This is a genomic window from Ensifer sp. Root954, from assembly GCF_001429005.1.
GTDB lineage: Bacteria > Pseudomonadota > Alphaproteobacteria > Rhizobiales > Rhizobiaceae > Ensifer > Ensifer adhaerens.
Genome location: NZ_LMJM01000051.1, coordinates 57,453 through 115,123 on the forward strand (window position 1 = coordinate 57,453; position 57,671 = coordinate 115,123).

Sequence of the window (57,671 nt, forward strand, 5' to 3'; positions counted from 1 at the left end):
ACGCGACCATTGCACGAGCCATACCCGTCATTTGGATCAGCTGACCGAGAAAGACAAACAGCGGGATTGCGAGAAGGATCAAGTGACTGACACCTTCGTCAATCCGGCCGACAATGATCAACGGCGGAGTTCTGGTTGTAAGAATGAGATAGCCGAATGTGGCGATCGCGAACGAGAAGGCGATTGGCACCCCACCGAACACACAAGCGGCCACGCCCCCGACGAAGAAGATCAGAAGGTTCAAATTCCCGAGCCCCGCGAGAACGGGTTTCATTGCCCAGAAAAGGCAAAAGATGGCGGCAACGGCGACGACTGCCGCTAGGGCAAGACGGAGATTAGAGCTCTGCAGGAGCCGCAACACCGCGAATACGAACATCAAAGCAAAACTGGTTGGCAATGCAGAGGCACGCCAAGAGTTCTGAATATCCATCGCGGGCGTCCAGATGTAGGACTCTTCGATGGCATACTCGAAGGAAGCGGGCAGGATCAGCACAAGAAAGGCAAGTGCCGCGGCAACTGACACGAGTTCGACAAAGCGTCGTGTGTCACCCTTTAGCGCGGTCACCAGCGCCGTCATGCGCATGTGCTCCTGCCGCTGAAAGGCGACCGCCGAGCCAAGCATGGCAAGCCACAGGAACAGGATTGAGGCGAGTTCGTCGGACCAGACCAACGGCATGTGGAAGACGTAGCGAGCGACGACGGCGGAGAACAGAAGAAGTATCTCGCAGAGCACCAAAAGTGCTACCGGGACCTCCAGGCACTTTACCAACGCGCCCTCGATCCGCCGTGCCACGGCTGCCAAGCTCGACGTCTGCTCGCCTACATCTTGGATGGTTCCGTGAACAGTCATGGCAGCCTCCCCATTCGGGCAAGCGTGCTCGTTTGCGCGCTGACGCAACGCAGTCGTTTGTTCCTCAACGATTTATCCTCCCAGTAGTCACCGACAGCACCCTGAGGGCGCAAGCCTCCCCCCGGAATGCCGCTCGGCTTCCGGCCCGTAGTGATGTTTGAAGAGCGCCTTCCCACAGGCGTCACGCGCTCACTCCTCAGCGCGTAGGTATAAGGTATGATGTCATACCCATGAACGCAAGCGCTTTTTTAGCGGACCGCGATTGGCAACCGGCGGCAAGTCGAGGAAAGTGGGGGCTCGGAGAACGGGCCATCGAAACGCCAGTTTCGGCGAGCGATGCTGCCACCGCCCCAAATGCTACGAGCGGCTTGTTGTGAGCAATGAAGTGGCCGATGGGCCGTAAAGAGGGTCCGCAACAGCTCGGAGGTAGAAAAGAGCAAGCCGTGGCAGTCGGAGGCCAAAAGCTCCACCGATCGTCGACTTGTTGTCGAGATCCCCAATTATCGGTGCCGAGCTGACCTTCAGCGATGACTGCGAATGCACCGGACATACGCCGGACATAGGTCGCGGTCTGGGCGGCAATCATTCGCTGCCGCGTTCTGGAGCGACACGCAGATCAGTCAGAACATGAGGAGCACGGACTGAAGACCTTGGTAGCCCATACCGTCACTTCGCATCTTTCCGTGCTCGCTTGTGAGCTGCCGGTTTCCGCGACGTCGCTAGGCTAGGCTTCGTCTGTTGGCGCGACTTGTTGAAGGCGGCGATCTTCCCGGCCACCTCCTGAAACCAATACTCGATACGCATTTCGCAAAGAGCCTTGTGCGGTGGAAGCGCCGCAGCGGCTCGTCGCTCGAGCTCCGTTCTCAATCTGGCCAACCATGGGAACTCCGGCGCCAACTCGTCATCATACCCGCCGCGATACCGTTCATGAAGAGAGGCGAAAAGCTTGTCATTTGGCGAGCCATCATCGATCAACAGGTCGGCAAACGTGTCGACTCCCAAGTGATGAAGGACTGCGACACCACCATAGTTCTTCTTGTCCAACCCTGTTTCGATCAACTTCGATGAGTGGTCAGTCGACGTGCGCAACGATGACAGCAGTTCACCGGCTTCTAGCGCCATTTTGCGATCAAGCGCCTTTTGGGACGCCTTCTCGACTAGCGCGTGAATGGGCAAAAACTCGGGGTTCTCCACTTCATTATACACCAAGCTGCCATACGAGCCCGCCATCATCCCGAACAATTCATGCGCAGGGGTCAGCTTCCCTTCTGCGACAACATCGTCGAGATACTTTTGGAAATAGTCTTCGGTCGGCACACCATTCAGTAGATCATCATCGTAGCCCCTCAATCGGATAATGGTCCCCGCTGCGTGCAAAATCTGCCCCGGATGAACTACCTCACGCCCCGAAAGCTGCCGGACGAGTTCGTCTCTTGCCGTCTTGTAGTCTGTCGCAGTTAGCTCGTACCAGCTCCACAGGCGACGCCACGGAGGTGCGACGCGGTGCCCGACGACGGCCGGATGCTCACTTAGGAAGGCATTGACAGCCGGAACATCCACGGCCCCGCTAGAGAAGAGGTCCGCCAAATGGGCTGGTGGAATGATCGGATCATTCCATGCAACCAACTCATAGCGTTGCCCAATGTTCTGCCCGTTCACCTCGTCCGGATCGTCCTGCCGACGTCCAACCGACCGAATATCTGTTCGCAGTGACCGCAGCGAACCGTCATCCAAAGTCCCACTCCGGAATTCCATTCCAACGGCCACCATATAGAGCAGCAGGGCACGTAGAGCCTGAGGATTGGACCGCAGCCTCGGATCAGTCGCAGTTACCAACCGTTCGAAATCGAACAGGATCGAACGAAGACTTCTGAAATTCTGCTTCTTCGAGGCCTTGAACGTTAAGAGAAGATCATCCCGCGCAGTCTGAACAGCTGTAACAACTTCTTTGCAGTCGAGGTTCTGGAGAAGATTGTCGAGCACGTTTTGGGGATCGGAACCAACGCGTATCGTTTTCCCGACCAGTTTTTCCTTCCGCCTGGAATAGTCCTGCCTCTCATGAGAGGCTATATCAGCCTCGCTCGCGACAACAATAACCCTTAGTTTGTTGTGTTCTACGTAACGATTGATATAGCCCATCACCTCCACCAGAGGCAGGTGCGAGCGTTCAAGGTCGTCGAAAACAAGCACGCGTCCGTCAAGCTTCAGAGTTAGATCTTGCAGAAGGGTCGCGTTCTCTTTGGCGTCGGCAGTTACCCCAAGTGCGCCGACAGCTCGAGAGAGGACGGTGTTTACAACCTTCGCCGCCTTCCCTCCCAGGATCGGGTGTGCCTTTTCGAACATCTGCGTCGTGATCTCAGCGAGGTCTTTGACCCCGAAAAGTGTCACGTGAATGAGCGGATCGACGGCTAGAGCATCGGCCTTGCGAGCCTTGGCCAGCCGTTCCTTGAAATAATTCGCGATGAAATAGCTTTTCCCCGACCCCCAAGGCCCTTCCAACAAAACGGCAGAATCCGGCTCTGCCTGCTGATCGAGATAATAATCCAAATACTCGGTCGCGCTTTCCTGTCCGCTCAAAGCCGTCCCCTAATTACATTAACGAATGCATGGACTTATTGGTTCTTCTTAACGCTGATAAATCACTTCTGGCGAAATTGCGAGTCGCATTGAAGCAATGCCCACCAGTGCAAGGCGAGGTCGTGTACGCAACGTGCCCGGTGTGACACACCGATTGTCCCAACGCCACCTACGCGCTAGACAAACACTACGGATTGCATTGGAGGTTGCTTGGGACGAAGCCGTTCAATCGCAATCGTGGGAATCCTGACCGCTGGTCTCCTCATAACCGCGGTGCGTCGTCATCTTTAGCCTTCCATGCGGATTTTACATGTACGTGCCATCGGAAGTCCTTCGCGCGATCGAAAATGTCTGGGCGATGCCGTCCCTGCAATCAATCGAGCTCAGAAAAACGCCAGAGGTCCTTGAGTTAGACGCCGTTTGCGAACGGGTCTACGCGCAAGGTAAAGGCGGTTATGCGCTTGCGAACGCTCTCCGATCGCTTGGCGTTCCCTGTATGCTGCCACCCGATGCGAAGGAATTGTGTCTTCATCCAGCAAAGGCGGCCGAAAGGCTCCACGACGCGTATCTCCGGAAAACAGTTCTCCGCCGCCATCTCTGTCCTCTTGAGTACGCAGACCACCTGCCGGAAGTCGTGTTCGGCACAAGCCGCGCAGGACAATTTACGAGCGCTGAGCTTGGTGAGTTCATGGACGCGAAACGTCTTCGAAGGTACTTTCCCGGATATCGCTTGGCTCTAAGGGACTACGCCAAATTTCGCTGGTTGGTCGTCGAGGAAGAAGTCATCGTAAAGGCGCCCCCACTGCAACGCGCCTTGCCATTCCTATCCATGGATTTCAGCCGTGATCTAGGAGAGATCAACCCACACCTCGGCCGCTTCCCGCAAGCCGTCGAGGTCGCCCTGTTCTTCCTTCTCCTTGCTCCCTGGGAAGAATGGGTCCGATACCAACAAGCGGGTTGGCGTGGTTTTCGATTGCCCTGGATATACTCGCTGGACGATGACCTCTTCGTCGGGCCGACGGTACCGCAAAGCCCAACTACCCTTGCGACGGAACCCGAGTACGATCACTGGGACAATGAGACCGGTGATGAGCGGGCAATAATCATTCCGCTCGACGACGGTTACGAGTCTCAATGGCTGCAGTTTGTTGGCGAGACATGGTCCGCATTTGAGAAGGCACGAACCACTGCACTGTTCGAAACCCCAGTCGGTCACTTCCTCGTCCGAGCTTTCCTGGCGGACGACATCGACGAGATCATGGCCCATATGACCACGATAGAGGCCGGGCTTGGAACCATCAGCGATCACAAAAGGAAACTGCGCCCCAAGCCTGATCCGCACAAAGACGTGTCCTCCACGGATAGGGTCGCGGCGAGACTGGCCGCTTTGCTGCGGGACCCCAGTTGCGTAGCGGACTACCAGGAGCTTTTCGACCTCAGAAGTACTTTCGTCCACGGAAGAGGCGGGATTGCGCCAATTTCAACGCAACAGCGTATCCGCGCGCGCAGCCTCGCACGACTCGTCGCAAGAAGGCTCGTGGACGATGCAGCGTCGTTGTCGGGGACCCGAGAGGCAAAGCTTGATCAGCTTCTCGACGCCGGGGTTCCTTTTCTCCCATAGGCAGACGTGAGACGCCTCTAGCCTTCGGATTTCATTTTCGAACGCTTTAACAAAGCTTTGCAACGCACATTAGAAGAAATCGATCTATTCTAATGAAAAGCCGTAGGCCCAAGCGATTCGCGGCAAAAACATTTTTGCGACAGGGTTCCGCATTCGGCTTCCCGAGACGATGGAATGACTAGATGGCAAATGCGGATGACGAGAATGACGAAGACCTGCGGCCCCTAACACGACGGCAGAAGGACGGAACGCTATTTTTCAGAGCCCCCGAGGTAGTTGAAGAACTCCGGCGGGTCCTACAGCGTCCGGTCGATGATCTGGTGGCCAAGAAGCGTACCGTTTCGAGCGCGGTCCTGGTCTATGTCATGCGTCATCTCAGGCCACCTAGAGAAACAAAATGGTTCATTGAGCTTTGGGAAGAGTTGCGTCGCCGCGTATCATACATGGCTTACAAACAAGCAGAGGGGTTATCTCCACAGCGTGCTCGAGACGTTAGCCAAGCGGTCTGTGACTGGTTCCGCGAGGAGCTTTTCTCCGGGACTGACAAGGCCGACGTGTTCGAAGCCTGCTTCAAGAAGGTGATCATTCTCAGGACACTCGATGAAATCCGAAAAGTGCGACGGCGCGACCAAATCGAGAAAAACGACGTCGAATTCCAGAACGACGATGGAAGCTACCGTGACTTGGTAGACGCCATAAATCTCCGCAACATCGGCCGCAGTATGCCTCGTGGTGAAGCCGCAGCTCAATTGAATCGAATACTGTCGCAGTTGACACCCAGAGAAAGGGACGCCGTCCTCGCTGTTCATGGGGAGGGACTGGCGGAAAGCTCAAGCGACCCCAACGAAATCACCGCTTCGTCGAAACTAGGTATATCCGATCGACGCATCCGCAAACTTCTCGCCAATGCGGAAAAACGAGCCTCGGCGAACGAGGAGGAATAATGCAAAAAATCAAGCACATTGAGGACATTCTTCTTGAACTTGTTGAAGCCGACGGATTCGGTGAACAAGAGGTTGTTGCCGCTATTGAGCGATATCCCGAACATCGGGAGTCCATCCTGGCGTTTTACATCGAGTGGCTGGCGGACGACGACGGAAAAGGCGCTCCTCCGATCCCGCCAGGCGAAGGAGGTTCCGACCTTTCAAAACTCTGGGATCAGGAAATCGACGCTGCAAATCCCTTCGAAAGTCAGCGACCTGCTGCTCTCAAGAGCATCGCGGAGAAATGCGATATTCCCTTGTCCATTTTGGTCAGGATTGAAGAACGGGCCATTCACGCCACATCGTTGCCCCTGATACTAATCCGGAAACTCGCCGAGGAACTGAAAACCACTGCATCCAGTCTACTTCAATTTCTCGAGCAGGATCAGGCGCTGACCGCATCGGATTTCCGCTCTGACAAAGCCCCCGTCCAGCGGGCCAAGCTCTCTTTTGCCGATGCGATCCGCAAAACTTCCATGCCGGAGGACAAGAAGCAGAAGTGGCTAGATCTTTCGGAATGATGCCATGGAAAACATCAACGCCGTCCGACGCGCTGCAAATCGACTAAGAGAGAAGATAGATCCGCGCTTCCAGCAGATGACTGCGTCGGAGGTCCTAATCCGGACGCTCGCCGATCAGGAACTGACGGTCGACGAAGTGGCGGCAGATGATGACGTTCTTGCGGGTGGTTTGGGCGTCCTCAAGCGGAAATACCAGACGATTTTTGTCTCAAAGGCCCTCCCCACGGACGAAAAGGCGGAGGTAATTGCGCACGAGATCGCCCATTTCGTTATTCACCTCGAGAACGAGGTCCGGATTGAGCGCGCCTACGCTGCCCCCGGTGCGGGTGATCCTGTGCAGCGCGTTGAGGCTTATAGCAAACGGGAGCGCCGCGAAGCCCAGGCCAATACCTTCGCCCGGGAACTGCTGTTGCCGCGAAGACTCGCTCGCCGGCTCTTTCAGGAAGGCCTGCGCGCGGCGGAAATCGCAACTGCCTTAGGGCTGAAGCTCGAAACGGTCTACCAGCAATTAGCAGACTCCCTTCTGTTGCCGGAGCCGGCAGAACCAAAGCAGAAGGTGGCGCGAGCGCCCCAGGAGCTCGACGAGTCCCAACACACGGCGGCGATGCACATTGGCTCGCCTTTTCTGCTTGAAGCTGGCCCCGGAACGGGAAAGACCAACACCATGGTCGAGCGCATCGTTTGGCTGCTCGGCGAAAAACATTCGACCGCTGACGAAGTCCTGGCGCTTACGTTCTCAAACAAGGCCGCCGAAGAAATCGCCGACCGCGTGGAGCGCGCGGTCGGACCCGAAGCGGTCAATATCTGGACGGGGACCTTCCACGCCTTTGGTCTGGAACTTCTCCGAAAGCATCACGAGCGGTTCAATCTCCCACCAGACCCGCGCCTCATCGACACGAGCGAGGCGATCAATCTCCTTGAAGACGCCCTACCCGCTCTCCCTATCGTCCACATGCAGAATTTGTTTGAGCCGGCGCTGGCTCTACGCGACATCCTGAGGACGATATCGAGGGCAAAAGACGAACTTGTAGGACCAGACGATTACTACGAACTGGCCGAGGAAATGATGCGAGTCACTGACCGCAATGACTCCGCCGCCTGGAAGGCTGCCGAAAAATGCAAAGAAGTGGCTCTCGTCTATAGGCATTACCAGAGAATTCTGGAGTCGATCCAAGCCGTGGACTATGGCGATTTGATCCGCCTGCCCGCGGTGAAAATGCAGTCCGACCCGTCCTTCCAGGCGCTGCTCGCCGCCAAATTCAAATGGGTTCACGTCGACGAATACCAGGACATCAACCGCGCTAGTGCCATGATGGTCAAAGGGGTCGTAGGGGAAGGAGAGCGGTTGTGGGTCGTGGGCGACGCACGGCAATCGATTTATCGCTTCAGAGGCGCCTCAAGCAGAAACATGGCCCGTTTCACCCGGGACTACCCCCAGGGCATCCGCGGGCAACTCAAGGTGAACTACCGCTCGACAGAGCCGATCGTCTCAACCTTCAAATCTTTCGGGGCGAGAATGCTGGTCTCGGCATATGCCCTGCCCCTCGACCTGAGAGCTTATCGCGGCGAGGCACCAAGCCGTCCGTCAACTTCGATCGGAGCGGATCCCGCTGGCGAAATCGACTTGCTCGCAGGGAACATCAGGGAACTGGAACGCGAAGGCGTCCCGTTGAGAGATCAAGCGGTCATCGCCCGCACGAATGGCGCTCTGGCGACGTTAGGGTCTGAACTCGAGGCACGCGGTATCCCCGTCTTGTACATCGGGCCCCTCTTCGATCGGCCCGAAGTCCGAGATCTCCTGTCGCTGCTTTCCCTTATTGTGCATGACGGTTCCAGCGTGTTCCGGGTGGGAGGGTTTCCCGAATATGGCCTTCGTGCCCCGGAACTCGCGCGGGTGATCCAGGAAGCCACGTCGCGTGAAATCACGGTGCGGGAGTTGCTTGATCGACAGATCGAAGTCACGGGGCTGGATCAGAAATCGTTAAGAAGTCTGGCAATCCTGTCGAGCCAAATCGCTGGCTACGGTCCGGGAAGTACTCCTTGGTTCGTGCTGATGGATTACCTATTCAATCGAAGCGACTATGTCGCAACGGTATTGAGCGGACAGATGCCATCCGACGACGTGCGCCGAGCCGCGGTTCGCCAATTGATCGAGGCTCTCAGAACCATGCCGTTGCGGGGCAGCAAGGCTCCGATCGTGCGCGGCCTCGAACGCATTCGCCATCTGGTCCTGCTCTCAGACGATCGTGAGCTTCGACGACTGCCCGACGAGATGCAAGATATCGATGGGGTGAATCTGATGACGATTCACGCCAGCAAAGGCCTTGAGTTCGACGCGGTCCACCTGCCGCAATTGACCCGGCGCGCGATCCCCGCCGCCAACAGACCGGACGCCTGCCCTCCGGTCGCGGGCATGATCGCGGAGAACGTAGAGGTCGACGCGCACGAAGCAGAAGAGGAATGCTTGTTTTTCGTCGCTCTATCCCGGGCAAAGTCGTATCTCAAGCTTTATCGCCCTTCTATGTCGGGCGGAAAGAACTCCAATCCGTCGAAGTTCCTTGATCGTCTGCCCATCTCTACTGCGCATGGCCCCGCCCCGCTGCGGAGGATCTTTCCGCAAAGTGGCCTCGAACCCATTTCAGACATGGACGTCCCGGCAACTCTGACAGCCGCCGACATAGAGGCTTTCGAACGATGTCCTCGACGCTTCTTCTACGATCGAGTGGCAGGACTCGGTGGCTCGATGGCGCGCTCTGCATACCTGCAGGCCCACGGATGCATCCTTGCCGTCGTTGACGCGGCGCGTGCAGCGGACGCACCACTAACCAGCGATGAGATGCGGCAAATCTTCGAGCGGGCCTGGAACGAGACAAAACTGCCGGGGCATCCCTTCGAGAAGCCATACCGAGACCTGGTAGAGAGGATGCTAGGAAATCTGACCCCGACGCTTCTGTCGGCGGCCAAGGCCAAGTCGTTCGTCGTTTCGGTACGCGGCCGCGACATCAACGTTGCTGCGGACTTTGTGCGTGGGCCCGCGGAAAGCCCGACCCTGACCGTTGTACGTTCCGGAAAGCGTTCTTCGTCTGAGGCCGACAGGATCTCGTATTCACTGCTACTGGAGGGTGCGCAGATGGAGTATGGCGCACGTTTCCGTCTTGAGACTTTCCACGTTATCGACGGCACCGCTGGTCCCGTCGATCAGACACCTGTGAAAAAAGGCAACCGCGTCACGGCGGCTAAAGATGCGGTCAAAGCCATGGAAGACGGGTTGTACCCAGCTATTCGAAGCGATTTTCAGTGCCCGCGCTGCAAACACTTCTTTATCTGCCCCGCTCCCCAAAAAAGTTAACGGACACCGTTCCGGAATCCACCACGCCCAACGATTGACTCTTTGAAAGCCCGGCATGGCGCTGCGCTTGCAAGAGGAAATTGCAAAATGACTGTGGTAGAAAAGCAAAGCCGCACCGACGCCCGCAAGGCATTCCGCTTCACTGTGGACGGCAACGAGTACGTATCGGACGATCGCCATATCGATACGCGCGAAATCCTTAATATATCCGGCAACCATCCGGCGGACGAGTATGTCCTCATCCGTATTGCCGATCGCCGCACCTTCGCGCTGGATCTCGAGCGTAAGACCGACCTCGGCGAAAAGGGCGAAGAAGTTTTTCGCGCCTTTCACGCGGACCGTGTCTACCGCTTGACGGTGGACGGACGTGGCTTCGACTGGGGCGAGGCCTCTATCGACGAGGCGGATCTCCGTAGGATTTGCGAAATCGGCGAAGACCAGGTCTTCAAGCTCGACCGCGAGGACAGACCCGACGCGTTCGTCGATGACGGCGGTGAAATCCAGCTTGGCGAGAGCGGTACCGAGCGTCTGCGCATCGTCGCTCGGCCCGTTGTAAAGGTCACCGTCAATGGCAACCCGATCAACCTGCCGCGCGGGTGGATGACCGGGCTGGAAATCAAGTCCGCCGCCATCGCCCAGGGGGTGAGGATCGAACTCGATTTCACCCTCGACGAGGAACCGGCGGGCGGGGGCGACACCCAGATCATCGGTGACGACGACCGTACCTTCATTGAAGGCTGCGAGCGCTTCGGCGCGGTCGACCACCACGAGGACAGCTAAAGATGACCGAACTCAAGGCTGGCGTCGCCTCGGCAATACAGGCGATCCGCGAACACTTTCGCCATTGCGACGTGAAGGTCCTGCCGAGCGCCGGCGGCGGGGCCAACGTTATCATCGAGGATGTTCCGCTTGGTCCCCCTTACAACCAAGCGAAAACGTGGGTGGGTTTTTATCTTTCGGATGCCTGTCCCTACGACGACACCTACCCGTTTTACGTCACGGGCAGTCTGTCCCGCATCGACGGCACGGCGTTGCTAAGCCCACTTCACATCAACCAGCGATTCCCCGCTGATGGCTCGTCTACAGAAACCCGGGACGCCGTGATGGTTTCAAGGCGGCAGCGAAATAGGGGATCGTTTGCCTACGAGTCACCGCTTCTCAAACTCAAGACTGTTTTGAAATGGATGGTACAACAATGACCCAATGCGAAATCCGCGTCTCTTCGGAAATGTACGCGAAGCTTCATGCGCATCTGTTTCCCGGTGACGGCGACGAACATGGCGCCGTGATGCATGCCGGCCTCATTCATACGCCCGGTGGCCCGGTACTGACCGTTCGCGAAGTCGTCTTGGCGGTCGAAGGCAGGGACTGGGTGCCGGGAACGCGCGGCTATCGCAAATTGATCGCACCATTTATTTCCAAGCAGGCACGGCGTTGTCGCGACGAGAAGCTAGTCTACATCGCCGTTCACAATCATGGCCCGGGAAACCGCGTTGCCTTCTCCGACGTTGACTTGGAATCCCATGAGCGGGGTTTTCCCGCGCTTCTCGACCTTGTCGAGGGTATGCCCGTCGGGTCTCTTGTATTCGCCGAGGAAGCTGTTGCCGGAGATATCTGGTTGCCAGGCGGTAAGCGCCTCGACGTCAGCCGGATGATCGTCGTCGGGCCTCGGCGGACTGAGCTTCTGCCAGCCCCGCGCGTCATCGATGCTGTCAGGCGAGAACGATATGACCGACAGGTTCGGATTTTCGGGGAACGTGGCCAAGAAATCCTCTCGCAGAGCCGCGTCGCCATTATCGGCCTCGGCGGTGTTGGCTCCCTCCTCGCTGAGCTACTGGGTAGGCTTGGTGTCGGTTCTTTTGTTCTCGTCGACCCTGATCGCGTACAAATCAGCAACGTCCCCAGGCTGGTCGATGCGACGGGATGGGATGCAAAGTCCTGGCTCACAGCCGAAGGACGTCCCGAGTGGCTGCGACGCCTGGGGTCGAGGCTGGCCACACGAAAGGTCGACCTTTCTCGCAGAGTTATCAAGCGCGCCAATCGGAGTGCCCATGTCGAGAGACATTTCACTTCGATGGAGACCCAAGCTGTCGTCGATGCACTCAAGACCTGCGACTACATTTTTTTGGCGGCCGACGGGCATCGCGCCCGACTGCTCTTCAATAGCCTGGTTCATCAGTACTTGGTGCCAGGGGTTCAGCTCGGAAGCCGGATCCAAGTCGAAGAGATCACTGGCGATGTGGTGAACGTCCATACAGCCGCGCGGCTTGTTACGCCGGCTGGAGGTTGCCTCCTTTGCAATCAAGCCATCGACCCTCGCAAACTCAGAGAGGAAAGCACTTCGGCCGAAATGCGTGAAAGAGAGCGTTATGTTGACAGCGCCGATGCCTCTGCACCGAGTGTGATAACGCTAAATAGCCTTAGTGCCTCGCAGGCCGCGAATGACTTCCTATTCTACATGACGGGCCTGACCGCGGCGGAAGCATTCCAGGGAACCGTACAAGCTCGCCCGCTCGAACGGCGTCTTCGCTTTGTTACGCCTCGCCGAGACGACGACTGCATCGACTGCAGTAGCGGTCGCGAATCCCGGTTTGGCCGTGGTCAGAACTGGCCGCTACCCATGATCGACTAAAAGGAGTGCGTCAAGACTCGAAAGTCCCGGCACGCGAGCCCCCGTTAAAGCGCCCCGCTTGCCCGAGATGCAGTTTTATGTTTCTCTAATACAAGTTGCACTTGCAAACGTGTACGGCCGGGAGAACCCCAAGAGGTGGAGGGCGAAATGATCACATTCACTTGGGCAAATGGTCAGAAATTCGAGCTTGATGGCACGAAAGTGCTACGGATTCGCAAAACAATAAAGGGCTTCGATGAAGACCTGGGCAACACGCTTCTCGATGTGAATAAATCCGAATACGTGCAAGAGCTTCCGCCCGAGGTCGTAACGGCGGTGCAGGCTGAGTTGTCAACCCTTTCCAGCTTGACTCAACCCGTCGGCGAGCGATTTTGGTTCAATGCCCAAGCAGCCAGCGGGCCGATGCCCGTTGGTCCGTCAAAGCGCAAAGACGGTATACTTTCCGCCTTCGACATTGGTGGCAAACGTCAGTACGTCCGGGAGCCACATGAGGAGGTCGCCGCGCTCATCAAGGCGGCAAGGGGCGATCTCCGACCCGTTCCCGACGACAGTATTTTCAAGAACAATCTGGAGCCCAATCAAGGCTTCGACACGGAAATCGAAGAATGGGATGCGGCTTTGAATCAAACGACGCCGGACGTTTGACACAACCACAGGCCAGCGGGTGCCCCCGAGCGTGGGGAAGCCTGCGACCTCGCGCTGTGAGCCCACCCTAACTCGGCCTTCTGATATCGTTGCTCGGCTTAGCTTTTTGGAGGGCGCAAGATGGAAGAAATCCCGTTCTCCGCCGTGAGAGAGCGCAAAGGGCTTTGGCTCACGCTCAGTCACGCTGACACGCTGCTCACACTGAAAGAGTATCTCACTCGGCCATTCCCGCCTCTCGTGGCCGACGCACTTCGCGACGCCTATGCCGGCTCCCCCCACGCTGCGGAGTTGCTATGCGACTTCGCCGCGTTTGAGAACATCTTCCTGGACAAAAGGGCTTTGAAAACCTGGCGCGGCACTGGTGACCTCATGGAGGCCCTTGGGCCACTCCAAAATCTGGTGAAGGTGGTAGACATCGAACCTCAAGTCTATGAGGTGGCCATTTGTCAGGTTCAGAGTTACAAACAGCAGGCGGCACCGACGGAACTCTACCTTGAGCGCTCGCCGCTGCACGACCGCCAAAATGGGTATTTCGACGGCTATCTGGAAGCAATGTTCGACCAGATGTTCAAGGATGACAAAAGAGGGGCGATTCCGTCCGCATTCGCAGACACTCAGGGCAACATCGAGAGATTGTTTGTTTACGCGAACGTGCAACGCGCGAGCGGCGCTCCGGTCAAGCTATCTAACGCTCACTTGTCAACACTGAACGACTTCCAAGGGGCACTACCACTTTCTACTGCCGAAGTCGTCGATGCGAAGCCCGCGATCGGATATGTCCAGGACGTTGTCGGCTCACACACACCGCAGCTACTGACCGCCCCTCTCCCACCGATATTCGAGATGATCATCGACAAGATCAAGGGCGCAAAGTTAGCCATATCAGTGGGGGATGCGATACTGGATATACGGTCTGGTTGGGAAGGAAGGTGCTTTCGCGAATACCTGTGGGAAGTGCACACGGCACTAGCCTGTAAGAACTACCCTAAGCTCAAACAACTCGATGACAATCTCTTGGCACAGTTGCAAGCATTCAACGCGGCAGGCACGTCAAGAACTCGATGGACGAAACGCTTGTTGATAACAATAGGTGGCGGCACGCCGATTGAAATTCCTGTTGCCATTAGATTGCCTCGGCACCAGGATCAGGACTATGTCGGCTTTATAGGTCGTTGGCTTGGACCTCGGCAGCCATAGCGAACCTGCGTGGAGGGGGCACCGAAGTGTACCTGAACGCCACCATTTTTGCGCAGTCGCTACCCCAATATCCGGATGAGAAGACTCCGGAGGCCGACCTGACCTACCTCGTAGGCTGCAACGGGCGCAGGTACCCAGCGGCTCGCTCGAACGGTCCTTTCCGGATAGTCGGGGCCACCGAGTGCACTGCAATCAAGTGTACGCGAACCCGGTACACGTTGGCGCTGTCGTCTTTGAGATACGAAAACATGCCCACCGAATGTTCCGTCGGAACTCCAACGATGCCCGCCTCTTCAAATGCCTCCCGGGCAGCTGCGGCTTTCGTCGACTCCCCAGTTTCCAGGTGCCCCTTTGGGATGCCCCAGCGCCCGCTGCTCCTACCCGAAATCAGCAGCACGTCATATCCGTCGGCACCGCGCGCTCTACGATAACAGATAGCGCCAGCCTGTTCGACCGTGCGCGGCGCAGGCCGAGGAGTGATTGCATCGATTGGCAGGCGAGACACGAGTATCGTTTGCATCGTCGGTCACTTCATTGAGACGACTGGAAAAACGGATGAAGGCTCGGCTTATGTCCCAGTTCTATGACGGAAGGTCGCCGAACTCAACAGCGCGCGCCTCAAAGCGGGCCATGAACGGATCGAACGGCCCCACTTTGGGCGGCTCTGCAACCGAGGGTCACCGAGTCCGCCTGCTTTGCGATTTCGGGCTAAACACCTGATTGCAGACGAGACGGCCCGCAGGCAACGGCACGGACATTCGGTTCTGTATCAGGGTTCCCAGCTAGCTGACGTCGCCTCCGTTAGCCGATCAGTCCGATGCCTTGAAAGGCATCGCGATCTGCCTCCTCATGTCAAGCTTCGCCAGCTTTAGAATGCTTGTCGCAACGGGCAATGTCTCCGAAATCAAGCCAGCCACGCATCAGTTCCTGTATCGCGGAGATCGGCTTCCAGGCAGCCAGCCATTCGTCCGTGACATAGAATTCCTCCTCCGTCACCTTCCGCACATCTTGCTCCAATAGGAATCCGTAGGCTTCGAAGTCCTGCTGTCCCTTCACCACAACGATTTTCCAGAAGCGGCTGGGGATCTGTACCCGGGCAGCACCTTGGTCATCTTTGCCGCGGAACCAACGATCATCGCCGCGAAAGACCGGACCGGCGAAAATACAAGCGGCCTGTGCATCCTCCTTAGTGATCCGGGCTATTGCGTCCTCGAGATCGCCCCAATTCTCCTCACCGAACTTCCCCTGATTGAACTCCTTGACCTGCGGTGAGCAATTGGTGACGTGAAAGGTGTCTCCGTTCGCCATCTGAATGTCTTCGAAGGTCTTGCCCCAACAGACGTCGTCCCGCCTGGTGATGTGCCCCTTGTCAAATGCTCCACGATCCTCGGTGTAGAATGCGTCCGGCAATTGGTACCGGGTCTCAATTCGTGGGTCAGCGGCCCACAGTTCGGCGATCTTGTCATCCGCCGACCAGCCGGCAAGGCTTGCCCGGGTAACCGGCTTGCCGTCGACGGTCTTACGTCGCTTCCGCCAGTCAACATTTGCAGCCGTGTAGAGAGCCAATCTGCGCTCGCTGTGCATCCAGACGGAAAAGTGCTGGTATTTCAGTTCCGTTCCCGAACCATCGATGAGCGGAGCAACTATTTCCTCGCCGGCTTTTGTCAGCTTCGGCGCGGGAACGTCCCGATTGGAGTCGAGAAACCGGGCTTGAAACCCGCGACGCTGAGGCAAGCCGTCGTAAATGACCGGCATGCGCATCTCGAGCGCTTCGCTCTCCAGCGATTTTAGTTCAGGTGAACTGGTTTGGGCGACCGTTGACGCAACTCCCGCGACGCTCAGGGTCACATGAAGCTGCAGCGGGATCACGACGCCTCCGGAGCCCAAGGTAGATACCTTTTGGCCGTTCCCTTCCCCACTGTCTGCCATAAATTCCTCCTCGGACGGTCCAGATCCGCCTCCCTCGGCGACGCCAGCTTCCTCGCCCTCTTCTGCCTTGATAACACTGGACATGATGTCGCCACCCAGCATGGCGGCCTCAATCTCGGAAAGCCTGCCTGGCCATTGCTGTCGGCACTGGGCGACGAGATCCTGCGCAATACGGCTGGCCCGGAAACCGACGTTTGCCTCCCAGACCACTTCCGTTTCAGTCAAGCCGTCGACGTTGTCGGCCCAGCCGCCGCTGGCAAGGGCAATCCGACCGTTCGCATCTCTTACGATGCGGCCGTTTGCATGAAGTGCGACGACCTGAAGGCTGTCATTGAAAACCGGAGAGCCAGAAGACCCATGCGCTGTGTCCGCTTTGTACCAGAGGTATTCCTCGTTCGGGTTTGCGCGGATGACTTTGTTCTCGCGCAAGGCGACTTGCATGGGAGCACCATCTGGGTGCTGTAGAAGCGTCACGAACTCGTCCTGCTTTACCTTCCCGCTCTCTGGAATAAGTCGCAGGAAGCGCCGGGTGCGGATGTCCTGACCTTGAGCGGACTTCTCCGCGATCGCCACGACGGCATAGTCGAGCGCCTTCAAGCTCACGTAAAAGAGGTCGGGTCTAAGTTCGAACTCGTCGGGATCAGCCGGACGCTGTCCGGCGACATCGAACCAAGAATCAAACCCAATCCGCGACGAACCTACGGAGTCCTGCTCCGGGAAAACGTGGTGATTGGTCAGCACCAGTCCCGGTGCTATCAGGAAGCCCGTAGCCCAACCCTGCCTTCCGCCGCTTCGGATCCGGATTCGTCCGACGCATGTTCGAGCCAGCATGCACCGCTCGAGAAAGCTGACTTCGACGAGATCATTCGTGCCAAATAGCGCCTCCTGTTCCAATGGGGTTGCCGTTTGACCGTCGGCTGTTAGGAACCGATAACGCCTTTCTACCAAGGTCGCCGATGGCGGATCCGCGGGAATGGGACCTGCGCTAGGAGCCTCGGGCGCAAACCGTTCGAGATCAAGTTCGGCAAGCTTCATAGCAGCTCCCCCTGTTGCAGAATTCACTACTATAAGTTTAAGACAGTACTTTTACGGCGTCCTCTGAGATGGCATCGACGCCACGTCTTAGCATTGACTGCTCGATGTCCGCACTTTGTGCGTCAGGCATCAGGGCAACCTCCCAATTGCCGAAACCAGCGCCTTGTGGGCTTCGAATGACTCCACCTGTAATGCGTCACCATTTGTCCAGGCGCCCCAATCACTGATCTGGACGACCACTGTCTTGCTGTCGGGGAAGATATGGATGAATTGCCCATCTCGCCCGATGGCGGAGAAGTCGGTGCCTTCGGGATTGAGCCACCAGAAATAGCCGTAGTGCAACGGCCAGTTCGCATTAGCAGATTGGTTCTTGGGTGGGATCTTGTCGACATCCCCCCTGCTTTTCGTTGCGATATCGAACCAAGCCTCGGGAATGATCTCGTTCCCGCGGCAGTCCTTTCCGCGTCGCAGAACCAGCAACCCGAAACGCGCAAGGTCTCCGACCGTTGCTTTGAAGCAGCAGGGACCGATCGCCGTTTCCGATTTATCGACAGCCCAAGTCGCTATGGATTCAGCCCCAATTGCCGCCCATATTCCGGTTTCTAGGAACTCCGTCAATCGCACTCGGCCCAACATCTCGTCTGCGGCCTGTGCCGCGATCGCCGCATCGAGGGCCGAGTAATTGAAGGTTGGCGACCAGGGCTTCCGGAGAACGTAGCGGTGGGAGAATTCCAGAACGCTCTCCTGCCTCTTTCTCACCATTTGCCTAAAGAAATCCGCACCGGAAGAGAAGCCGTTCCAACCGTACTCGGTCCAGAAGACACCGGATCGCATGCGCAGAACTTGGTCGAGCGGAACATTGGCATATGCGCTCGGAATAAAACGGTGCAGATCGGGCACATAGTGGCCCACCGGCCGTCGAACAACGGCCTCGAAATCCTGACGTGTTCGTGCGCCTTGTGTCGTCGCAATTGCGTGACCCAGCAACGTCGACGTGATCGACTTAGCTACGGAAGCCACTCCATACAGCTTCTTTCGTTCGTTGATCTCGCCGTCTTCGTCGCAGAACTCTGGGGAACCAAACTTTTCGATGCGGTACTTCTCATCTCTAACGACGAGTAGAGCACATACTTTTGCCGACTCCATGAATTCGGATATTCGGCACTTCGCTGTTCCGCCCTTGCACGTGTAGGTGATTTCGCCGATTTTGGCGTCATCGGGCAAATCGATCGATTTCGGCGGTGGGTGGATGTCCTTGTTGCGCGTGGCCGCAGCGGATTGCTCTCCCGGCAGCCAAAGCAGGACGGCGATCACTATTGACCACAATTTGGGCCTGAACCGCGGGACGGACTTACTCATTTGGCAACAACCGATACTCGGTCGATATCCATGTAGTCCGTGGAGTTCATGATGTCGCGGTAGTGGCCGATCTTGAATTTTTGCTTTGGCGGTTTGTCCGGGACATCGTCATATCCAATTTTTCCCGTTACCTTGACGACGAGCTTGCCGTCTTGAACTAAGACGATCGAGCCTCCGGATCCCTTGCGACCTGGCCTGACCTCATACTTCAGCTCGGTCCAGACATCCTTTGCGGTTGTCAGTTTCGGCTCGCCATCAAACTCGAGTATTAGGGAGCTCACACACTGGGTGTCTTCGAGCACCGACGGGAAGGTGAACCTGCAGTCCGGCGGCGATTTCCCGTTCGCCCATCCGTGCGTCCAACTGGCTAGTTTCTTTTCTGATGCGACGATGCAACGGCAGTCGCCATCCTGGACCGTCACATGCAGGACGCCATCATCGTATCGCTGTGCCAGGAACGGGCTGGGTTCCCACACTTCCTCTGGTTCAGCCGCCTGCCCAGCGTTCTTTACTGCGTTGGCTTGGGCAGCGTCCGCCACCTGCTGCGCAGGTTCCTGCTTCCACTGAGCGATTACCCAACGGAGTGAATCCGTTTCGTTGCCCACCTCCTTCGGCATCCGGAACCGGATCGTGTAATCGACGAGTTGCTCAAAGGGATATTGGTAGGTCTTCGTAAGACGCATCTCCTGACGCTGCATACACCGCTTGTCAAATGGGTCGTCGAACGGGCAATAGGGGTTCCTTTTCTTCGGCATTCCGGCCTCAGCGGTAATCCCCAGCCTTGGTTCGAGCATAAAGCTTGGTCCCAGCGGCTCTCCCTGGCTTGGCTCGAATTCCACCTCAAACTTCGCGCACGCCGCAACGTCGCACTTCTTTTCGCCGGTGATCGTTTTGTCGACCGTGATGCGAGCGATGAAATCGCCGCTTCCGTCCTCATCCATGGGAAAAGAGAGCAGTTGTTCATCCATTTGGCACGTACACCAATGGGATCTAACGAGGCTGCCTTCCGCAAACTCGTCGTCAAGATTACTCCCGAGCGCGTTGGGTGCGCTCAACAACAACATGGACGCCAGCAATCTTGTGCCCGCCCGCCAAATCCCCAGTGTCGAAACTCTCATCGCGTGCCCCTCGCATGATGAAAGGCTAACACAACATTAACGGATGTCGAGACGCTCATGTAACCGTGGCGAGCAATTCGATTTACGGAAAGGACGTGACCTAGTGCGGCTCCTATATGGCTCGTATCGCTCGGAGAATGCGTGCTTGACGCTGGCAAGCGGTCACTCTCTACATCACCAGAATCCGATGTGGGCCGGCAAGCTGGATAGCGACGAGCAGACAGTTTTGGCCAGAGCCCGAAATGTGACCCTGATCGCTAGGCGCGCAGCGGTATGGGCTGCGTCTCCCCGCTGTCATCCAAAATGTCGAACCTGTAGCGACCTTCAGCGTCGACGCTCACGGAGTAACTAAGGCGACTGCCGATGTTGTTGTCGTCGTCGAAGGTGAGTATCCGCGGCTTCAGGGACGTTATCTGAGCGTCGTCCAAGTACACGGAATTGCAGATGATGACCTGGTCGCCGGCCTGGCAGGTGCGTGCGGCAGCTCCGTTGAGGATGCAGCACCTCGAGCCACGTTCACCGAGGATCACGTAGGTGGATATGCGCGCTCCGGAATTCTTGTTCCAGATCTCGACGAACTCCATCGGGAGGATACCAGCTGCTTCACAGTGATCCGGATCGAGAGTGATGGAGCCATGATAGTTCAGATTGGCGTCGGTGACACGGATGCCGTGAAGTTTACCTGCGACTAGCTTTCTCATGATCCCCCGCGTCCAATGCAGCGGCGGCTTTATTAGCGCTTCATCCGCAAGAACGAAAGAGGTCGCAGACAGCAAGGCTCTGCGAGAGTGAAGGGGCGCGCCTTGGAACAAGGCGTCGCCTTCGTGACCATCCCGGTTCGCCGAGTGCGTCAGGCCTCCGATGAGTACTACCCCCGCGGATCGTACTCCCCCAGTGACGTGTCATATTTTTGCAAGCTTGCCGTCGGCAAGAACCGCTTCTCCAGCTCAACGACTGCGGGGAACCCCGTCAGATCAAGGTACGAGAAGGTGCCTAGTTTTGAATCCTTCTGGGTATCCATAAACTCGTTGAAGGCATCCGCCTGGCGTTCTTTGCAATCCCGGAGGAACCGCTCCATCATCAACTGCGCGACTTTCGAGATCGAGATGTTGTAGGTGGACACGCCAATTTCCGCATATTCAGCGGCTGACAGCGAAGGCTTGACCGCGCTCGCGTTGATGTAAATGTGCTGATCTGGGAAGGCCTCGGTCACCCGCCGCATTTCCTCCCGGCTCTGGAGCGCCATGACCATGAGCATATCTACGCCAGCAGCAAGGTAAGCCTCGCATCTCCGGAGCACCTCATCCACGCTCCCACCCACAGAGGCCCGTGAATCGGTCCTCGCGATGACGACTACATCCGGATCGAGCCGATCGCGCTCCGCACAGGCGGCTCGATACTTTGCCGTTGCCTCCTCGATCGGCACGACTTCGACCCCTTTCGTGAATCCGCAACGCTTAGGGAAAGTCTGGTCTTCGAGGAAGAACCCAGAGACGCCCGCACTGATGAACTCGTAGACGGCACGAGTGGTGTTTACGACGTTGCCGAAGCCGGTCTCACAATCCGCGACTACCGGGATCGAGATCGATTGGCATATCCGCCGAATGTTTTCGGACGCTTCCGATAGCGTCATTAAACCCGCGTCCGGCATACCCAGAATGTGCGCAGCTGCCTGCGAGCCGGAATGGAAGAACAGGCGGAATCCGGCCGCCTCTGCCAGCTGCGCATGATGTGGCGTCGCGCCCGAGATAGCGACAAGCGGCTTTATGTCTTCCCGCAGTTGTCGGCGTAGTTCTGCGCTCATGCGGCCAGAGATTACAGTTTCGCGTAAGTGCATGCGTGCCTCCCGTTGATGACAAACGAAATGTCACGCAGCCTTCAATATGTCAACACTTTCCGGCAAATCTCGGCGTTTTTGGCAGGTTATTGGTCGTCCATTGCCAAAAGTGTTGACAATCTTTCCAATGAATGAGATCTAAACGGAAAGGCAAGGTCGGGAGCCCTGCTTTCGTGGAGGAATGAAATGACCATTCAAAACCGGCCTCTTGCCGTGTTCAGCATCGCGATGCTGCTTGTCGGTGTCGCCGTAATCATCAGCGCTTCTCGGATACCGACGGGATTCAGTTACGACGCTGTTGGGCCGACCGTCTTCCCCACAATCATCGGCGCAGGATTTGTGGTCTCGGCACTCCTGGTAATTCTGGAAAGCGTGCGCGCAACATCGCCTGAGGACGGTCAAGTGCCTGTGGACTTTCGTCCGGTCATCGTTATCTCGGCGGCATTGTTGCTCGAGGCATTTTTCATCAAGAAGCTCGGCTGGGTGCCAATGGCAGCCATTGTCTTTGCAGCCGGAAGCTGGGCCTTCGGCGATCGCCGCATTGTGCTCAACGGTGCCATCGGCTTGGTGTTTTCGACGTTGATCCTTGTCGCCTTCAGCTGGGTTCTGGGCCTCGATCTGCCGATCGGCGTCTTCGAAACCTTCTTTCCGAATTCTAAGTGACCACGGGAGGACGACGTGGAAACATTCTATTCGCTCTTGCACGGCTTTTCGGTAGCGCTGACGCCTGGCAATCTCGCATGGTCGATGATCGGCGTGACCTTGGGCACTGCGATCGGCGTGCTTCCGGGTATTGGCCCTGCGACTACTGTCGCGCTGCTGATGCCGCTCACAATTGGGCTTGATCCCATCTCGGCATTCATCATGTTCGCTGGCATCTACTACGGTGCCCAGTATGGCGGGTCCACGGCCTCTATCCTGCTCAACACGCCGGGTGAGGCCGGTGCTATGATGACCGCGTTGGAAGGCAACGCCATGGCCCGTAGCGGCCGCGGGGCACAGGCATTGGCGACAGCCGCAATTGGCTCGTTCGTCGCCGGAACCGTCGCGACCATAGGACTGACATTCGCCGCCCCGTTGCTTGTCGACGTTGCCCTCAAACTGACCGCACCCGACTACTTCTCGCTAATGATCCTTTCGCTCGCGACGGTGACGACCGTGCTTGGGCGTTCGGTAGGGCTTGGTATCGGCGCGCTCTTCTTCGGTCTTTTCCTGGGTGCTGTTGGCCTTGACCCCCAGACCGGCCAAGAGCGCTTCACGTTCGGAATTGTCGAACTCCTTGACGGCATTGATACCGTTGTAGTTGCGGTCGGCCTGTTTGCCGTAGGCGAAACCCTGTTCGTCGCTTCTCGCGAGGGCGGCCTGCCCGACAAAATACACGCATTGAAAGGTTCCATGTGGATGAGCCGTGAGGATTGGGCCCGCTCGTGGAAGCCTTGGTTGCGAGGCACCGTGATCGGTTTTCCGATCGGTGCAATCCCGGCCGGTGGAAGTGAGCTTCCGACGATCCTTTCGTACACGCTGGAGAAAAAGCTTTCGAAGCGGCCCGAGCAATTCGGACACGGTGCCATAGAAGGTGTGGCAGGTCCGGAGGCAGCCAACAATGCTTCGGCTGCAGGGGCTCTCTCGCCGCTCCTGGCGCTTGGATTACCGACATCGACAACCGCAGCGGTCTTGCTTGCAGCTTTCCAGCAGTATGGTCTGAGGCCCGGCCCGATGTTGTTCGAAACCAACGCTGACTTGGTTTGGGGCCTGATCGCCAGCCTTTACATCGGCAACGTGCTCCTACTGGTCTTGAACCTGCCCATGGTCGGCCTGTGGGTACGCCTGTTGAGCATTCCCAAGCCGTGGCTCTATGGCGGCATCCTCGTCCTTGCTTCGCTCGGAACTTACAGCCTCAACGGGAATGCCTTCGACCTGGTACTTCTTTGGATCATTGGTATCGTCGGATTTCTGTTCCGAGTGCTCGAAGTGCCGATCGTCCCGTGCATCCTTGGCCTGATCCTCGGACCGATGATCGAACAGCAGATGCGTCGCTCACTCGCGATCAGCCAAGGCGACTGGTCGGTGTTTCTGACACACCCGGCCTCGGCAGTGATGCTTGCCCTCACCTTTACAATCCTGGTCGTCCCCGTCGTTGCCCGAATGCGGGCACGGCAACAGGCCACGCCGCTTGCGAACCACGAATAGACCTCGCTGCCAACGACGGAAGCTATCCATGTCACATAGAACGACCTACCGCCGGCTGATTAAAGACCGGTCAGGACACATCATGCCTGGTGTCTACGATGCCCTTTCCGCCCGATTGGCAGAGGGCGCGGGTTTCAAGGTGATCGGGGCCGGCGGTTTCGCAGCCATCGGGGCGATGCTCGGCGGTCCTGATATCGGCCAATCCAACATGCGCGACTACGCAGATCACTACGGAAGAATCTGTGCTGCGGTGAACCTTCCCGTGTCGGTTGACGCCGACACCGGATTCGGCGACGTGCATAACGTCACACAGATGGTGCGGATGTTCGAGGCGGCCGGGGCGGCCGGCATCATGATCAGTGATCAGCGGTTTCCGAACCGATGTGGCTACCTTCCAGGTAAAGACATCATTCCGGTCGAGGAGATGTTGGCCAAGATTCGCGCAGCCATCGCCGCTCGACGTGATCCGGACTTGGTAATCATTGCCCGCACAGACGCACGCGGCGTGATGGGTCTTGATGAAGCATTGGACAGGTGCCGCCTTTTCCTGAACGCGGGCGCAGATATCGCCAAGCCACAAGGCGTGGACCGTCCGACGGAGATTGCGCGCGCTGTAGCCGAGGTCCCATGCGAATTCGCAGCAACCTTGTCGCAGGCGGCAGGAAGTCGCCTCGCCGACATTGAAGATTTACGCCGGTTGAACGTCGGCACTATCAGCCTGCCGTCCATTTCCCTTTTCGCCGCCGCACAGGCGGTCAGTGAAACCTTGTCCACCTTGGCCAGCACGCAATCACTGGCCGCGGTGGAGCGAAGGCTAATGAAGCTCGACGACTACAACGAGGTCGTCGGACTGGAACGAAGCATGGCCGAGGAAGCGGGATACCGCGAGGAGGCCAGGCGTCTGCTGGAGGCGGCGAGCGCCTTCAAGTGATCACTGCTACATCGACATGGGAGGTTCAGATCGATGATTACACGTAGAATAGCAATCGCACTCATTACAGGTTGCCTTGCAACCCCTTTCATGCAGGCCAGCGCACAGGACATCAAAGCCCTCGACATCACGGTCCCCGGCGGTCCCGGTAGCGGTCTTGACCAGGTTGCCCGCGCGATTGAAGACACTGTCCGCCACGAAAAGCTCGTGCCCTCGGTGAAGGTCGTGAACGTACCTGGCGGTGGCGGCATGGTCGCGCTATCCCAATTCGTGACCACCAAAGAAGGCAACGGCGACGCCGTCGTAGTGCAAGGTGCCGGAACTGTCTTCTTTCCGCTGACCAACAAGACGCCGGTTTCCCTGGCGGACGTCCGACCGTTGGCACGGCTTGCCGGTGAATACGAGGTCATCGCCGTCAGGGCGGACTCCGAGGTAAAGTCGTTCAAGGACCTGATGGAGCAGTTCAAAGCTGATCCCGGCAGTGTTGCCTGGGGCGGCGGTTCGCCGGGGTCGACGGAGAACATTTTCTTCGCCCGTCTCGCCAAGCAGGCCGGCATGCAGCCGCGGCAGGTCAACTTCATCCCGCATCCCAATACCGGCGAGGTCGTTGTTTCGGCTCTGAACGGCCAGGCTACCGTCGTCGGTGGCGGGCTTCAAGATTTCCTCACGCAGGTCGAGTCTGGAAAGATGCGCATCCTCGCGGTGGCATCGCCCGAGCGTCTCCCCGGCGTCGACGCGCCGACCCTCAAGGAGCTTGGCTACGACGTGGTATTCGCGAACTGGCGGGGAGTGTCGGTACACAAGAGCTTGGACGACGACCAGGCAGGTGCAATCTCGGCTCTGATCGAAAAACTCGTGGCTTCGGACCGGTGGAAGCAAATCCTGAAAGACCGCGGCTGGATCGACATGCATCTGAAAGAATCTGATTATCAGGCATTCATCGCCAGCGAGACTGCCAACGCAAAGGAAATCCTCGCCGACTTGGGCTTGTCTCCTCAGCAATGACGCTGCTTACCGTTCATAAGCTGTGGTCCGCGACCATTGTGTTGTTGGCCGGTGCAGCGGGCGGATTCGTCTTCCGCCTGCTGCACTTGCCTTTGCCGTGGACACTGGGCGCGATGTTTGCCGCAGCGCTGATAGCAACAGCAAGCACCCGGTGGATGCTTCCAGGCGTCTTCCGCTACGGCGCTCGGCCGGTTATCGGCGTGGTAGCCGGAAGCGCGTTCACCCCCCAGGTCGTCAGCACCTTCAGCGAATTGTGGATCCTCGTCCCGATTCTTCTGGTTTTTTTCGCGACGGTGACGTCTTCCGGCTTCGTCTACTTCCGCACGTGCGGCTACGACAGACCCACTTCCCTCTTTGCCTCCATGCCCGGTGGACTTGGCGAGATGACCATGTTGGGCGCGCAGTTCGGCGCTGATGTCAGAAAGCTCGTCCTGGTACATTCTGTCCGGATCATTGTTGTCGTTGTCACGATCCCCTTCGTGCTAACGATGCTGACTGACGTCGATCTCCGCGGCACCGGCCCAGGAATGGCAGGGAACCCGCACGGCACAATTTCGTTCAGCGACTGGGGTGTGCTTGGGGCCTGCGCTATAGTTGGATATGTCATCGGAAGGCCGTTGAGGTCCTTCGGCGGCCTCATGCTTGCGCCCATGATTTTGAGCGCAATTGTCCACGGAACGGGGGTATCTTCGGCGACGCCGCCAAGCTGGCTGGTCGCCGCGATGCAGGTGATGATTGGCTGCATCACAGGGGCGCGCCTTGCGGGAATAGGTTCAAAGGAGGCTCACACTGCGCTTATCCAAGGCGTCCTTTGGACTGGTATACTTATTGGCATATCGCTTTTGGCCGCGACCCTTTGCAGCCTCTTGGTGAACAAGCCGACGATGGCTCTGTTTCTGGCCTTTTCGCCGGGCGGGTTTGCGGAAATGACCGTTATCGCGTTGGCGTCCGGGCTCGAAGTCGCTTTCGTGGTCACGTGCCACGTGTTTAGGACCCTCTATATTATGGTGATGGGGCCACTGTTGCACCGCCTTGCCGTCCGCTAACGTGGATCGGCAGCTTGAATCGCCGCGCTTACCATCGACATTGCCGTGTCGTATCATGGATGTCGGATCGGAATGAGGAGACAGTTTTGATGCAGGATCTTGCGACCCAAACCAACGAATTGGAGTTGGCGGTTGCCCCATCTTCGGCCGAGGGAACGCTGGCCGAGCAATTGTTTCATCGCCTGACTGAAGCAATCTTGCAGGGAGAACTCCCGCTTGGCACGAAGATAAGCGAACCGTCTCTGGCCCAACGCTATGGCGTCAGCCGCGGGCCGCTGCGGGAAGCGTTGCATAGGCTTCAAGAGCGTCACCTTATAACCCGCACGGCCAATCAGGGCGCACGCGTTATCCAGGCCACGCCGGAACGTCTCAATGCGCTGTTCAGCGTCCGCGAAATGCTCGAGGGCCTCGCCGCCCGCGAAGCGGCCACAAAGATCACGGAAACTGAGCTGAACGAACTCAGGGAAGGCATTCGCCACCATGAAGCTGGCCTGCTTGGCCTGGAGCCAGGGCAGCACAACGCACTCGGGACGGCTGACCGCGACTTTCACTTCCGCATCGCACAAGCAAGCAGAAATGAACTGCTGATCCAACTCCTCTGCGCGGAGTTGTACCCCCTGCTCCGCCTATATCGCAGCAGAAATGACAATCCCGGCTTGCGCCAGCGGGCAGTCGTCGAGCACAAGCGGATTTGCGACGCCATCGAAGATCGCGATCCTGACCTTGCGGAGATCATGATGAGACGTCATGTGGCAAGCGCCCGGATACGACGGCTGCAGGCTATGGGCTTCAAAGCCGAGTGATAGTCTAGGTGTCGCGAACCAAGTCGCGCGTTCATCTGACTATCCTTCCCTCGGTTGGGTTGGCCGCGGTCGGGTGCTGACAACAGGCTGTAGGTTAGCTTTTCAAGGCCTCTGAATGCGCCGAGGTGGCTGATGAGCCCTCAGCGTGTATCTCCCGATAGATTTTCAGTACCTCCTCGACCTCACTTGCTTTTTCTCGCCACGCGTAAATTGTCGGTCGTGCCTCGGGTCCCCTCCCGACCAAACCATCGCAATGTTCATGTCCGTCCCTGCCAGTATATGTGCCCGGAATTAAGCGGTCTGCGGCTTCGCCGATCATTCGCTTGGCGATTGCTTCGGCCATCCGCGGAGTTCTCGGTTTAGTACGTGTTGCGTCGCTGCCGGGCTTCGACGCTGGAACATGCTCCACTTTCATAGCGGCGACCTGGGCATCCTCTGTAGACGACACCTCGAGGTCCGCCACCCATGCCGCCACCATCCCCTTCGCGTGCGGCAATGCCACGGCTGAAGATTGTTGTGATGTGATAGGCGGCGACTCAAGGAAAGCAGTTCTCTGAGCAGCGGTCTTGGGCATGATAAGGCCGGCTCGCTTGATTGCCTTTGAAAGCGTGTTGGAAGAAATCCCAAGTGCGGAGCGGATTTCCGAATGCGTCTTACCCGCGCGGATTGCGGTATCGAGTAAAACGTTCGGCAGGTCCAAATTACGCTTTGCTCCACGCGCTTTGTAATCATCGTTTCCACGAACCCAATCCGCCGCCATCTCGGCGAACTGGATCGGATAAGGCTTGTCTTTGTAAGTAGGAGGACGGATCGACATTATAGTCACTCGTGCCAAATGCGACCGCGTTGTCCCAAAGTGCCGCCGTTGCTGATCGGTCGCGATTTGTGGTTCCCGGCTTCGGGTGTTTAAAACGTCTGTTCATCGACGAACACATCGTCAATATTAATATCCCTTACATGACAATGTGTAACCCGTCCAAATCGGCAGCGCAAGTATCTTTTATATACAATTTGCACAATCAATTCAGAGTCTTCCATTTTTACCATGAAGATGTGCGATTAATGATCTCCACAGCTATAAAAATACATAGGCATGAAATCAAAATACAAAGACTTCAAGTCGAACATATTCCAGAGAACTGACAGCGAAGTCTACATTTTTCGAGAATAATAAAAATCGAATCCTTCTAGGTTCACACATGTCGTAGGACGACATGATGACACCATTTATTCAAAATCCGTGGATTCTCCCAAATCGAACTCTGCGGCGTCCGAGCATTTTCGTGGGCGCAAAGCCTTTTGGTGCCATGACGGCAATCGGTCCACACGGGCATCCCAATCGCTCACCTGCTAAGGAATGCCTTTCGGGACAACACCGTGAAGCGTGGGTGGGCCCTGGAATTAGACGCGAACGACCAGCAAGATTAACGTGGTCATCGCTTGGGAGCGCACCACTGGGCCATCGAAGTTTGCCTCTATTGTTCTGCGCCCGACTTCGACCCAATCGCCAATAGAACTTTTCGGCCATCTTCCTGAAACCACAGATCGACGATCTGAGCATCAGTGCTTGCGGGCACTGGGTCAGCAAGGCGAACCTTGAACGTTGTAGGAAGATTGACAGAATTGCCGAACACGAGCGCGTGCTGCTTCGGAAGCGATGGCAGCCGCTTTAAGACGCTGTCGGAAATGAAAGGCGTCATCTGCCTGATCTGGGACAGGTCGTCAGGGTTCTGAATTCGATGAACAACGAAGTTCGAGCACTGGGAAAGCACGGTCTTGGACAATTCGCTCGGGCGCTGCGACGCGATCAGAAGGAACAACCCGTACTTCCGGCCCTCCTTGGCAATGCGCTCGAAGATGCGCCCGGCATCCATGGCATATCGCGATGGCGTCGAAGCCACGTAGCGATGAGCCTCCTCGAGCAACAGATGCACGGGGAAGCGGTTGCGTGGTTCAGCGTGCCGAAGGACCCGAAACACCATCCGCGCAAGCACGGCGCTGACGAGCTCCACGACCTCGTCTTCCACCACGTTCATGTCAAGAATGACGATCTGGGACGATTTTACGTGTCCGCCCCCTTGGGCGGCGGTCAATCCCAACAACCCGGCAAGGAATTCGGATTGCGACACTTGGTCGGTGGATGTATGTCGGAGAAACTCATAATCGACCCGCTTCTCCAGCGCCTTGAAACGGGTGACCATCTGCGAGCAGTAATCCCGGATTTGGCGGTTTCCGTGAGCTTCCTCGTAAAGCAAAGCCAGATCGATCGCGTCTCCAAGCGCGATGAAATCGAAAGGTATGTTTTCGTAGTCAGGGAATTTGATTGCCGGGTCGATGAAACCGCCCGCACCGTTGGAACCTGCGAGGTAGGTATAAGCGTCCTGCAGGCCGGGCATGTTTCCGAAATTGACCTTGATCGCCTGATCAAGGACGCTCGCGTTTATATCAGTCGTGCAAAATCGCTGCAGGATCCCGCGAATCCGCGTCTCCTTTGCTCCTGGCGGCGTTTCGTCACCCAATATTTGTGTGATGCACGTTGCGAGGATGTGGTTTCTGATCTTCGTGAGTTGAACTCCCGAAGCTTGGCCGAACAGCGAAACCAAGCCTAATGCCATCCGCAGGATGGGGAGTTGCGTTCGCTCGCTGGCCTGCAGTAAGAGCTCCCATTCCGAAAGGTCGAGGAACCAATGGGGCAGTCGGAAGGCCCCGGCGGCGGACGTGCCGTCGATGATAAGCCGCTTGACCCCGATCTCGGCCCGACTTCCCAGTTCCTTGAACGCTTCATGGTACTCGCCGTTTACGTCGAGGACAACGAATGTCGCGCCCCGGGCGCGATGTTCGTCCGCCTTTTCGAAGAGCGATTGCAGCACCGTTGCGACGGTGCACGACTTGCCGCTCCCGGTGTTGCCGAGCACCGCGACATGGCCGCCGAAAAAGTCGTCAATCCTGACCTTGACCTGGTAATCCTCGAAAATGACCGACTTGCCGATGGCCAGATTGCGGAAACGGGTCGCTTTGGGTGGCGTCGGCGGCCCCCCATCCCCATCCGTCGACGGCTCGGTTTCTTTTTCAGTGTCGAATATGCGATCTAGTTCGGCGTCCAACGAATACAAGGCGTCGGCGAAGAGCGAAGGGAAAACCGAGACGCCGAAGCGGAACTTGCCGTCGCTCGCCATGGGAAGCATCCCGACCGGGACAAGATCGAGAAACTTGGCTGCAGTTGCCTTTTCCATTTCTCCGCCGTCACGGGACTGGCCGTCTCTTTCCCGCAAGCCCACAACCTCCGTCACGACATACTCCGGAGGCGTGGGAATCATCAGGAACGATCCGAGACGTGCGACGTAATGAACACCGTCGAATCCAACGACAGTGAAATTGTCGGTTCCGGCGTGAACCTCGACCACAAACCGATCCGCGGAGACGGATATCACCTTTCCGATCGCGCGCCGGCGGTCGTCATTACCCATCTGCGGCGTCCTTTTTCGCTCCCATGGTCTCCATAACCAGGCGAACAGCGTCGTCGATCCTGTCGCTCTGCCGCTGCGGCATGAAGTGCTCGACGATCATGTTGAAGTAGTGGGCGGGGTTTTTCTCGTCGGGACCGTCGCCGCCGATGATCCAGATGCGTTCATCGCGAAGTGCGCGCAGCTTGGCGATCTCTCCCTTAGCGTTGGGATTTGCGAACACGATCAGCCTGAACGTCGGAATGGTCAGTGCCTGATAGATGATGTTGTTGAGATGCTCGTCTCCGAATGCAAAACCGGCCGTGATCAGCACGCTCTGCTCTCGTACGACACGGCTTTGGAACTCGCGAAAGAGGTCGGAATAGGGCGAACCGAGACTTGAATTCTGCTTCGCCGGAGTCGGGTAAATCATGACCTTGGAAGCAGCGTCCTGCGGCCAGAGCTCGCGGATCGGAAACAGGCCGTGGTCATCCTCTGTCCAGCTTAACGAGCCGTGCAGCTTGCAGAGATACACAAATCCGTCGACGGCGGACCACTTCCGGCTCGTGACGTCGAGTTGTTCGGCGAGGGCATAGCGGAAGGTGGCAGGATTGAAGCGACGCTCGACAACTCCCGAAAACCCGTTGGCATATGGCAAACCGAGGCGGTCCATCGCGCGCTCGTTGAAGAGGTCGTAATTCGTCGTGAAAATCCATGGCCGGGGCAACGACCTGTCCCGCAGCACCAGGCGGCGGTAGAAGCTCTCGTACACGTCCGGGACCGCGTTGTCTCCGGAGGCGAACTCCCCTTTTGTGCACCTCTCCCAGAGGAAGCTCTTCACCTTGTTGATGATGCCCTCGACAGTCTCGAGGAAGCTGGCATCCTGAGGGTTGTCGCTGCGCCTGTAGATGAATGCCAGGCTGAAAAGGAGCTCCATAAGCCGTTCGAGATTCCACGTGTATTCCGTTTCCGTTAAAGCTGCGCCTCTCGCTTTGAGAAACTCGACTTCTTCGGAGGTAAGTCCCCACTCGGGCGGTTTGATGGGGTTGAGATCGTCGTCGAAGTCCGGCGGCAAAGGATGCTTGCAGAACTCGGAAGCCAACGGGGCCATCGTTGGAATACCCCGCTGCCTATTGTCGATTTCCAGCGAAGAGCAGCCTGCTCCAAGCAGAAACGCGACGTTTCGCGCATTGAGAGCTTCGCTCAGAGCTTTCCGGACGATGCCGGGCCCAGTCTCCCAATCGAGCGCCGTGCTCGACTGATCCCCATGACGAACGAAGTGAAACTGCCGCGGCTTCGCCGGGTCCTGATCCGTCACCAAATCCTCCCCACCTGCATGTGATCGGAGCGGGTAACACTGTGAATCACAGGCTCCGATTGCAAAACACTATCGAAATCCTCCGTGATATCCAATGTTGTAAAAGACTGATGACGAGCGGCCACGATCAGGGCTGGCCGCTCAAGTACCACACATCGGCCTACGCGGGCCGGTCTTTGCAGTAGTGGACAGCTTTGATGCCGACGAACGGCGGCCAGCTTTGCGCCATCCAAAGGTCAGCCTGCCATCGCGCTTGAACCGCGGACGCATGTTCTCCTAGACGCACATCACTGCGCAAGTCTAAATAACCAGGCAGCACTCAACTCAAATTGGTTCATTTGTTGTCGGGTTGGGATGCGATGCCCGCTGTTGGGGCGCAAAGTGGTCACCGAGGACGACCGCCGATCGGGTGATTTGCTAATTCTTGATGCTGCATGGACGGTGCGCCTGGATGGATTTGTACGACTATCTCAATTGATCCCCGCCCGGGATAGGCGAGGATTTATCATGGCGTCCAAAAAGCTGTCCGATCGCACTCTGCGTGACAACGCGACCTGCTTATCCGTGGGCAGTCACCTTCGCGGTCTGCTGTGGAGAGTACAGTTCCTTGAACTGCTCACGAAGCACGTTCTTCTGGACCTTGCCCATCGTGTTGCGCGGAAGCTCGTTTACGAACAACACCTTCTTTGGCAGTTTGAACTTGGCCAGGCGATCGCCAATGGCACCAAGAATGGCCGCTTCATCGACCGATGAGCCGAGCGCACGTACGACCACAGCAGTGACGCCTTCACCGAAATCCTTGTGCGGCAAGCCGATGACCGCGCTTTCGACCACACCGGCCACGGCGTCGATCTCTTCCTCGACTTCCTTCGGATAGACGTTGAAGCCACCCGTGATGACCAAGTCCTTGCCACGCCCGAGGATATGGACATAGCCGCGCTCGTCGATTTTGCCCAAGTCGCCGGTAATGAAGAAGCCGTCGGCGCGAAGTTCCGCGGCCGTTTTCTCCGGCATCCGCCAGTAGCCCTTGAAGACATTGGGCCCTTTTACCTCGATCATGCCGATCTGGTTCCGTTCGAGCACCGCAGCGGTGTCCGGGTCGGTGATCTGAACCGAAACGCCCGGAAGCGGCAGCCCTACTGTTCCGGGCACGCGCTCACCGTCGTACGGGTTCGAGGTATTCATGTTGGTCTCTGTCATTCCATAGCGCTCCAGGATCGCATGTCCGGTGCGCTGGTTCCAATCGACATGCGTCTCGGCGAGAAGGGGAGCGGAGCCGGAAATGAACAGGCGCATTGCCAAGGAGGCCTCGGCAAGGCGAGTGCTTTGCAGGAGCCGGACGTAGAACGTGGGAACCCCCATCAACACGGTGGAGGTCGCCATCAGGTCGAGTATTTGGTCAGCGTCGAACTTGGAAAGGAACACCATCGACGCGCCGGAAAACAACGTCACGTTCGTGGCGACGAAAAGACCATGCGTATGGTAGATCGGCAGTGCGTGGATCAACACGTCGTCTTCCGTAAACCGCCATACATCGATCAGACTTAGCGCGTTCGAGGTGAGGTTGCCGTGCGAAAGCATGGCTCCCTTCGATCTGCCGGTGGTACCGGAGGTATAAAGGATGGCCGCAAGGTCGTCCGCACCACGCTGAACGGTGTCGAATGCGGCATCCACGCCATTCGCGGCATCCGCGAGGCTTCCGTTTCCGGCCGGATCGAGTGTTTCGACGACTGCGCCCACTTTGGAGGCAATCGAGACCATGCCGGAGTGCTTGGAGGGATCACAGACGATCAACGCCGGCTCGGCGTCGCCTACGAAATACTCGACCTCGGCGAGCGTATAGGCCGAGTTGAGGGGCAGAAATATCGCGCCGGCACGCAACGTGGCCAGATAGAGCGCAAGTGCTGTCACCGATTTTTCGACCTGGACCGTCACCCTGTCTCCGGGCTTGACGCCCCGTTCAACAAGGACGTTAGCCAGCCGCCCCGAAAGGGCGACAAGATCGCCGTAGGTGTAGGTCGGGCCCTGGGGAACAACGATCGCCGTTTTTCCGGTATCACGGATCGAGGCCTCAAGCCGGGCGAAGAGATTTGCGTTCATGACGTCTCCAATGCAGTTTCGAGCGAGTTAGCCTCGCTGGACTGTCAGTTCTCGGGATTGCAGGTTTGTCGGCAGGAGTTTCCGGACAGCCGGGGACGCCGCAACGTTTCCATTCTCAGCGAACGCTTCATGGTTCGCTTCGATTTCATTCAATTGGTAGAGGTAGTTGACCATCATGCCATGGGACTGCTTGAGCCCCTTCGGCGAGCGATCGCCCAGGAAGTTGATCTGCTCGAGCCGTGCGCCGTTCCCAAGGTGGAATTGAGCAACGGGGTCGACAGGTCGGCCTTTCGGGTTCTTGGCCCGTAGGAAGTAGTATGCCGTCGCGGCTTGTAGCGCGGGCCTGACTTCCGCGACCACATCGTCGTTTTGGTGCCAATCGGGCCCATCAAGCAGTTTGAGCTTGTCGGCAAATGCAGGGTCCGCGAACGCAGAATTTGGCGAATTGCGCTCCTTGGCAAGCCACGTCGCAAATCCGGGCACGGGCGACAAAGTCACGAAGGTCTTGAGGTTGGGCAGTTCGGCTTTCAGATTCTCCACCACCTGCTTGATCAGGAAGTTACCGAACGAGACGCCGCGCAGCCCTTTCTGCGTGTTCGAGATGGAATAGAACACCGCTGTAGTCGCTTCGCTGTCCTTGATCACCGTGCGATCGAGATCAAGCAGCGGATGGATTTGGGACGGTATCTCTTTCGTCAGGGCCACCTCGACAAAGATCAAGGGTTCGTCGACCAGTTGGGGATGGAAAAAGGCGTAGCAACGACGATCGCTCGGCTGAAGTCTGTTTCTAAGATCATCCCAATCCCTGATTTCATGCACGGCTTCGTACTGAATGATCCTCTCCAGAATGTTCGCTGGACTGGTCCAGTCGATCGGTCTGAGGACGAGGAATCCCCGGTTGAACCACGAACCGAAGAGGTGTGCGAAATCCGAATCCACACCGCGTAATTCCGGTTTCTGTCCGAGTTGCTGGAGAAGGTCCTCCCGCATCCTGATGAGTGCCTTGGTCCCTCCGGGCGCTAGGTTAAGCCTCCTGAAGAGTTGCTGCCGGCGCGGCTCAGAGGCAACGTGGATGGCATCCAGATTGTCCGCAGTGCGCTCGCGACGAAGGGCTTCCATCGCCAACTCGAGTTGACGTTGTTCGGGGCCGAAGCGATCGGCGAGCGCCAACAGGAATACCAGCTTCGATTCGATTGGAGCCCATTGGTACGCGGACAGCAGTTCGCGCGCCAACGCGACACCAGAGGCCTCACCGCGGCGGGACAGCAGCGTCTCCGCAAGCGCTACGAGGTCAATCTGCTCCGCCTGTGGCTGCGGTTGCGGATTGCGTCGGAGGAGCAGTCGGCCGCGCCTGGTGAGCGTTTCTAACAAGCCGCCAAGATAGGTTGACGAGCCATCGAGGATGTCGAGCGAATTTCCACGCTTCATCGGTTCTCTCCAGTGGAAAGCGACGTTGTGTGCAATATTCTTATTTCTGCATGCAAAGTCAATAAAATTGTACTGGGCACAACAAAAGAGCGCGGAGTTGTTAGCGCCGCGCTTTGGTAGCCGTCATATGGCTGCGGTTACTGAGCGGCGAGTGTCGTCTCCGCCATGAAAGCGAGCAGGTCCTGGAAACGCTCTCCCTGGATTACGATATGCTCCTTCAACGCGGCTTCGGCAGCTTGGCCGTTCCCGGCGAATATCGCTTCCACGATCGTTTTGTGTTCCGCCATCGACGTCTGCATCCGATTTATGGCCCGAAGTTGAAGTCGCCGATAGGGGCGAAGTCTTCGCTGAAGAGCCTGACATTGGTCGATGAGGAAGCCGTTGTGGCTTGCCGCATAGATCGCCTGGTGAAACCGCTCGTTTTCATAGTAGTAAGCGTCCGTGTCGGCTCTCGAAGCCGCCTTTGCGCACTCGTCGAGCGACTGTTGGATGTTGTCTCGATCAGCGGCAACGAGCCGTCGCGAAGCAAGCCGACCGGCCATCCCCTCCAGCTCGGCCATCACTTCGAACATTTGCACGAGCTGTTCAGGACGAACGCTTGTGACGAATGCTCCTCGGTTCGGTCGGATTTCCACCTGATTGACCGAAGCAAGCTGGGCGAGGGCTTCGCGGACGGGCGTTCGCGATACTCCAAACTTCTTCGACAAGGTTTGCTCATCCAACCGCTCGCCTGGAGCGAGTAGTCCGGTCAGGATTTCGTTTTCGATGGCGTCGCGCAATGTTGCCGCAACGCTCTTTGTACCGGTCTTCTCTGTCATCGTCTGCCAACTGACCTGATAAATTGCCTTCAAGGCTCCCGCGTTCAAACGACAGCAGCCAGATCAGCAAAATACACGATTCTGGATGCAATGCCGGGCCAATTGCGTGCAGAGAGCGAAGTTTCGCTTATTTTTTCAACAATCCCACCCTCTCAAGGCGCTCCGCCAGCCGTGGGTAGACACGCAAGGCGTTGCGGAAGAATATCTTTTCCCTGTCGCTCTTCGAGAGGTCCGTGGCCTCGATCATCGGTCCGGTGTCATCGAACATCCTGCCGGTCTCGGGATCGACACTTTTGACCGCGCCGATCATCTCCGTCGCAAAGAGGATGTTGTCCGTCGGGACCACCGTTGTCAGTAGATTGATGCCAGCCTGATGGTAGACGCAGGTGTCGAAGTACACATTTTTCAGCACCTGCTCGTCCAGCGTTGTCCGACGCAGGTCATATGCAAGTCCTCGATAGCGCCCCCAATGGTAGGGGACAGCGCCGCCGCCGTGCGGAATTACGACCCGCAATTCCGGAAAGTCGCGGAATACGTCGGAGTCCAGCAACTGCATAAATGCGGTGGTGTCGCCATTGAGGTAATGCGCTCCCACGCCATGGAAGTTGCGATTGCAGGAACAAGACGTATGGATCATCGCCGGGACGTTTAGTTCGACCATACATTCGTACAGCGGATACCAACTGCGGTCAGTGAGGGGAGCGCAACTCCAGTGACCATCCGAGGGGTCCGGGTTTATGTTGCACGCCACGAAGCCTAGTTCGTTGATGCACCGTTTGAGCTCGGCGACACAGTTGCCCGGAGGCACACCGGGCGATTGTGGCAACTGGCAAACGCCGGAAAACCGGGTGGGAAACAATGCCACGACCCGGTGTATCAGGTCGTTGCATATCCGGGTCCATTCCAGGCTCGTTTCCTCGGTCCCACAATGATGCGACATACCCCCAGCGAGAGGGGAAAAGAGCACATGGTCGATACCGCGCTCGTTTTGGACCCGTAGTTGGTTGTTCTCGATCGTTTCGCGAATCTGATCGTCAGAAATCGCTGGGCTGGCGATGCGAGGAAGCCAGGGGTCTATCAAACGCGCCAGTTGGCGATCCCGATACTGCTGCAGGGCGGCGGGCGCGGTAGTGTAGTGGCCGTGACAATCGATGATCATACTGGCTTCCAGCTCATTGAAATTGAATGAAGAAGTGGACGGAGGCGTTAGCTGCCGCACCGGCGCAAAGGATGAGCGCCGGGTGGAATGAGGGCTTGAGGGCCGTGAGGAGAAACGATGCCAAGCCTACGCACACCAAGGAGGACGATGACAGCGCAAGGGGAGCCAGACTCAGTAGTCCCGCGATGAGCAGCCGACACCGATCGGCGCAACCGCCATCTCAAGAATCGAAAGCCATCGGCGTCCCTTGTAGCGCCGCCACAATACGGCGATCGCCAGGCATAAGAGCGAGGATGGGACGAACATGGCCAAGGTCGCAACGAGGGCTCCAGAAAGGCCGGCTACGTGCCAGCCCACAAGGGAGGACAACAGCGATCCTGGACCGGGTGCCGCGCGCGAGATCGCGAAGTAGTTCAGGAACTCCTGCGCCGTCATCCAGCCGAGTTGGTTGACCGTCTGTTCCTGAATGCCGGAGATGACCGACAACCCGCCCCCGAACGCGGTGAGAGAGAATGGGACGAACATAAACAGCAGTGCTGTGAGAGGGCTTTCACGCATTTGCGCGGCCCCGCAGGACTACGAGCACGATGCTGCATGGCAATGCCAATGCGACGAATAGCGCCAGCGGCACGCTGAATACCCCTACGGCGAGGGAGACCACGGCGATGACCAGAACCGATGTCCAATGATTTCCGACGTGGCGCACACTTCGTGCAACCATCGGGACCAGAAATCCAAGCGCTGCAGCCGCCGCACCTGCCAAAAGGTCCGTTAAAAACGGGCTGGATAAATGTTCGTATGTAACCGCTAGCGCCAGAACGAGTACGAACGGTCCGCTCAAAATTCCTGCCAATGCTGAGACGGCACCTGGAAACCCGGCAAGACGGTAACCTCCGAGTACGAGGAAGTTCGATATGTTCGTGCCGGGGAGCATCCGCGCGACAGCCAGGTCGGTATGGAAGGCTTGCTCGTCCATCCAGCGTCGCCTGACCACGAACTCCCGATGCAGCCACGCGGACATGCCGCCCCCAATGCTCAACATGCCGATTTGGAACGCTGTGATGAACAGGTTGCGTGGTGTCGGCTTCTGAAAAGGCTCGACTTCTTCTTCCGTCAGCGAGGATTGGGTCATCGGCGTGCCAGAATGTGCTCCGCAAAAGCGCGGTAGGACTCCTCGCGTTCGGCGTACTCGGAGAGGCCGACTGCGGCATAGTAGTTGTCGAGTGAGGGAAGCCGGTCCGCGAGGCCGGCAACTGACCCTGTGCTGCTCACTTGGGAAAGGATGCTCGTCATTCCCATCATTGCGGAGAACAACGATAATGTCGGCAGAGTGACTGCTGCGGCTCCGAGGCGCTGTAGATCGGGAATGTCGAGTCTGAATCGCCCCGCCGCATTCGAAAGGTTGGCTATGTAGGGGCATTGAAGCTCGCTGACGACCTTTCGGATGCTAGGCTCGTCGTCGACACACTGTGGTTTGGCGACGTCCGCGCCGGCCTCCAGAAACAGAGCGCATCTCTCTAGGGCAGCGTCCAAGCCGGCCACATTTGCCGCATCCGTACGCGCGACGATGGTCATGTTCGAATCTGATCGCGCATCGACCGCGGCCTTGATCTTCGCCAGCATTTCACTGACGGGAACGAGGCTCTTGCCTTCCAGATAACCGCACCGGTTTGGGAATGATTGGTCATTGAGGGTGAAGCCCGCCACGCCGGCGCGCTCGAATGCCCGGACTGCCTGCCGCAAATTATGCACGCCGCCATAGCCGGTGTCCGCGTCGACCATCACAGGGACGTCCACTGCCGCGCAGATGCGGGCATAGAGGTCTGCCATGTCGCGCATATTTGTCTGTCCGAGATCGGGGGCCGCGAGAAGTCCGCCGATTCCTGAGTTCCCCCCTGCAGAGACGGCCTGGAATCCTGCGTGCTCGGCCAATCGCGCGGAAAACGCGTCATAGACGCCCGCCGACACCAGAATAGTGGGCGATTTCAACAGCTCACGATAGCGACTTCTTGCATCCATTTTGAGTCCTCCCTGCGCCCAATAATGCATTTAGATTATGCAATATCAAGATTTTTGCATGCAAGAATGTTGACTTTGTTTGAATATAAGGGAATCCATTTAGACATGGCGCGAGGAGACGCCCTTGTTTGGAGGAGAATCAAATGTCAGCTGGCTTCACGAGAAGATCGATTTTGGCCGCTATGGGTGGGGCCGGTGCCTTGGGCGTACTCGGACTGCCCCTGCGTGCGTTCGCGAACGCCGTACCGTCCTATTATCCTGCGGGATACGCCGAGATCATCGAGGCCTCGAAGAAAGAAGGTCGCCTTTTCATCTACTCGAACATGAGCGCCAAATCCTGGGCCGGAATCCAGCGTCGTTTCAACGAACTGTATCCCTGGATCAACGTGGAAATCCTCGAGCTCAACAGCGACGAGCTTATGGAACGCTACATGGCAGAGCGGGGCACGGGCGCGCCGACCTGCGATTTCCTGACGTCTGGGGCGTTGGAGAAATGGTTCGAGCTAATGAAGAAGGGCGAGATTCTCGCCTATGACTCCCCGGAGAAGTCCTATTTTCCCGCTTGGTCGATGCCGCAATCGGGTCTCTACACGATCGCCATCGATCCGCTGTTGATCGTGTACAACAAGCTTTTGCTTTCCGAGGACAAACGTCCGAAGGGCTTGGAAAACCTTGCCGAACTCGTGGACGCCAACCCGGACCTCTTCAATGGCAAGATCGCGGTCTTCGGCGCTGACGTTCAGACGGCCGGTTACCTCGGCCACAAGGACTTCGTCAAACTCCATGGCGATAAGACCTGGGACTGGTTCTCAAGGTTCGGACCCGCGACCAAATCCGAGTCATCTACCGGCGTTGCCGTCGAGAAAATCTTGTCCGGCGAGTACGTGGCCGGGTACTTCCTGGCGTCTGGTATCCCGTGGCAAGCAGCCAAGGACCCGGCACGGTCGGCGGTCATCGGATGGAATTTTGTGAACGACGGCCAACCGCTGATCATCCGCGCCTCCGCAATTCCGGCCGGCGCGACGAACGTGAACAGCGCCAAGCTCTGGCTTGATGTGACGCTGTCGTTCGAGGGGCAGAAGGGTCTTGTCGAAGGCGGCAGGACGCCGTTGCGGGAAGACGTCAAGTCGAGCGACGTAAACGGCGACTTCACATACGCGTCGGTGATCGAAACCGTAGGCGAAAAGAACGTACTCAAGCCGAGCTACGACCCAACCGTGTTCGATGACTACGATGCGTTCGTCAAGCGCTGGCGCGAGGCGTTCGCCCGCAAGTAGCCGTCTCGAACATACGGGCTGGGGAGCGCTCAACGGCGCTCCCCACTGATCTTTTTTGCCATTGGAACCGAAAGCCGCAATGACAAATCCCGCATTGGTTACCAGCAGCCCCGGCAAACCGTCGCTCCGCACCACCGCGCTGAGAGCGGACGTTATCCAATGGGCTGTGCTACTGTTCACGCTCTTCCTGGTTCTTTCCCCCCTTGTTCCTATCGTCTACCAGTCGTTCCTGAGCGGCCCATTGTATGACAGTGGGTCGGACCTGACCCTCACGAACTTCACCAAGCTGGTGGGAAATCCCGAACTCCACGTCGTCCTTTTAAACACGCTCGTGTTCGCGGTTGTGACGACGATTATGGCGCAGGTCATCGGAGCGGTGTTCGCCATCCTGATCGGGCGCACGGACATGCCCTGTCGTACGGCGTTGAACAGCTTCATGCTCGTGCCCCTTGTCGTCTCCAGCTTGGTCCTCGCTTTCGGGTGGACGCTGAGCTACGGACCGTCGGGTTTCGTCACTCTGTTCGTGCAGAGCATCATCGGAATGCGCCCTTGGGATTTGAACACGCTCTCGGGGATGGCAGTCGTCGCGGCTACGACACAAGCGCCGCTCGCCTTTCTCTACTGCCTCGCTTCGGTCGCGATGATCGACCCCACGCTCGAGGACGCCGCACGGAGTTGTGGTGCCAAGCCCCTGAAAATATTCGCCAAGGTCACGCTTCCGTTGATGATCCCGTCGTTGATCTATGGAACGGTCCTCAACTTTACCGCCGCCTTGGACAACTTCAGCATTCCGTTCATTTTCGGAGAAGCTTCGGGCATTCGCCTGTTCATGACGTTCCTTTACGCCAAAGGCCTGCGCGCTCAGAGTCCTGACTATGGCCTTGTCGCGACAGCCTCGCTCATGCTGCTGTTCGTCGTTGCCTTGCTGGTTTTCATCCAGTCACGATTACTGCGCAATGCGCGCCGGTACGTGACGGTGGGCGGTAAGGCGCACCATCCAAAACGGTTCTCCTTGGGCAAATTGCGTTGGCCGGCATTCTTCGTGGTCGCCGCCTACATCCTTCTGTTGGTGGTCTTTCCGATTGGCGTCTTGATCCTGCGCGCATTCACAAGCTTCCTGAGCCCCCTCATCCCTTTTTGGACGCTGTTCACGCTTGAGAACTTCGCCGCGGTCATGGATTCCGATGTGCTGCTGCGTCCGATCATCAACACGATCGTCCTCTCGTTCGTCGGCGGTGGATTGGCGGTGGGCTCCATCTCGATGATCGCGATCGTCACCCACCGGTCTGACTTCCGTTTTTCCCACCAACTCGAATATATCGCGATGATCCCGCGCGCTGTGCCAGGTCTGATCGCAGGTATCGGGATGTTTTATGCGGTCGTCTTCTTCCCGCCGCTCGGTTGGCTAAGCGGGACGATCTGGCTCCTGGCCTTCGCTTACACGGCTCAGGCGATCCCCAAGGCCTACGGTGCGATCGCTCCAGCCCTGATGCAGATCGGGCCGGACCTTGACCGCGCAGCCCGCGTGATGGGCTCCGACTGGTGGACGGCAACGCGCTCGGTGATCTTCCCCTTGCTTCGGCCTTCGCTTGTGGCTGCGTTTTCTCTGCTCTTCATCGCGTTCTTCAAGGAGTACTCGATCGCGATCTTCCTCGTCACGCCGGGAACGGAAGTAATCGGCACCAGTTTGCTGCAGAGCTGGATGCAGGGGCAGATGGGTCACGTGGCCGCCCTCGCAAGCATACAGATCGTCCTCACCATGATCTTCGTCGCGATCTTCCGCATCGCGTTCGGCACGACCGCAAGCGGCCAGTCTGCCTGACCTACGAAAGGTACAACTATGTCTGAACTTAATGTAACGAACCTCTCGAAGGTCTACGGATCGGCCGTGGCGATCAAGGACGTCAACTTTACCGTCAAGGACGGGGAGTTCGTCACGTTGCTCGGCCCGAGCGGATGCGGAAAATCCACGACGCTGGCCGCCATCGCCGGCCTGCAGATGCCCACGACCGGTCGGATCACCGCCGGCTCGACGACCTATTTCGACAGCGACAAGGGCACCGCGCTGCCAGCTGAGGCCAGAGACCTGGGATTGGTGTTCCAGTCGTATGCCTTATGGCCGCACATGTCGGTGACGAAGAACCTTCGGTTTCCGCTCCAGCTTAGAAAGGTGCCCAAGGCAGAGCAGGATCGCCGCATTGCCGACGTCCTCGCATTGGTCGAAATGTCCTCGCTTGCTGACCGCTATCCGCACGAACTCTCCGGTGGGCAGCAGCAGCGTGTCGCTCTCGCTCGCACTCTCGTTTACGAGCCGTCGATCTTACTCCTCGACGAACCGCTGTCGAACCTAGATGCCAAGCTACGGGAGCGCGCACGCACATGGCTCGGGGACATCCGCGACCGTATCCGGCTTACGACGGTTTACGTGACCCACGACCACGGCGAGGCCCTGTCGCTCAGTGATCGGATTGTGGTGATGAACGGCGGACGTATCGTCCAGATCGGGACCCCACGTGAAATCTATGAGCGCCCCAGCGACCCGTTCGTCGCCGACTTCATCGGGTCCAGCAACTTCCTCCATGGCGTTCTGAAGTCTTCACGGGACAAGGACGGAACAGCGGTCGTGACGCTGAAAAACGGCTCTGACATTCGCGTACGTCTTGTGAAGGACATTCCCGCCGGACGCAGCGTCTCGGTCGCAATTCGCCCGGAACGCCTTCTGATCCTCGACTCGTCGTCCAAGCCCTTAGGAGAAGGGACTTTGCTCCAAGTCGAGGTTGCCCACCGAAGCTACTTCGGAGCGCATTGGCATTATGATTTCAATCTTGGCGGCGAGACCATCAAGGTGTCGTCGCAGCGAGAATACGACGGCGAAAAGGTTCAGATTTTCGTGCCCCTTGAAGCACCGCTCGTTTTCGAAATCTCGGATGCCGTCGCCAACCAACCTGCTGTCGCGCTTCAGCGACAGGTTGCCTGATCAGGAGTAACCAATGCGTCTTAGAGATGATGTGGTCGCCACGAAACCGAGCGCGGAGCTTCGAAGGCAGATGAAGGAGGGGCCGTTCCCTCTGAAGGTCGTTTCCGGCTCAACGCCTCACCAGGCCCAACTGGCAGAGATGGCCGGCGTGAGGCTCTTCTCGATATCCGGCTCCGCCACCTCAGCCGAGCTTCTTGGACTGCCTGACGCGGGCCTCTTGAGCCTCACCGAAGTAGTCGACAACGCAAGGAGGGTATGCGCGGCCGTTTCCATCCCCGTCATCGTCGATATCGATACCGGGTTCGGAAACCCCGTTGGCGTCCAGCGCGCCGTCAGCGAAGTCATAAGGGCGGGCGTCGCGGGCTTCTTCATGGAAGACCAGGTTTCACCCAAACGGTGCGGCTACACCGCCGGGACGGAGGTGGTCCCAATCGCGGATATGGTCGGAAAGCTCCGCGCTGCCAAGGACATGCGCGATCGGTTGGATCCGGACGTCGTCTTGATTGCTCGTACGGACGCAAGAAATGCCGTCGGCGGGGGCCTGGACGAAGTCCTGCGTAGGTGCGCCGCGTACTTGGAAGCCGGCGCGGATGTGTTGATGGTCGTTGCGCTCAAGAACCGCGAGGAACTGTGGGCGGTTCGGGAAGCGTTTCCCGACGCGCACCTCAACTGTGTGGTTCACGGCCTTCGGCCACGGCTGACAACGGCTGAATATGCCGAACTGCGACTTTTCAGCCAGTCCGTTAAACTGAACGTTGTCGGCTCCGTAGCGATGTACAGCTTCCTCAAGGACTACGCCGAGCGGGGAGCCGACGCCTACATCGAATATCTCGAACGCAATACCGGCAATCCCCTGGTGGATTTCGGTTTCCTTGACCTCACTGGATTTTCAAAGGTTGTGGAACTCGAGAAGAAGTACCTCTCACGGGAGGCTTTGAAAAAATACGAAAACCAGGATGCGTTCTACAACACGGAGAGCAAAAAATGAGCGCCGACAACGGGATTTTGACCCAAATCGAGATCGAGAAGCTCATCGCGGAATTCAAGAGACTTCCTACTCCGATCATTGGTGATTGCATGGAACGGCTCGTGGGCACGCACAGCTTAAAGGCGTTTCACGGCAAAGCGGCCATGTGCGGCGTCGCGCGAACCGTGCGGGTGGCCGCCGGCGACAACCTATTCATTCACCACGCCCTAAATATGAGCCAACCCGGCGATGTGATTGTCGTCGAAGGTGGCGGTGATGTCCAACGCGCTCTGGTTGGCGAACTCATGATGTTGTTCGCTAAAAGCCGCGGGGTAGCCGGTTTTGTGATCGACGGAGCAATACGCGACGCCTCTACGTTCCGTGCACATGAATTCCCATGCTTCGCCGCCGGACAAACCCTCCGCGGACCCTACAAAAACGGACCCGGAGCAGCCCAGGTCACCGTGACCATTGATGGGATGACCGTCAGTCCTGGTGACCTGATTGTTGGCGACGAAGATGGCGTCATCGCCGTACCTCGCGGCAACGCAGAAACCATCCTCACCATGTCAAAAGCCACCCTTGCAAAAGAGCAGGAAACTAAGCGGGAGATAGCGCAAGGAACCGTGGACAGAAGCTGGGTCGATAAACGGATTGCCGCCCTTTAGTGTTTCGTGAAGGTCGGCATGCCGACCAGCAATCGACCGGGTCGGGCCTTGGCATTGCCAAAACGAGGCCTCTCCTGCACCGGACGTCCAGTGCGACAAGTATAGAAAACAACTGGCCGGCGCACTTCGCCAATTAAGATCGAAGCGCGCATAGTTGTGGAAATCCCAGTGAGGCCGCCACTGCTGTCCGGTGACAACAACTCTTCAGCCTGCCAGGGTTTCCCGCGTCAACAAGGGGGGAACCATGACAACAACAAACGAAATCGCGGAGAACATCGCGAAGGCCCACGGGCTGACTAAGGTCCAGGGCAAGGCGGTCGTTGAGGAGGTATTTGCGGCAATCACCGCTGCGGCAGTCTCTGGAAGCGAAACGTCTATCCCAGGCTTCGGCAAATTCAAGGTGAAGGACACCCCGGAGCGCGAGGCTCGCAATCCCGCGACGGGGCAGATGATCAAGGTCGCGGCCGCCAAGAAGCTGAACTTCGCGCCAGCAAAGGCGCTCAAGGATGCGCTCAACAAGTAGTTAACGAACGAGGCTCCGGCGTCGCCGGGGCCTCGCGCCTTGTCGTCAGAAGGCCCTGACGTTCTCGGCTTTTGATTTTCCCGTCTTGCGATCTTGTCCCAAGTCGTAAGATACCGCCTGCCCTTCTTTCAGGATGTCTCCATATTGCAGTGCTGAGACATGAACGTAGTCGCAGAAAGAACACCAGGATCGAGTGCACTGCGGTAAAATATTGAATCGATTAGACAATGAAAGCGCAGGTGAACGACGCCAGCGCTCACGCGAACGCGTGCGTCACGGCCGTAGGTACTGATCGTCAGTATTCGGGACAAACAAGGTTCTTGCCAACCGTCAAGAATGCGAGAGCTTTGATGCGCGCAGAGTAATCTTCCCGAAGCAGATAGCTGGCCTCAAAATCTTCCAGGTCCCGATCGTCCTTCTCCCTTTCTTCGTCTGAGAGCGACCAGTAAATAGAATCCGACATCTCAAGCGCGTCCCACTTTATGGCGTCGAAGTAACAGTACAACGTTTCATTCTCAGGGACTGGTTTCTCAACCGAGTACCCGAGACGTTGGATTTCCGTTGCGAGAATTCTCCACGCGTAATCTGCTGCTTCAATCGCCTGAGGCAGGACGGCACCAAGCCGGCTATCTAGTTCGCGATCTAGCCGTCCGGCTCGCTCTATTTCCCGTGTGGTCAAATCTGTGCCCTGCATATGCAGCGTATCCTCGCCTCGGTTAGTTAATCGTGAGGCCACCGGCGGATTGGCGCAACGCACGTTATCGCCTTCTAACGATCGCTGGCGCATTGTTTTCTTCGAGACCTGGGAACGTTGACCTTTTTGACACTTCAGCCGTAGGCCCAAACAGCAACAAGAGCACTCACGCGCGGTGGCACTTCGTCAAGAGACAGCGGTCGAAGCGACTAACAAAACCGTTTTGCTCCAACGCTTTGACAGTCGTCTCGCATCGCTCAATCATGCGCCCGTCGCCGTGGCAGTTAGTCCGAAAGCAGCCGGGAGCACCCGCCTCGCTCGTCAACGATCCAGTCGCTCCAATAGCGGCGTCCTACACCCGTGTTGAGCGACAGAATTACCGCTCCGTAGGCCCTTTCCACCTCACCGCCGAATAAGACGGGTGTGATTTTGCCGAGCTTTTCGCGCTTCCGTTTCTGCTTGTAAAATATCGGACCGCCAATAGTTTCAAGGCGCTCGGATAGCGTGGTGCGGTCTGGGAGGTTTTCGTAACGCTCTACGAGCGAATAGTCGGAAAGCCCGTATCGTGACCCTCGGAGTGCCCACTGGACGTTTTGCCTCCAGTTCACGTCCCAGCCCTCGAGCGCAATCTTATTGGCAGTCTCGATGAGTGCGAACAGAGCGCCCGTCAGATCTGCCAGATGCTGCGGACCCCGAGCCCTTCGCGCGATCCCGTCAAACGACTGTAGGCCGTCCACATACGCCTGGTGGGCATCAACGAAGGAAGCCTTTGGCCATGAACGCCTTCGAGACGCGTCGCGCGGTCTAAACCTGATTTCAGCTGAAGGTACGTGCTCCTGGTTAAGCGTGTTTAGCGCACCAACCAGCAACTCCTCGGCCGCTTCCTCCCTTGAGAGCCGAAACACCTCCGACTTATGAAAGCGTATTTCCTCGTCGCTGTACTCGCGCAGCGGAATAGTTCCCTTAATCATAAACACCTCATTGGCTTGTATACCCAATAACTACAATGGATATTACTATATAATATCTCCGCATATTAAAGATTATCAACCGAAATAAATTTAGATGCTACATAAAAATTGCAAAACTGAACGCAGATAAACACCAGAAAGACTTGGATATCACACATAAAAACCGACTGCGGCAAGCTCGATGGGAAAGCGTTCGTAGTCGACCGCAATGGTCTCCATCTCGCTACCGTTCCGGCTCGCGACTACTCGCGCAATGCGGTCGTGGCGCCATTGGCTCCCGGCCTCCCTGCCGCGAACGCAATCGGGGTAATCGGTATTCCCTCGAGTGCGAGGCACTTGAGTTCGCGTACTTCCTGGTCAAGGCCTACGGCGATACGCGTATGCCTTCTCGCCACATGCGTCAGGCCGAGCAGTCCGTACGTGATTTCGTGAAGTCGGCCCGGGCTTACGAGGGCGCCTTGCCCGAGGTTCACTGAACTAGCAAAACCCTGATGTCAGGCGGTTGACATCAGGGCTTTGACGTCAAACGGGGTCACAACTCGATGGCGGAACGAATATTGGCGGGCACCGGCAATTTCGCCGGCACCCTGGAGCGGCGCTGCCCTCTTCATGGGCATCTCACAGTGCCGCATTAATGCGAACGCTCTAGTTTGCCTCTACATACACGGCAGCGGAGATCATGTTCGCCCTAAACTTTGCTTCGGAGAGGTTATGGGCCTGAACTGCGTCGTACATGTGCTCAAGGTCTGTCCGCAAATCGCTTCGCTGAAAGACCGCCGCGACGGCTTCAGAAGTTGCCTTCGTTCCGTGAAGGCCAAGGTCGGCGCAGAATGCGCTTGACTTAACCCGGCCCGCACGTCTGCGAAACTTGATACCCGTGTCAGACACTTCGAGCATCTCAACCGCCTGGACTGGAAGCTCATTTACATGTTTGCAAAAGGCATCTACTGCCGCGCGTGCCTCGGGGCTAGAAACGGGCAACGGAAGCGGAGGCGGAGGCGGAGCAAACCGAAGCGTATATCCGCCAAGACGAATGTTACGAGACTTTTTCACGACGAGAATTCCATCAACGGTCTATGACCATTATCGTCCTTCGGGATTTCGTCGGCCGCAAGCCTAGTTCTAGTGGTTGTCGGAAATATAACACTAATTGATATCCGCGCGACGCGCAGTAACCGCCTCTGACACCGCGAATATCCGCCTAAAGAGGCTCTTGAAGGAACAACCTGATCTGTTCGGCGAGGCCACGGATGATCCGCTGCTGCGGGTCAAGTGGCAAGTTCTTTGACCGCTCAAGCTCGAAGTTCAGCATCCGATGGAGCTGGCCGGCGGCGGCGATGCTTTCGTCCCACGTCCCCGTTTTGTAGTTACGCTTGTCCAAATAGATGGTTGCGACGTCGGCGATCCACTGCAGGCTTGGCAATGGGATGTTCCACAAACCTTCGTCCTCGTGCGCAGTGAGATATTGGTCCACTGTTTCCAGCCCTGCGGTCAATGCGAACGCAACATTCTCCGGCGATACTTCGAACGCAAGCTCACCGACGCTCAACGCGCTTAGCGCGGAGTCGTATAGGCTGCGCTGGAATTTGAGATGCTGGGGTGTCTTCGCCGACATCAACTCATCTCCGTATGAGCCTGGCTCTCGATACACTTCGAACTGTTCGATGACCGGAGCCGTGTCTGAAAACGTCACGCTGTCGAATTCATTGTCTGCAGCCCAGGAGAGCACTGTAAAGAGATCCGACGGCAAATAACCGCCGTTTCGATTCATCGACTTATAGAAGAAGCCGGATTTGCCAATCGGCCCTCCTCCATATGGCCAGTCGTACGGATCCGTTGCCCGGAGAAGCGAGATGGTTCGTTCGGAAATGTGGCGGGTGCTCGTCACGAGCATTTTTTTGCAGGTAGCGTTGTCTGTGTGTGTCATGAATTCAGAGAGCCTAAGTGCGGTTGTCTACATTTATGGTTCTCCGGAAATGAGACATAGGCAACTGAAAAGTTGCCCCTGGCAACTCCTTTTTTGGTCAATCGAAGCAAACTTCCATGAAGACGGGCTAATATGCTTAGTGCCGCAAATTTTTCACGGTACCCTCCTAAGTTATATTGACACCGCCTCACAATGACAGAACAATTTTTATTAACACGAACGCCAGAAAAGCTGTGAGGGGACCCGATGCTCACGAATATATTGGAAGCAAGCTTGTTTCATCTATCCGCAGACGGTGTCAGCGTCCTTCATCGATACGATAGGCATCGTCATGGGCTTGGAGTGACTTCGTACGGTACGGGCTTCCTGTTTCAGGCCAGTACCGCACGGGATATCTCGTCCGCCCCGCGCGACCTTCTCCCTCCTGAACAGTTGAAACTTTGGACGCAAGCCGTCGAGGGCGGATACCGCCATCTTTGGTTTCACGACAAGGGCCCTGTCCTGGAAGCGCCGACCTATGCCGAAGCCGAAGTGGTCGACGCGTTCCTCTCCCCGCAATTCTGTCCGTTGATCGACGATAGCGAAGAAGCGCGCGAGGCGTTGGAAGAACTGGCGGAAGAAGACGCGACCTTCGAGTGTACACCCATGTATTTCGAGCGGACGGCGGAGTGTAAGCTGCGTGAACTCCGTGCGGCGACTTCCAGGTTTGACTACCGTACGCTGAAGTCGGTTGAAGAGATCCGGCTGCTGGCATGCGCGGTCGAATGGGCGAAGCACGGCAGCCACAATCACTGGAGCCGGTGCGACAAGGTCTTCGCGGAGATCAGAGACTGCCTGTTGGGGATGATAGAGTTCAGAATTGCCCAGAGGGAACCGGACATCATGAGCATCGAGGAGGATTTGTTCACGACCAAAACGAGGATCGAGCGAAGCTTGAGGATGACCAGCCAATGGCGGCATGAAGCTGCGTAGCGACCGATTACCGCGAATGGCGGACGAAATTGTCACACGAGCCGCAAGCTGTTTTAGAGTCGTCCGAACTTGATAGCGCCGCCTGCTTTCCAGCCTTCGGGCAAATGGGTCAGCCTACGGCCCCACCCCACGTCGCCTACAATGCGGAGCAGTTCTGATCATGCTGCGCGAGGTCCTTCCCTTTTTAGGAGACCTCGATCTGTGCACTGCCGAACTTCAAAGTCACCCTTATCTTGGGTGGGTATCGCCGTTTTTTGCCTTTCTTCTGCCTTATTTGAGCTCTCGTTTTCGATCAACGACGCCTGTTTTCACCCCCCGAGCGAGTGCGTCTTGAACTTTTTTTGAGCGAATTTTTCCTCAAATCGACCCGCATTTTTCGTTGCGCGAAACGCGTTTCAGTTACCCGGATATTAAGGCGGCTTCGCCGGTCCCGACGGCGTGACGGACGATGCAAAGGCCGGGCCGCGGATAGCGGCGAACCCCTTCGGAGCATCGAACGTGCTCAACGTAAGGGTGTCGGCCACCGGCGGCATAGGACAAACGGCCCGCAGATAACGTGTGGGTGAAAAAAGCAAGATACCGATTACCACGTCCAATGACACGCCCCGCCCATAACCCGCGCGGCCGCGCCCGAAGAAATTGAAAGACTCCAACCCTTTTTCCCGGTGAGCAGGTAATCACGCGTGACGCGCAATCGAAGCCCGGAATCTGCGGGGAACCGTCACGCCGCCGCGATGAAGAATGAAAGACATCATCGCGGCAACACCTCGGACGCCGTCCTCTGCGCGAACCGAGCGTCAGTGGAGATCAAATGCAAGACATCGATGCCGCCGGCCGAATCCAGACGTGAATAACGAAATCAAGACTTCGACAAGCGATCAGAAAAAGCTGCGGTTTTTCCGACGCGGGACCGCTGCTTCGGCAGGGGAATTCGTCATAGTTGAGCTACGATCGCGGGCCGGACCATTTTTTGCGGCAAAATCGGAAAGACAAAATGGACGCCCGTGCCTGCCTATTATGTCCTCTGCTCGGGGTAAAGATAGGCGTCGTTTTTCGCTCCGTGAACGATGCACCGAGCAGTCAAAGGAGGCGCTGTTGACGCCAACCCTCTTCTATATCCGCTGAAAATATTCTAAATCTGTTGGATCGGGCGGCGGGTTCGCAAGAGGAAGCCGGCTCCGAATAAGCAAAAGGGCCACTTTTGGCGAGTGACCCTTTTTAGAGAGGCTGGATAGTTTAGAACGACGTCCGCCTTCCGAAACACGACCACCCCGGCTATCTGTCGGGATGACTAATCGCACACCCAAACCGAGGTTTCTGTGTGCCCATCAGACACTCGAACCGGAAAGGCACTAAGCACCTTCTCGAGTCCAAGGCTCGCGCGTCAATCCGTATATATTGCGTCGCACGGGAAAAATCAACCGGAAAACGGTCAGTAAGCGCGCGCCGGCATTTCCGGCGGACCCGCGGTCGCCGAAGTGCGCCCTTGGGGTGCCTACCGCTGGTTGTCTTCAAGGACTCATACTATCGCAACAAGGCTTCGCAGCAAGCCTGCGAACGAACTCGGCATCCAGCCGATGGAGATAGATATGCAAATGAAGAAGCAAACCTTGATACTTCATCTCGCCGATATCGACGTCTACTCCGAAGAGCAGACTTTCGATGATCTTGCAGAACAGTTTCCGGAAGACCCGTTCTTCTTCTCGGAACACTTCGGAAAACCTGGCGGCCCTATCCATACCTTATCTAGGACCAAGTAACCAACGGTCCACGGGACGTGATTAACTTTCGGTTTACCTGCATATGCCTATTGTTGCGTGAGTGACATCCGCCACGATAGACGGTGGACGACCGGAAGGCATCACGATGAAAAGCATAACCTGCATAGGCTACGCTAACCTTTGAATGGCCGCACCTTGGCTGGTGCATCGGACATCGGATCATCGACGGCCCATATCCGGAGCAAGAGTATGTGTCACTTCCTCAACGATCGCAGACCAGTTTTATCCGGCGACCTTCGCGCGAGGCTGCGAATACGCAGCCGTCAGCGTGATCGTGCAGCTATGGCTCGGTAGCCCGCTGCTCGCCGATCGCGCGGATCGCGATCGCTCTCGTTCAAAGAAGTAACGGCCCAAGCTCACCTCTGACCACGCGCATCCATGCGCTGGATCGGATATCCGCGCCCGACTGCCTTCGAGCACGCTTCCGATCGGGGCTAGCCGTCCACCCTCCTTCGAACGCTTGCGCTCGCGCGACTGTTGCTCAGACGCAACGTTTCGGCCCGCCTTCGGAATGCGGGATGGCGAAGCTATGCGCAAATTCGAGGAACACCACAGTGCTTTACACACACAGAAACGCGGATGCGAAACCGGGTCCTCCCAGTCTTCCTTCCATGCCCGACAGTCGGCGCGCGCGCTTCGACCTCGGGCACAGGGCTCGGCCTGAGCACGGCCGTTCACGTGGGTGCCCACCAGAGAACGTTGAGCGTTCTCGCAGCGCCTCACTGGACCGCCAATCACCTGCCGTTCTCGCACCCAAACCCAAACGGCGGCCCGAGCGAGCCGTCCAGGAGCATCGGCTCCCCGTCCTCAATCTCCTTTTAGCAAAGGCCACGACCATGAACGCCAAACAAATCCTCCGCTTCATGAAAGACCGTGAAGCCGGCATCGATCGTGACAACATCAAAACTGCCCGTGAGCATCTCGTCGCTGACGCGATTTCCTCCGGACGAGACGTAATCGTCGAGGGTGTAGACGAGGACGGGCAGCCGCTTGTCTACAAGAAGTGGGTACCCACGAAGAAATCCACCGGAACCCGCAAGCCCGCGGAACGTACCAAAGGACATTCCCGTGGCTACATTGTCGATCCGGCTAGCAAGCGCGCGATCGGCTTCGAAAGCACGCACGAGATGCGCTGCGCGATGATGCTCCTGGCAAACAAGGACGTCGTGCACCTGGAGGATCAGCCTCCGGCTGTGCACTATCGGGATGCCAAACGCGTTCACCGCAAGCACACCTTCGACTATCGGGCAACATTCGCGGACGGTCGTCGCGTGGCCATCGCCGTCAAGCCGAGCCATCTTCTCGAGTCGAGCGGCATCCGCGATGTCATCAAGCGGATCAAGCCCAAGTTGCACGGGTTCGCGGACCAGGCACTCATCCTCACTGAACGCAACCTCACGATCGCGCGCGGCGACAACGCCGAGCACATCGTGCATGCGCGCCGCTATCGCAACGAAGCCGATTGCGAAGAGCTCCAGGCGTTCCTGGAAGGCGTTCCCGGCATCTTCCGCATCTACGAAGTCGTTAACCGCTTTCCCGACTTCGCCGCGGCCATGAACGCGATGTGGTGCCTGATCTACGACGGCTTCCTCAAGCTCGCTTACCCCGACCGGACCCTTCGCGACGCGCCTTACGCCTACGTCGTGCATCTCCGGAACTGACCCGCGTCATCGATCCAGTTCTGCCAGCAACCACTCCGGAACCGAAAAGGAGCTCCCATGCGCATGCCCACGAAAACCTTCGAAGCACTCCGTCGCCTCAAGCTCGACGTGTGTTATCAGTTGCACAACAGCGGTCACACGCCCAACGCCACGAACTACGACATCTTCGAAGAGGCCTTCCGGGTTGCCCTGCTCTGGCAGGGGTGCTCGTTGGAGGGCGCATGGCAGGGGGCTTTCGAGCTTGTACGTGCCACGCCCCCTGTCGTCGTTCGTGAGTGGCTTGCTGCCTATCAGGACGAGCGCTGTATCGAGGCACGGCAGCAGCGTTCGATCGACGGCGTCTTCCAGCCCCCTCATCCTACCGCCGAGCAGGCTTTCCGCAGCTTGAAGAACGACTGCGAATGTCCGTCCCGCGTACCCGCGCCTTCCCTGAGGACGTTCCAGCACCGGGTGCGACTTGAGCGCAGGCTGGCCAGCGCCATGCAGCGCATTCGGGACCGCGAAGCGAGGCGCAAGCGAGCTTTTGAAAGGGAGCGTGCTCGCATGCCGCAAGCATCGGACTTCATCGCCCGCATCCTGGACATCGCCGAGGCTGAAGGCTTCCGCGTAGTCCGCCATGGCCGTTCCTGAAGCTAGTCCAATCCCAAACTCCCAAGGAGATTGACATGACCCTTGCCTTTTTCGAACCGAACAAGCCCATCGTTCCGATCTTTGTCTTCAATCACGGAGATGGCTTCACCCGCTTCGGCCATGAATTCAAGTTCGTCTCGGCGGAGCCGGGTGGACACCTGTTGTTGAACCTGACCAACGACATCCACGTCGGGTTCACGGACGAACAGATGAAGGAGATGTTCGACGATCCGATCAATCCCCTGGTCTACTACCCGGGCCGCTACCTTCCCGAAGGCGCACGGGCTGCAATGCACCCGCAGACCTTCGTGGGCGACCTCGACGAGGACGATCAGGAAGAAGTGCTCCTCAAGACGATGTTCAGCGAGCGCTTCGTCCGCATGGAAGCGGACAACCCCGAGTGCACGCGCTCGGACGCCAGCATGAGCCGGTTCGTTCCCCCGATGTTCAAGGAGATTCAGACGGGCAAGACGTGGAAAACGCAGCGGGCAATTCCCAGCTGGCGTACTCTTCGCAATTGGATCCGCACTTATGAGCGCGATCCGAACCCGCACTCGCTCGTGTGCCGTCGCGGCCGCTGCCAGAAGAACACCTACTTCGACGCCGAAGTCGAAGCGCTGCTTCGCGAATACACGTTGAAGTACGCAACCGACGAACGACTTCCGATGTATCGCCTCCACAGCAAGATGAAGGACGCCATCGATCTTCTCAACGCCGAGCGGCCGGCGGACAAGCAGCTGAAGGTCCCCTCGCTCAAGACGTTCCAGAACCGGGTCAACGACCTGCCTCCCGCGTTCATCGAACTTGGGCGCAACGGCGAGGAAGCGGCGACGCGGAAGTTCAACGCCATCCACCGCGGGCAGGAGGTCATCCGCCTCGGGCAGCGCGCGGAAATGGACGAATGGCGCATCGACCTTCGAACGTTGCTCTCGCTTTCCCCCTTCTGGAAAACGCTGACCCCCGAACAGAAGGAGCGGGTGCCGAAGATCACGCTGTGGATGACGGCCATCATCGACGTGGCTTCTCGCTGCTTGCTTGGGTTCCGAGTGCATCGCAAGGCTCCCTCCCGCACGACAGCGATCGGTACGCTTGAAATGGCGACGATCGACAAGACCGCCATCGCCAAAGCCTATGGCTGCATCGATCCCTGGGAGTTCGCGCTTACGCCTTCGTCCATCGCGGTGGATTCGGCGACCTGGTACACCGCGACAGCCTTCCGCGTAACTGTCGCGGACCTCGGCGCGACCTTGTTCCTGCCCCCCGCTGGAAAGGCCTCCGCGCGCGGTACGATCGAGCGGTTTTTCCGCACCTGCTCGATCCAGGCACTCGAGGAGCTGACCGGCCGCACCTGGGGTTCGATCGAAGCCAAAGGAGACCGTAATCCCGACGAGGAGGCCAGCGTGACCTTTGACGAGGTTGCGCCTCACCTCACCCGGTTCTTCGTGGACGTCTATCACAACACGCCCCACGCAGGCCTGAACGGCGAGACACCTCGCAATGCTTGGAAGCGCCTCCGGAAGCTCGGCATCACTCCGCCACCGACGGGTGAGCGCCGTCGCCACATCTTCGGCATCAACGTGATGCGGACGATCGCCGCAAACGGCATTCGCTACCTCGGCATCCATTACCAGTCGCGGGAACTGCAGCACATTCGCCGCCGCCGTCGTAACCCCGAAGTGTTGATCCGGATCGATCGGCAGAACCTCGGAGCAGTATCCGTCTGGGACGGTGATGGATGGGTGTCTGTCCCCGCGGTTCACGAAGAGTTCCGGGGCATGAGCTACTGGGCCTGGTCGGCCGCGTGCAGTGAGTTGCGCAAGAAGAACCTCCAGGAGGCGGAATTATCCCGTTCTACGCTCCGCAAGGCCAAGGCGGACATGGCCGCCCATGGGGAAATGATGAAAATCGAAGCCGGCCTCTCGCACGAGGGCCTTACCGAGGACGTCTACTTAGCCTGGGAGAAGAAGATCGACTTCCCCATCAAGATCACCAACAAGGCAAGCTCCCTGCCAGAGGACTTTGTCAAGGAAATGGTGCTGTCCGAAGAGTTCTACGATGCGATCGGCATCACCGGGCTCCCCACCGCTGCCGACCTGAGCAAGGAAAAGAAGGCTCCCGAGAAGGAGGAACCGGACGGCTGGGTCGACCCGCGTGAGCTGCCCGCCACTGATGACGCCGCTCCTTCTGAAGGCGACGGCGACCTAACGCTCGACAACTCTTACGACAGCACTGGAGAATGAAAATGGATTGGTCGGAAAACTACGCCGAGGCCATCGCGCAACTGCGTTCTACGCTGTCTCCCGAGGAACTCGAGATGGCGGATCGCGTGCACAAGTTCCACATTCCTTACCTCGGCCTTGGGCGCGATCCGGCGGTGGCACTCGCCTTGAAACGGTTGGTGCTGAACATTGCCGGACAGCGTCCCGGTGGCCGCAAACACCCCAACAAGAGGCGCATTCTTGCTGTTTGCGGGGATTCCGGATCAGGGAAGACGCGTGCGCTGCTGGAGCATACGGGAAAAATTCCCGCCATGCGTCAGTACCTGCTCCAGGGAACCATGTACTCGCCCTTCCTCGGGTACGAAGCACCCTCCCCATGCACCCCCAACCTGCTGGCTCAGGAAGGGCTAAGGGCATTGGGCGTGGACGTGAAATCGACAATCAAGGAGAACGCGGCCTGGGACCTCTTTCGAAACGAGCTCAAGGCCCAC

At 57.7% G+C, this 57,671-nt stretch carries 48 protein-coding genes and 1 pseudogene (2 of these 49 cut by a window edge); 27 read left to right on the forward strand and 22 right to left on the reverse strand.

What is annotated here, in order from left to right; all coding sequences use genetic code 11:
* Together ASE71_RS29635 and ASE71_RS29640 are read right to left on the reverse strand one after the other, a co-directional pair.
* Nucleotides 1-850, reverse strand: the start of a protein-coding gene (locus ASE71_RS29635) for a TRAP transporter large permease subunit (RefSeq protein ID WP_113544691.1). 1,025 nt of this gene lie to the left of the window's left edge; the window shows 850 of its 1,875 coding nt (coding positions 1-850); the start codon lies at nt 848-850; the stop codon falls past the left edge of the window.
* Nucleotides 851-1,516: 666 nt separating this feature from the next.
* Nucleotides 1,517-3,427, reverse strand: coding sequence for a P-loop NTPase fold protein (locus tag ASE71_RS29640; protein ID WP_060521637.1), 1,911 nt, complete (start codon nt 3,425-3,427; stop codon nt 1,517-1,519).
* Nucleotides 3,428-3,737: 310 nt separating this feature from the next.
* Here ASE71_RS29640 and ASE71_RS29645 point away from each other — a divergent pair, with 310 nt between their 5' ends.
* The 9 genes from ASE71_RS29645 to ASE71_RS29685 all read left to right on the forward strand — a co-directional run bounded on the left by ASE71_RS29645 (nt 3,738) and on the right by ASE71_RS29685 (nt 14,375).
* Nucleotides 3,738-5,048, forward strand: coding sequence for a hypothetical protein (locus tag ASE71_RS29645; RefSeq protein WP_060521638.1), 1,311 nt, complete (start codon nt 3,738-3,740; stop codon nt 5,046-5,048).
* Between the two features lie 182 nt (nt 5,049-5,230).
* Nucleotides 5,231-5,992 carry a sigma-70 family RNA polymerase sigma factor gene (locus tag ASE71_RS29650; RefSeq protein ID WP_060521639.1) on the forward strand — a complete coding sequence of 254 codons (762 nt, stop codon included), beginning with the start codon at nt 5,231-5,233 and terminating at the stop codon, nt 5,990-5,992.
* The gene (locus ASE71_RS29655) at nt 5,992-6,552 is read left to right on the forward strand and encodes a hypothetical protein (protein ID WP_060521640.1); all 561 of its coding nucleotides are present in this window, start codon (nt 5,992-5,994) and stop codon (nt 6,550-6,552) included. The genes ASE71_RS29650 and ASE71_RS29655 overlap by 1 nt, the downstream gene beginning before the upstream one ends.
* Before the next feature lie 4 nt (nt 6,553-6,556).
* Nucleotides 6,557-9,901, forward strand: coding sequence for a UvrD-helicase domain-containing protein (locus ASE71_RS29660; RefSeq protein WP_060521641.1), 3,345 nt, complete (start codon nt 6,557-6,559; stop codon nt 9,899-9,901).
* A gap of 87 nt (nt 9,902-9,988) precedes the next feature.
* Nucleotides 9,989-10,681: a multiubiquitin domain-containing protein gene (locus ASE71_RS29665; protein WP_060521642.1), complete on the forward strand. Its 693-nt coding sequence runs from the start codon at nt 9,989-9,991 to the stop codon at nt 10,679-10,681.
* 2 nt (nt 10,682-10,683) lie between these two features.
* The gene (locus tag ASE71_RS29670) at nt 10,684-11,100 is read left to right on the forward strand and encodes a hypothetical protein (RefSeq protein ID WP_058326026.1); all 417 of its coding nucleotides are present in this window, start codon (nt 10,684-10,686) and stop codon (nt 11,098-11,100) included.
* Nucleotides 11,097-12,533: a ThiF family adenylyltransferase gene (locus ASE71_RS29675; RefSeq protein ID WP_060521643.1), complete on the forward strand. Its 1,437-nt coding sequence runs from the start codon at nt 11,097-11,099 to the stop codon at nt 12,531-12,533. The genes ASE71_RS29670 and ASE71_RS29675 overlap by 4 nt, the downstream gene beginning before the upstream one ends.
* 147 nt (nt 12,534-12,680) lie before the next feature.
* Complete coding sequence (locus ASE71_RS29680; protein ID WP_060649563.1) at nt 12,681-13,178, forward strand: hypothetical protein; 498 nt, start codon at nt 12,681-12,683, stop codon at nt 13,176-13,178.
* 120 nt (nt 13,179-13,298) lie between these two features.
* A complete protein-coding gene (locus ASE71_RS29685) occupies nt 13,299-14,375 on the forward strand; it encodes a hypothetical protein (RefSeq protein ID WP_060521645.1) in 1,077 nt (358 codons plus the stop codon).
* A gap of 103 nt (nt 14,376-14,478) precedes the next feature.
* Here the strand turns inward: ASE71_RS29685 and ASE71_RS37695 are convergent, their stop codons facing one another.
* The 6 genes from ASE71_RS37695 to ASE71_RS29715 all read right to left on the reverse strand — a co-directional run bounded on the left by ASE71_RS37695 (nt 14,479) and on the right by ASE71_RS29715 (nt 21,653).
* Complete coding sequence (locus tag ASE71_RS37695) at nt 14,479-14,895, reverse strand: NUDIX domain-containing protein (RefSeq protein ID WP_113544690.1); 417 nt, start codon at nt 14,893-14,895, stop codon at nt 14,479-14,481.
* A gap of 332 nt (nt 14,896-15,227) precedes the next feature.
* The gene (locus ASE71_RS29695; RefSeq protein ID WP_060521646.1) at nt 15,228-17,339 is read right to left on the reverse strand and encodes a DNA/RNA non-specific endonuclease; all 2,112 of its coding nucleotides are present in this window, start codon (nt 17,337-17,339) and stop codon (nt 15,228-15,230) included.
* A 129-nt stretch (nt 17,340-17,468) separates the two neighbouring features.
* Complete coding sequence (locus ASE71_RS29700; RefSeq protein WP_162251916.1) at nt 17,469-18,653, reverse strand: serine hydrolase domain-containing protein; 1,185 nt, start codon at nt 18,651-18,653, stop codon at nt 17,469-17,471.
* 41 nt (nt 18,654-18,694) lie between these two features.
* Nucleotides 18,695-19,666, reverse strand: coding sequence for a heparin lyase I family protein (locus ASE71_RS29705; protein WP_162251918.1), 972 nt, complete (start codon nt 19,664-19,666; stop codon nt 18,695-18,697).
* 407 nt (nt 19,667-20,073) lie between these two features.
* Nucleotides 20,074-20,517, reverse strand: a complete 444-nt coding sequence (gene panD, locus ASE71_RS29710) for an aspartate 1-decarboxylase (RefSeq protein ID WP_060521821.1) — start codon at nt 20,515-20,517, stop codon at nt 20,074-20,076.
* A gap of 167 nt (nt 20,518-20,684) precedes the next feature.
* Entirely contained in the window at nt 20,685-21,653 is a 969-nt protein-coding gene (locus tag ASE71_RS29715; RefSeq protein WP_060521649.1) for an isocitrate lyase/PEP mutase family protein, read from the reverse strand.
* Nucleotides 21,654-21,839: 186 nt separating this feature from the next.
* On the opposite strand from ASE71_RS29715, the gene ASE71_RS29720 reads away from it, so the two are divergent.
* The 6 genes from ASE71_RS29720 (at nt 21,840) to ASE71_RS29745 (ending at nt 27,628) form a co-directional block, all read left to right on the forward strand.
* Nucleotides 21,840-22,316 carry a tripartite tricarboxylate transporter TctB family protein gene (locus ASE71_RS29720; protein ID WP_060521650.1) on the forward strand — a complete coding sequence of 159 codons (477 nt, stop codon included), beginning with the start codon at nt 21,840-21,842 and terminating at the stop codon, nt 22,314-22,316.
* 15 nt (nt 22,317-22,331) lie between these two features.
* Complete coding sequence (locus ASE71_RS29725; RefSeq protein ID WP_060521651.1) at nt 22,332-23,843, forward strand: tripartite tricarboxylate transporter permease; 1,512 nt, start codon at nt 22,332-22,334, stop codon at nt 23,841-23,843.
* Nucleotides 23,844-23,871: 28 nt separating this feature from the next.
* On the forward strand, nt 23,872-24,774 hold the full coding sequence (locus ASE71_RS29730) for an isocitrate lyase/PEP mutase family protein (protein ID WP_060635000.1): 903 nt from the start codon (nt 23,872-23,874) through the stop codon (nt 24,772-24,774).
* Between the two features lie 90 nt (nt 24,775-24,864).
* Nucleotides 24,865-25,779 carry a Bug family tripartite tricarboxylate transporter substrate binding protein gene (locus ASE71_RS29735; protein WP_060521653.1) on the forward strand — a complete coding sequence of 305 codons (915 nt, stop codon included), beginning with the start codon at nt 24,865-24,867 and terminating at the stop codon, nt 25,777-25,779.
* Nucleotides 25,776-26,825 carry an AbrB family transcriptional regulator gene (locus ASE71_RS29740; RefSeq protein ID WP_060521654.1) on the forward strand — a complete coding sequence of 350 codons (1,050 nt, stop codon included), beginning with the start codon at nt 25,776-25,778 and terminating at the stop codon, nt 26,823-26,825. Before ASE71_RS29735 ends, ASE71_RS29740 begins: the two co-directional genes overlap by 4 nt.
* Before the next feature lie 89 nt (nt 26,826-26,914).
* The gene (locus ASE71_RS29745) at nt 26,915-27,628 is read left to right on the forward strand and encodes a GntR family transcriptional regulator (protein WP_082566567.1); all 714 of its coding nucleotides are present in this window, start codon (nt 26,915-26,917) and stop codon (nt 27,626-27,628) included.
* A 94-nt stretch (nt 27,629-27,722) separates the two neighbouring features.
* On the opposite strand, the gene ASE71_RS29750 is transcribed toward ASE71_RS29745, so the two are convergent.
* From ASE71_RS29750 to ASE71_RS29795, 10 genes are all read right to left on the reverse strand, one after another.
* The gene (locus tag ASE71_RS29750; RefSeq protein ID WP_060521655.1) at nt 27,723-28,445 is read right to left on the reverse strand and encodes a hypothetical protein; all 723 of its coding nucleotides are present in this window, start codon (nt 28,443-28,445) and stop codon (nt 27,723-27,725) included.
* A gap of 658 nt (nt 28,446-29,103) precedes the next feature.
* Nucleotides 29,104-31,095: an ATP-binding protein gene (locus ASE71_RS29755; protein WP_060521656.1), complete on the reverse strand. Its 1,992-nt coding sequence runs from the start codon at nt 31,093-31,095 to the stop codon at nt 29,104-29,106.
* Nucleotides 31,088-32,389, reverse strand: coding sequence for an SIR2 family protein (locus tag ASE71_RS29760; protein WP_060521823.1), 1,302 nt, complete (start codon nt 32,387-32,389; stop codon nt 31,088-31,090). The genes ASE71_RS29755 and ASE71_RS29760 overlap by 8 nt, the downstream gene beginning before the upstream one ends.
* A 558-nt stretch (nt 32,390-32,947) precedes the next feature.
* A complete protein-coding gene (locus ASE71_RS29765) occupies nt 32,948-34,501 on the reverse strand; it encodes a malonate--CoA ligase (RefSeq protein ID WP_413814658.1) in 1,554 nt (517 codons plus the stop codon).
* A gap of 15 nt (nt 34,502-34,516) precedes the next feature.
* The gene (locus ASE71_RS29770; RefSeq protein ID WP_060521658.1) at nt 34,517-35,917 is read right to left on the reverse strand and encodes a malonyl-CoA decarboxylase; all 1,401 of its coding nucleotides are present in this window, start codon (nt 35,915-35,917) and stop codon (nt 34,517-34,519) included.
* A gap of 137 nt (nt 35,918-36,054) precedes the next feature.
* Nucleotides 36,055-36,735: a GntR family transcriptional regulator gene (locus ASE71_RS29775; RefSeq protein ID WP_060521824.1), complete on the reverse strand. Its 681-nt coding sequence runs from the start codon at nt 36,733-36,735 to the stop codon at nt 36,055-36,057.
* Between the two features lie 127 nt (nt 36,736-36,862).
* A complete protein-coding gene (locus ASE71_RS29780; RefSeq protein WP_060521659.1) occupies nt 36,863-37,894 on the reverse strand; it encodes an amidohydrolase family protein in 1,032 nt (343 codons plus the stop codon).
* 171 nt (nt 37,895-38,065) lie between these two features.
* Nucleotides 38,066-38,452: a chromate transporter gene (locus tag ASE71_RS34720; protein WP_082566544.1), complete on the reverse strand. Its 387-nt coding sequence runs from the start codon at nt 38,450-38,452 to the stop codon at nt 38,066-38,068.
* Nucleotides 38,445-39,026 (reverse strand): chromate transporter, encoded by a 582-nt coding sequence (locus ASE71_RS29790; protein WP_060521661.1) that lies wholly within the window; start codon nt 39,024-39,026, stop codon nt 38,445-38,447. Before ASE71_RS29790 ends, ASE71_RS34720 begins: the two co-directional genes overlap by 8 nt.
* A complete protein-coding gene (locus ASE71_RS29795; protein WP_060521662.1) occupies nt 39,023-39,913 on the reverse strand; it encodes an isocitrate lyase/PEP mutase family protein in 891 nt (296 codons plus the stop codon). Before ASE71_RS29795 ends, ASE71_RS29790 begins: the two co-directional genes overlap by 4 nt.
* Before the next feature lie 143 nt (nt 39,914-40,056).
* On the opposite strand from ASE71_RS29795, the gene ASE71_RS29800 reads away from it, so the two are divergent.
* From ASE71_RS29800 to ASE71_RS29825, 6 genes are all read left to right on the forward strand, one after another.
* On the forward strand, nt 40,057-41,190 hold the full coding sequence (locus tag ASE71_RS29800; RefSeq protein WP_082566546.1) for an ABC transporter substrate-binding protein: 1,134 nt from the start codon (nt 40,057-40,059) through the stop codon (nt 41,188-41,190).
* Between the two features lie 79 nt (nt 41,191-41,269).
* Entirely contained in the window at nt 41,270-43,012 is a 1,743-nt protein-coding gene (locus tag ASE71_RS29805; protein ID WP_063891308.1) for an ABC transporter permease, read from the forward strand.
* 66 nt (nt 43,013-43,078) lie between these two features.
* The gene (locus ASE71_RS29810) at nt 43,079-44,167 is read left to right on the forward strand and encodes an ABC transporter ATP-binding protein (protein WP_244496959.1); all 1,089 of its coding nucleotides are present in this window, start codon (nt 43,079-43,081) and stop codon (nt 44,165-44,167) included.
* A gap of 13 nt (nt 44,168-44,180) precedes the next feature.
* Nucleotides 44,181-45,155, forward strand: a complete 975-nt coding sequence (locus ASE71_RS29815) for an isocitrate lyase/PEP mutase family protein (protein WP_060521665.1) — start codon at nt 44,181-44,183, stop codon at nt 45,153-45,155.
* Nucleotides 45,152-45,802, forward strand: coding sequence for an RraA family protein (locus ASE71_RS29820; RefSeq protein ID WP_060521666.1), 651 nt, complete (start codon nt 45,152-45,154; stop codon nt 45,800-45,802). The genes ASE71_RS29815 and ASE71_RS29820 overlap by 4 nt, the downstream gene beginning before the upstream one ends.
* A gap of 190 nt (nt 45,803-45,992) precedes the next feature.
* Nucleotides 45,993-46,325, forward strand: a complete 333-nt coding sequence (locus tag ASE71_RS29825) for an HU family DNA-binding protein (RefSeq protein ID WP_274533453.1) — start codon at nt 45,993-45,995, stop codon at nt 46,323-46,325.
* Nucleotides 46,326-46,370: 45 nt separating this feature from the next.
* Here ASE71_RS29825 and ASE71_RS35390 read toward each other — a convergent pair.
* The 4 genes and pseudogenes from ASE71_RS35390 to ASE71_RS29845 all read right to left on the reverse strand — a co-directional run.
* Nucleotides 46,371-46,493: pseudogene (locus ASE71_RS35390) on the reverse strand (cold-shock protein); the annotation flags it as partial.
* Nucleotides 46,494-46,620: 127 nt separating this feature from the next.
* The gene (locus ASE71_RS29830) at nt 46,621-47,112 is read right to left on the reverse strand and encodes a hypothetical protein (RefSeq protein WP_156400766.1); all 492 of its coding nucleotides are present in this window, start codon (nt 47,110-47,112) and stop codon (nt 46,621-46,623) included.
* Nucleotides 47,113-47,303: 191 nt separating this feature from the next.
* The gene (locus ASE71_RS29835) at nt 47,304-47,990 is read right to left on the reverse strand and encodes a hypothetical protein (RefSeq protein ID WP_060521669.1); all 687 of its coding nucleotides are present in this window, start codon (nt 47,988-47,990) and stop codon (nt 47,304-47,306) included.
* 1,201 nt (nt 47,991-49,191) lie between these two features.
* On the reverse strand, nt 49,192-49,917 hold the full coding sequence (locus ASE71_RS29845) for a hypothetical protein (protein ID WP_156400767.1): 726 nt from the start codon (nt 49,915-49,917) through the stop codon (nt 49,192-49,194).
* A 246-nt stretch (nt 49,918-50,163) separates the two neighbouring features.
* Between ASE71_RS29845 and ASE71_RS29850 the strand changes: the two genes are divergently transcribed.
* The 6 genes from ASE71_RS29850 to ASE71_RS29870 form a co-directional block, all read left to right on the forward strand.
* Complete coding sequence (locus ASE71_RS29850) at nt 50,164-50,889, forward strand: hypothetical protein (protein WP_060521672.1); 726 nt, start codon at nt 50,164-50,166, stop codon at nt 50,887-50,889.
* Nucleotides 50,890-52,478: 1,589 nt separating this feature from the next.
* Nucleotides 52,479-52,649 (forward strand): hypothetical protein, encoded by a 171-nt coding sequence (locus ASE71_RS36080; RefSeq protein WP_156400768.1) that lies wholly within the window; start codon nt 52,479-52,481, stop codon nt 52,647-52,649.
* A gap of 632 nt (nt 52,650-53,281) precedes the next feature.
* Nucleotides 53,282-54,331 carry a hypothetical protein gene (locus tag ASE71_RS29855; protein ID WP_156400769.1) on the forward strand — a complete coding sequence of 350 codons (1,050 nt, stop codon included), beginning with the start codon at nt 53,282-53,284 and terminating at the stop codon, nt 54,329-54,331.
* 57 nt (nt 54,332-54,388) lie between these two features.
* Nucleotides 54,389-54,961 carry a hypothetical protein gene (locus ASE71_RS29860; RefSeq protein ID WP_060521676.1) on the forward strand — a complete coding sequence of 191 codons (573 nt, stop codon included), beginning with the start codon at nt 54,389-54,391 and terminating at the stop codon, nt 54,959-54,961.
* Between the two features lie 35 nt (nt 54,962-54,996).
* Nucleotides 54,997-57,201, forward strand: coding sequence for a Mu transposase C-terminal domain-containing protein (locus tag ASE71_RS29865; RefSeq protein ID WP_060521677.1), 2,205 nt, complete (start codon nt 54,997-54,999; stop codon nt 57,199-57,201).
* Between the two features lie 2 nt (nt 57,202-57,203).
* A protein-coding gene (locus ASE71_RS29870; RefSeq protein WP_060521679.1) for an ATP-binding protein crosses the window boundary here: on the forward strand, nt 57,204-57,671 show its 5' end (the start). It continues 630 nt past the right edge of the window; the window shows 468 of its 1,098 coding nt (coding positions 1-468); the start codon lies at nt 57,204-57,206; the stop codon falls past the right edge of the window.

Coding starts and splice junctions, on each gene's coding strand:
- ASE71_RS29830 (WP_156400766.1), bottom strand. CDS start 47,112: ATGCGCCAGCGATCGTTAGAAGGCGATAACGTGCGTTGCGCCAATCCG.
- ASE71_RS29805 (WP_063891308.1), top strand. CDS start 41,270: ATGACAAATCCCGCATTGGTTACCAGCAGCCCCGGCAAACCGTCGCTC.
- ASE71_RS29730 (WP_060635000.1), top strand. CDS start 23,872: ATGTCACATAGAACGACCTACCGCCGGCTGATTAAAGACCGGTCAGGA.
- ASE71_RS29775 (WP_060521824.1), bottom strand. CDS start 36,735: ATGACAGAGAAGACCGGTACAAAGAGCGTTGCGGCAACATTGCGCGAC.
- ASE71_RS29790 (WP_060521661.1), bottom strand. CDS start 39,026: ATGACCCAATCCTCGCTGACGGAAGAAGAAGTCGAGCCTTTTCAGAAG.
- ASE71_RS29780 (WP_060521659.1), bottom strand. CDS start 37,894: ATGATCATCGATTGTCACGGCCACTACACTACCGCGCCCGCCGCCCTG.
- ASE71_RS29680 (WP_060649563.1), top strand. CDS start 12,681: ATGATCACATTCACTTGGGCAAATGGTCAGAAATTCGAGCTTGATGGC.
- panD (WP_060521821.1), bottom strand. CDS start 20,517: ATGAGAAAGCTAGTCGCAGGTAAACTTCACGGCATCCGTGTCACCGAC.
- ASE71_RS29820 (WP_060521666.1), top strand. CDS start 45,152: ATGAGCGCCGACAACGGGATTTTGACCCAAATCGAGATCGAGAAGCTC.
- ASE71_RS29720 (WP_060521650.1), top strand. CDS start 21,840: ATGACCATTCAAAACCGGCCTCTTGCCGTGTTCAGCATCGCGATGCTG.
- ASE71_RS37695 (WP_113544690.1), bottom strand. CDS start 14,895: ATGCAAACGATACTCGTGTCTCGCCTGCCAATCGATGCAATCACTCCT.
- ASE71_RS29855 (WP_156400769.1), top strand. CDS start 53,282: ATGCCCGACAGTCGGCGCGCGCGCTTCGACCTCGGGCACAGGGCTCGG.
- ASE71_RS29845 (WP_156400767.1), bottom strand. CDS start 49,917: ATGACACACACAGACAACGCTACCTGCAAAAAAATGCTCGTGACGAGC.
- ASE71_RS36080 (WP_156400768.1), top strand. CDS start 52,479: ATGCAAATGAAGAAGCAAACCTTGATACTTCATCTCGCCGATATCGAC.
- ASE71_RS29865 (WP_060521677.1), top strand. CDS start 54,997: ATGACCCTTGCCTTTTTCGAACCGAACAAGCCCATCGTTCCGATCTTT.
- ASE71_RS29650 (WP_060521639.1), top strand. CDS start 5,231: ATGGCAAATGCGGATGACGAGAATGACGAAGACCTGCGGCCCCTAACA.
- ASE71_RS29665 (WP_060521642.1), top strand. CDS start 9,989: ATGACTGTGGTAGAAAAGCAAAGCCGCACCGACGCCCGCAAGGCATTC.
- ASE71_RS29740 (WP_060521654.1), top strand. CDS start 25,776: ATGACGCTGCTTACCGTTCATAAGCTGTGGTCCGCGACCATTGTGTTG.
- ASE71_RS29675 (WP_060521643.1), top strand. CDS start 11,097: ATGACCCAATGCGAAATCCGCGTCTCTTCGGAAATGTACGCGAAGCTT.
- ASE71_RS29685 (WP_060521645.1), top strand. CDS start 13,299: ATGGAAGAAATCCCGTTCTCCGCCGTGAGAGAGCGCAAAGGGCTTTGG.
- ASE71_RS29800 (WP_082566546.1), top strand. CDS start 40,057: ATGTCAGCTGGCTTCACGAGAAGATCGATTTTGGCCGCTATGGGTGGG.
- ASE71_RS29860 (WP_060521676.1), top strand. CDS start 54,389: ATGCGCATGCCCACGAAAACCTTCGAAGCACTCCGTCGCCTCAAGCTC.
- ASE71_RS29770 (WP_060521658.1), bottom strand. CDS start 35,917: ATGAAGCGTGGAAATTCGCTCGACATCCTCGATGGCTCGTCAACCTAT.
- ASE71_RS29735 (WP_060521653.1), top strand. CDS start 24,865: ATGCAGGCCAGCGCACAGGACATCAAAGCCCTCGACATCACGGTCCCC.
- ASE71_RS34720 (WP_082566544.1), bottom strand. CDS start 38,452: ATGCGTGAAAGCCCTCTCACAGCACTGCTGTTTATGTTCGTCCCATTC.
- ASE71_RS29715 (WP_060521649.1), bottom strand. CDS start 21,653: ATGCACTTACGCGAAACTGTAATCTCTGGCCGCATGAGCGCAGAACTA.
- ASE71_RS29850 (WP_060521672.1), top strand. CDS start 50,164: ATGCTCACGAATATATTGGAAGCAAGCTTGTTTCATCTATCCGCAGAC.
- ASE71_RS29705 (WP_162251918.1), bottom strand. CDS start 19,666: ATGGATGAACAACTGCTCTCTTTTCCCATGGATGAGGACGGAAGCGGC.
- ASE71_RS29670 (WP_058326026.1), top strand. CDS start 10,684: ATGACCGAACTCAAGGCTGGCGTCGCCTCGGCAATACAGGCGATCCGC.
- ASE71_RS29750 (WP_060521655.1), bottom strand. CDS start 28,445: ATGTCGATCCGTCCTCCTACTTACAAAGACAAGCCTTATCCGATCCAG.
- ASE71_RS29795 (WP_060521662.1), bottom strand. CDS start 39,913: ATGGATGCAAGAAGTCGCTATCGTGAGCTGTTGAAATCGCCCACTATT.
- ASE71_RS29660 (WP_060521641.1), top strand. CDS start 6,557: ATGGAAAACATCAACGCCGTCCGACGCGCTGCAAATCGACTAAGAGAG.
- ASE71_RS29755 (WP_060521656.1), bottom strand. CDS start 31,095: ATGGGTAATGACGACCGCCGGCGCGCGATCGGAAAGGTGATATCCGTC.
- ASE71_RS29835 (WP_060521669.1), bottom strand. CDS start 47,990: ATGATTAAGGGAACTATTCCGCTGCGCGAGTACAGCGACGAGGAAATA.
- ASE71_RS29815 (WP_060521665.1), top strand. CDS start 44,181: ATGCGTCTTAGAGATGATGTGGTCGCCACGAAACCGAGCGCGGAGCTT.
- ASE71_RS29695 (WP_060521646.1), bottom strand. CDS start 17,339: ATGAAGCTTGCCGAACTTGATCTCGAACGGTTTGCGCCCGAGGCTCCT.
- ASE71_RS29745 (WP_082566567.1), top strand. CDS start 26,915: ATGCAGGATCTTGCGACCCAAACCAACGAATTGGAGTTGGCGGTTGCC.
- ASE71_RS29655 (WP_060521640.1), top strand. CDS start 5,992: ATGCAAAAAATCAAGCACATTGAGGACATTCTTCTTGAACTTGTTGAA.
- ASE71_RS29645 (WP_060521638.1), top strand. CDS start 3,738: ATGTACGTGCCATCGGAAGTCCTTCGCGCGATCGAAAATGTCTGGGCG.